43 protein-coding genes (2 of these 43 cut by a window edge) are annotated in these 57,671 nt (G+C 66.4%); 25 read left to right on the top strand and 18 right to left on the bottom strand.

What is annotated here, in order from left to right:
- Positions 1 to 1,615, top strand: partial view of a carboxypeptidase-like regulatory domain-containing protein gene (locus WG208_RS05630; RefSeq protein WP_337170359.1) — the 3' portion only. Its footprint begins 2,066 nt before the window's first position; 1,615 of the gene's 3,681 nt are visible here — the last part of the coding sequence; the start codon falls outside the window, past its left edge; the stop codon is at positions 1,613 to 1,615.
- A 172-nt stretch (positions 1,616 to 1,787) separates the two neighbouring features.
- On the opposite strand, the gene ahcY is transcribed toward WG208_RS05630, so the two are convergent.
- Together ahcY and WG208_RS05620 are read right to left on the bottom strand one after the other, a co-directional pair.
- Positions 1,788 to 3,263: an adenosylhomocysteinase gene (gene ahcY / locus WG208_RS05625; RefSeq protein WP_345786964.1), complete on the bottom strand. Its 1,476-nt coding sequence runs from the start codon at positions 3,261 to 3,263 to the stop codon at positions 1,788 to 1,790.
- Positions 3,264 to 3,386: 123 nt separating this feature from the next.
- Positions 3,387 to 4,352 (bottom strand): metalloregulator ArsR/SmtB family transcription factor, encoded by a 966-nt coding sequence (locus tag WG208_RS05620; protein WP_337170357.1) that lies wholly within the window; start codon positions 4,350 to 4,352, stop codon positions 3,387 to 3,389.
- A 98-nt stretch (positions 4,353 to 4,450) separates the two neighbouring features.
- Here WG208_RS05620 and WG208_RS05615 point away from each other — a divergent pair, with 98 nt between their 5' ends.
- The 3 genes from WG208_RS05615 (at position 4,451) to WG208_RS05605 (ending at position 7,736) form a co-directional block, all read left to right on the top strand.
- Positions 4,451 to 5,767 carry an MgtC/SapB family protein gene (locus tag WG208_RS05615; protein WP_337170356.1) on the top strand — a complete coding sequence of 439 codons (1,317 nt, stop codon included), beginning with the start codon at positions 4,451 to 4,453 and terminating at the stop codon, positions 5,765 to 5,767.
- Positions 5,764 to 6,594, top strand: a complete 831-nt coding sequence (locus WG208_RS05610) for an ABC transporter permease (RefSeq protein ID WP_337170355.1) — start codon at positions 5,764 to 5,766, stop codon at positions 6,592 to 6,594. Before WG208_RS05615 ends, WG208_RS05610 begins: the two co-directional genes overlap by 4 nt.
- Before the next feature lie 128 nt (positions 6,595 to 6,722).
- Positions 6,723 to 7,736 carry an MlaD family protein gene (locus WG208_RS05605; protein WP_337170354.1) on the top strand — a complete coding sequence of 338 codons (1,014 nt, stop codon included), beginning with the start codon at positions 6,723 to 6,725 and terminating at the stop codon, positions 7,734 to 7,736.
- Positions 7,737 to 8,105: 369 nt separating this feature from the next.
- Here WG208_RS05605 and WG208_RS05600 read toward each other — a convergent pair whose 3' ends face one another.
- The 3 genes from WG208_RS05600 to WG208_RS05590 form a co-directional block, all read right to left on the bottom strand.
- Complete coding sequence (locus tag WG208_RS05600) at positions 8,106 to 9,047, bottom strand: universal stress protein (protein WP_337170353.1); 942 nt, start codon at positions 9,045 to 9,047, stop codon at positions 8,106 to 8,108.
- Between the two features lie 147 nt (positions 9,048 to 9,194).
- Entirely contained in the window at positions 9,195 to 10,595 is a 1,401-nt protein-coding gene (locus tag WG208_RS05595; RefSeq protein WP_337170352.1) for a phospholipase D-like domain-containing protein, read from the bottom strand.
- A complete protein-coding gene (locus WG208_RS05590) occupies positions 10,596 to 12,059 on the bottom strand; it encodes a M48 family metalloprotease (protein WP_337170351.1) in 1,464 nt (487 codons plus the stop codon).
- 209 nt (positions 12,060 to 12,268) lie between these two features.
- Between WG208_RS05590 and WG208_RS05585 the strand changes: the two genes are divergently transcribed.
- The 3 genes from WG208_RS05585 (at position 12,269) to WG208_RS05575 (ending at position 17,304) form a co-directional block, all read left to right on the top strand.
- Positions 12,269 to 13,249 (top strand): CsgG/HfaB family protein, encoded by a 981-nt coding sequence (locus tag WG208_RS05585; protein WP_337170350.1) that lies wholly within the window; start codon positions 12,269 to 12,271, stop codon positions 13,247 to 13,249.
- 62 nt (positions 13,250 to 13,311) lie between these two features.
- Positions 13,312 to 14,565: a hypothetical protein gene (locus WG208_RS05580; protein WP_337170349.1), complete on the top strand. Its 1,254-nt coding sequence runs from the start codon at positions 13,312 to 13,314 to the stop codon at positions 14,563 to 14,565.
- Between the two features lie 6 nt (positions 14,566 to 14,571).
- Positions 14,572 to 17,304, top strand: a complete 2,733-nt coding sequence (locus WG208_RS05575; RefSeq protein ID WP_337170348.1) for an Ig-like domain-containing protein — start codon at positions 14,572 to 14,574, stop codon at positions 17,302 to 17,304.
- A 155-nt stretch (positions 17,305 to 17,459) separates the two neighbouring features.
- Here the strand turns inward: WG208_RS05575 and WG208_RS05570 are convergent, their stop codons facing one another.
- Complete coding sequence (locus WG208_RS05570) at positions 17,460 to 18,239, bottom strand: CsgG/HfaB family protein (protein ID WP_337170347.1); 780 nt, start codon at positions 18,237 to 18,239, stop codon at positions 17,460 to 17,462.
- 180 nt (positions 18,240 to 18,419) lie between these two features.
- Between WG208_RS05570 and WG208_RS05565 the strand changes: the two genes are divergently transcribed.
- Entirely contained in the window at positions 18,420 to 20,318 is a 1,899-nt protein-coding gene (locus tag WG208_RS05565; RefSeq protein WP_337170346.1) for a serine/threonine-protein kinase, read from the top strand.
- Between the two features lie 42 nt (positions 20,319 to 20,360).
- Positions 20,361 to 20,525 carry a hypothetical protein gene (locus WG208_RS05560; RefSeq protein WP_337170345.1) on the top strand — a complete coding sequence of 55 codons (165 nt, stop codon included), beginning with the start codon at positions 20,361 to 20,363 and terminating at the stop codon, positions 20,523 to 20,525.
- 145 nt (positions 20,526 to 20,670) lie between these two features.
- Here WG208_RS05560 and WG208_RS05555 read toward each other — a convergent pair whose 3' ends face one another.
- The 4 genes from WG208_RS05555 to tssK (WG208_RS05540) form a co-directional block, all read right to left on the bottom strand.
- A complete protein-coding gene (locus tag WG208_RS05555) occupies positions 20,671 to 21,804 on the bottom strand; it encodes a hypothetical protein (protein ID WP_337170344.1) in 1,134 nt (377 codons plus the stop codon).
- A gap of 158 nt (positions 21,805 to 21,962) precedes the next feature.
- Positions 21,963 to 25,487: an ImcF-related family protein gene (locus tag WG208_RS05550; protein ID WP_337170343.1), complete on the bottom strand. Its 3,525-nt coding sequence runs from the start codon at positions 25,485 to 25,487 to the stop codon at positions 21,963 to 21,965.
- Positions 25,488 to 25,530: 43 nt separating this feature from the next.
- The gene (locus tag WG208_RS05545; RefSeq protein WP_337170342.1) at positions 25,531 to 26,259 is read right to left on the bottom strand and encodes a DotU family type IV/VI secretion system protein; all 729 of its coding nucleotides are present in this window, start codon (positions 26,257 to 26,259) and stop codon (positions 25,531 to 25,533) included.
- Between the two features lie 55 nt (positions 26,260 to 26,314).
- Positions 26,315 to 27,691 carry a type VI secretion system baseplate subunit TssK gene (gene tssK / locus WG208_RS05540; RefSeq protein WP_337170341.1) on the bottom strand — a complete coding sequence of 459 codons (1,377 nt, stop codon included), beginning with the start codon at positions 27,689 to 27,691 and terminating at the stop codon, positions 26,315 to 26,317.
- 168 nt (positions 27,692 to 27,859) lie between these two features.
- Here tssK (WG208_RS05540) and WG208_RS05535 point away from each other — a divergent pair, with 168 nt between their 5' ends.
- Positions 27,860 to 29,647, top strand: a complete 1,788-nt coding sequence (locus WG208_RS05535; protein ID WP_337170340.1) for a hypothetical protein — start codon at positions 27,860 to 27,862, stop codon at positions 29,645 to 29,647.
- Positions 29,648 to 29,849: 202 nt separating this feature from the next.
- Here WG208_RS05535 and tssK (WG208_RS05530) read toward each other — a convergent pair whose 3' ends face one another.
- Positions 29,850 to 31,196 (bottom strand): type VI secretion system baseplate subunit TssK, encoded by a 1,347-nt coding sequence (tssK, locus tag WG208_RS05530; protein WP_337170339.1) that lies wholly within the window; start codon positions 31,194 to 31,196, stop codon positions 29,850 to 29,852.
- 192 nt (positions 31,197 to 31,388) lie between these two features.
- Here tssK (WG208_RS05530) and tssB point away from each other — a divergent pair, with 192 nt between their 5' ends.
- The 12 genes from tssB to WG208_RS05470 all read left to right on the top strand — a co-directional run bounded on the left by tssB (position 31,389) and on the right by WG208_RS05470 (position 46,222).
- Positions 31,389 to 31,895, top strand: coding sequence for a type VI secretion system contractile sheath small subunit (gene tssB / locus WG208_RS05525; protein WP_337170338.1), 507 nt, complete (start codon positions 31,389 to 31,391; stop codon positions 31,893 to 31,895).
- Between the two features lie 2 nt (positions 31,896 to 31,897).
- Positions 31,898 to 33,376, top strand: coding sequence for a type VI secretion system contractile sheath large subunit (tssC, locus tag WG208_RS05520; protein WP_337170337.1), 1,479 nt, complete (start codon positions 31,898 to 31,900; stop codon positions 33,374 to 33,376).
- A 64-nt stretch (positions 33,377 to 33,440) separates the two neighbouring features.
- A complete protein-coding gene (locus WG208_RS05515) occupies positions 33,441 to 33,932 on the top strand; it encodes a type VI secretion system tube protein Hcp (RefSeq protein ID WP_337170336.1) in 492 nt (163 codons plus the stop codon).
- Between the two features lie 15 nt (positions 33,933 to 33,947).
- Positions 33,948 to 34,649 carry a type VI secretion system accessory protein TagJ gene (locus tag WG208_RS05510; protein ID WP_337170335.1) on the top strand — a complete coding sequence of 234 codons (702 nt, stop codon included), beginning with the start codon at positions 33,948 to 33,950 and terminating at the stop codon, positions 34,647 to 34,649.
- Between the two features lie 140 nt (positions 34,650 to 34,789).
- Entirely contained in the window at positions 34,790 to 36,676 is a 1,887-nt protein-coding gene (gene tssA, locus WG208_RS05505; RefSeq protein ID WP_337170334.1) for a type VI secretion system protein TssA, read from the top strand.
- Positions 36,677 to 36,711: 35 nt separating this feature from the next.
- The gene (tssE, locus tag WG208_RS05500) at positions 36,712 to 37,203 is read left to right on the top strand and encodes a type VI secretion system baseplate subunit TssE (protein ID WP_337170333.1); all 492 of its coding nucleotides are present in this window, start codon (positions 36,712 to 36,714) and stop codon (positions 37,201 to 37,203) included.
- A gap of 42 nt (positions 37,204 to 37,245) precedes the next feature.
- A complete protein-coding gene (gene tssF / locus WG208_RS05495; protein WP_337170332.1) occupies positions 37,246 to 39,099 on the top strand; it encodes a type VI secretion system baseplate subunit TssF in 1,854 nt (617 codons plus the stop codon).
- Complete coding sequence (tssG, locus tag WG208_RS05490) at positions 39,096 to 40,211, top strand: type VI secretion system baseplate subunit TssG (protein WP_337170331.1); 1,116 nt, start codon at positions 39,096 to 39,098, stop codon at positions 40,209 to 40,211. Before tssF ends, tssG begins: the two co-directional genes overlap by 4 nt.
- Before the next feature lie 95 nt (positions 40,212 to 40,306).
- Positions 40,307 to 42,982 (top strand): type VI secretion system ATPase TssH, encoded by a 2,676-nt coding sequence (tssH, locus tag WG208_RS05485; protein WP_337170330.1) that lies wholly within the window; start codon positions 40,307 to 40,309, stop codon positions 42,980 to 42,982.
- 41 nt (positions 42,983 to 43,023) lie between these two features.
- Positions 43,024 to 45,222, top strand: a complete 2,199-nt coding sequence (gene tssI, locus WG208_RS05480; RefSeq protein ID WP_337170329.1) for a type VI secretion system tip protein TssI/VgrG — start codon at positions 43,024 to 43,026, stop codon at positions 45,220 to 45,222.
- A gap of 7 nt (positions 45,223 to 45,229) precedes the next feature.
- Positions 45,230 to 45,919, top strand: coding sequence for a hypothetical protein (locus WG208_RS05475; protein ID WP_337170328.1), 690 nt, complete (start codon positions 45,230 to 45,232; stop codon positions 45,917 to 45,919).
- Positions 45,920 to 45,922: 3 nt separating this feature from the next.
- Positions 45,923 to 46,222 carry a PAAR domain-containing protein gene (locus WG208_RS05470; protein WP_337170327.1) on the top strand — a complete coding sequence of 100 codons (300 nt, stop codon included), beginning with the start codon at positions 45,923 to 45,925 and terminating at the stop codon, positions 46,220 to 46,222.
- A 51-nt stretch (positions 46,223 to 46,273) separates the two neighbouring features.
- Here WG208_RS05470 and queD read toward each other — a convergent pair whose 3' ends face one another.
- Positions 46,274 to 46,663, bottom strand: coding sequence for a 6-carboxytetrahydropterin synthase QueD (gene queD, locus WG208_RS05465; RefSeq protein ID WP_337170326.1), 390 nt, complete (start codon positions 46,661 to 46,663; stop codon positions 46,274 to 46,276).
- 42 nt (positions 46,664 to 46,705) lie between these two features.
- Here queD and WG208_RS05460 point away from each other — a divergent pair, with 42 nt between their 5' ends.
- Both WG208_RS05460 and WG208_RS05455 read left to right on the top strand, forming a co-directional pair.
- A complete protein-coding gene (locus WG208_RS05460; protein WP_337170325.1) occupies positions 46,706 to 48,568 on the top strand; it encodes a hypothetical protein in 1,863 nt (620 codons plus the stop codon).
- A complete protein-coding gene (locus WG208_RS05455) occupies positions 48,553 to 49,515 on the top strand; it encodes a hypothetical protein (RefSeq protein ID WP_337170324.1) in 963 nt (320 codons plus the stop codon). The genes WG208_RS05460 and WG208_RS05455 overlap by 16 nt, the downstream gene beginning before the upstream one ends.
- 66 nt (positions 49,516 to 49,581) lie before the next feature.
- Here WG208_RS05455 and WG208_RS05450 read toward each other — a convergent pair whose 3' ends face one another.
- The 6 genes from WG208_RS05450 to WG208_RS05425 all read right to left on the bottom strand — a co-directional run bounded on the left by WG208_RS05450 (position 49,582) and on the right by WG208_RS05425 (position 57,300).
- A complete protein-coding gene (locus tag WG208_RS05450) occupies positions 49,582 to 50,004 on the bottom strand; it encodes a hypothetical protein (RefSeq protein ID WP_337170323.1) in 423 nt (140 codons plus the stop codon).
- A 130-nt stretch (positions 50,005 to 50,134) separates the two neighbouring features.
- The gene (locus WG208_RS05445; RefSeq protein WP_337170322.1) at positions 50,135 to 50,806 is read right to left on the bottom strand and encodes a hypothetical protein; all 672 of its coding nucleotides are present in this window, start codon (positions 50,804 to 50,806) and stop codon (positions 50,135 to 50,137) included.
- A 95-nt stretch (positions 50,807 to 50,901) separates the two neighbouring features.
- The gene (locus tag WG208_RS05440; protein WP_337170321.1) at positions 50,902 to 51,171 is read right to left on the bottom strand and encodes a mersacidin/lichenicidin family type 2 lantibiotic; all 270 of its coding nucleotides are present in this window, start codon (positions 51,169 to 51,171) and stop codon (positions 50,902 to 50,904) included.
- Between the two features lie 172 nt (positions 51,172 to 51,343).
- Complete coding sequence (locus WG208_RS05435; RefSeq protein WP_337170320.1) at positions 51,344 to 53,518, bottom strand: peptidase domain-containing ABC transporter; 2,175 nt, start codon at positions 53,516 to 53,518, stop codon at positions 51,344 to 51,346.
- On the bottom strand, positions 53,518 to 56,940 hold the full coding sequence (locus WG208_RS05430) for a type 2 lanthipeptide synthetase LanM family protein (protein ID WP_337170319.1): 3,423 nt from the start codon (positions 56,938 to 56,940) through the stop codon (positions 53,518 to 53,520). Before WG208_RS05430 ends, WG208_RS05435 begins: the two co-directional genes overlap by 1 nt.
- Positions 56,941 to 57,012: 72 nt before the next feature.
- The gene (locus WG208_RS05425; protein ID WP_337170318.1) at positions 57,013 to 57,300 is read right to left on the bottom strand and encodes a mersacidin/lichenicidin family type 2 lantibiotic; all 288 of its coding nucleotides are present in this window, start codon (positions 57,298 to 57,300) and stop codon (positions 57,013 to 57,015) included.
- Between the two features lie 365 nt (positions 57,301 to 57,665).
- Here WG208_RS05425 and WG208_RS05420 point away from each other — a divergent pair, with 365 nt between their 5' ends.
- Positions 57,666 to 57,671, top strand: partial view of a tyrosine-type recombinase/integrase gene (locus WG208_RS05420; RefSeq protein WP_337170317.1) — the 5' portion only. Its footprint extends 1,116 nt past the window's final position; 6 of the gene's 1,122 nt are visible here — the first part of the coding sequence; it begins with the start codon at positions 57,666 to 57,668; its stop codon lies beyond the right edge, outside the window.

Raw genomic sequence — 57,671 nt, 5'->3', positions numbered from 1 at the left:
GTTCGACGTGCCGCGCAGTTGGCGGGCTTCCCTCGGCTGGGCCGCGGCGCTGAAGGGATTTCTCCTGCGCGTCGACGGCCTGTCGTCGTACGATCTGTCGCAGCCCAGCACGCTCGACGCGAATTTCTCCGGCGCAAGCCGTTTCACGCTGGCGCAGGAAGGTGGCCGGCCCATGTACGTCACACCCTCCAGCATCGATGCGGGGTCGGGTGCGGTGTCGCCGCGTGAATCGCGCATCAGTCCCGAATACGGACGGGTGTCACTGCGCACGAGCGATCTGCGCGGCTACGGTCATCAGCTCACGACCACATTGCAGCCCGAGGTGTTCCGGAGACGCCGCGGGCCTGCTTCCGTGATGTTCTCGGCCTCGTACACCATCCAGCAGGTCCGTCAGCAGTTCCGCGGCAGCGATGGTGGCAACTTCGGTGATCCCCGCGAGCGCGAATGGGCATCGGGTACGAACGACGCGCGTCATGCCTTCGTGTTCCAGGCCAGCACCACCGTGCCCAAGGTGGGGGTGTTCACCATGTTCACGCGATTCCAGTCGGGTACGCCGTTCACCCCCATCGTGCGCAGCGACATCGATGGGGACGGCCGGGCGAACGACCGCGCGTTCGTCCCGAGTCCCACCGCCGATACCGACGCGTCCACGCGCGCGCAGATGCAGGCGCTGCTGGCATCGGCGCCGACCAACATCCGGAGTTGTCTCGAATCGCAGGTCGGGACGGTGGCCGACCGGCAGAGCTGCCGTGGTCCGTGGACGCAGCAGATGAACCTCATGTATCGTCCACCGCTGCCGCGTATCGGGGGCCGGTTCGTCCAGATGAATGTGATGTTCGAAAATCCGCTGGCCGGTCTCGATCAGTTGTTGCACGGCGCGGACGGTCTGCGGGGGTGGGGCACCCAGGCCTCGCCCGATCCGGTGCTGCTCGTGCCGCGTGGGTTCGACGCCGCCAATCAGCGCTTCCGATACGATGTGAACCCGCGCTTCGGTGACACCCGTGCTTTCCGCACACTCTCGCGCGTGCCCTTCCGGGTGGTGATGGATGTGTCCATCGGCCTCTCCACGCCCTACGAGCTGCAGACGCTGCGTCGTGCCATCGAACCCGTGAAGACACGCGACAAGGCGACCAACAAGACCACCTGGTCCCGCCGCGGCGCCGATTCCATTGCGGCGCTGTATCTCGACCGCACGTCCAATCTGCACCGCATCCTGCTGGCCGAGAGCGATTCACTGTTCCTCACCAGGGATCAGATCACGCGATTGCTCACCGCCGACAGCGTCTATTCGGCGCGGGTCCGCGAACTGTACGTGCCACTGGGCCGGTTCCTCGCCGCGCAGCCCGACGGCGCGGCCGGCAAGGCGGCACTCGACAGTGTGCAGGCCACGACAAAGCTCTACTGGCCGATTTTCTGGGAGCAGGTCGACATCGCGCAGGAAATCGTGAACCCCCAGCAACGCGAACTCATGCCGATGTTCAACAACATGATCAGCGTGACCAGGCAGGAGCGGCTGCGGGCACAATGGACGTTCGGTTATCCGGTGCCCCTGGTGCACAACCGGCCGCGGGTGGGCGGACAGCCGGGATCGAACACCATGTCCGTGACGCGATAGCCCGGAGAAAGGGCCAACAGCAAAAAACCTCGCCGCGGATGACGCGGATGGCCCGGAAACAGCACGGATGAAAACGGGGAGCAACGCAGGACTTGCTCATCGGGAGTTGTATCCGTGCTGTTTCCGCCCCATCCGCGTCATCCGCGGCAAGGCAGTCATCTGATCTCCGAACTCAGTACTTGTAGTGATCCGCCTTGTACGGCCCGTTCACGTCCACGCCAATGTACGAGGCCTGGTCCGCGGTCAGCGTCGTCAGCTTCACGCCCAGCTTGTCCAGATGCAGCCGCGCCACCTTCTCGTCGAGGTGCTTGGGCAGCGTGAACACCCGCTTGCCATACTTCTCGGCGTTGGCATGCAACTCGAGCTGCGCCAGCACCTGATTCGTGAACGACGCGCTCATCACGAAGCTCGGATGACCCGTCGCGCAACCCAGGTTCATCAGACGGCCTTCGGCCAGCACGAGAATGGAACGGCCGCTCGGCAGCTGGAACTCGTCGTACTGCGGCTTGATGTTCACGCGCTTCATGCCTTCGACCTTCTTGAGACCGGCCATGTCGATCTCGTTGTCGAAGTGCCCGATGTTGGACACGATGGCCTTGTCCTTCATCCGGCTCATGTGCTCGACGGTGATGACGTTCTTGTTGCCCGTCGCTGACACGAAGACGTCCGCCTGCTCGACGATGTCGTCCAGCGTCGTCACCTGATAGCCCTCGAGCGCCGCCTGCAGCGCGCAGATGGGATCGATCTCGGTGATCACCACACGCGCGCCCTGCCCCTTGAGGGCCTGCGCGCAGCCCTTGCCCACGTCGCCGTAGCCGAGCACCACGACGATCTTGCCCGCGAGCATGACGTCGGTCGCACGATTGAGACCGTCCACCACCGAGTGCCGGCAACCGTACAGGTTGTCGAACTTCGACTTCGTCACGGCATCGTTGACGTTGATGGCCGGGAACGCGAGGGTGCCCGCCTTCTCCATCTCGTACAGCCGGTGCACACCCGTGGTGGTCTCTTCCGACACGCCGCGAATGCCGGCCAGCACCTTCGTCCAGCGCCCCGGATTCCGCTGCTGTTCGGTGCGCAGCAGATCGAGAATCACGCCCCACTCTTCCGGTTCGTTGTCGCTGTCGAACGACGGCACCGTGCCGCTCTTCTCGTACTCGGCGCCGCGGTGCACCAGCAGCGTGGCATCACCACCGTCGTCGAGCAGTAGATTCGGGCCCGTGCCATCGGGCCACATCAGCGCCTGCTCCGTGCACCACCAGTACTCCTCGAGCGTCTCCCCCTTCCACGCGAACACCGGCGTGCCCTGCGGCTTTTCGGTGGTGCCGTTCGGACCCACGGCCACCGCGGCAGCGGCGTGATCCTGCGTGGAGAAGATGTTGCACGACACCCACCGCACATCGGCGCCGAGCGCCACCAGCGTTTCGATGAGCACGGCCGTCTGCACCGTCATATGCAGCGAACCCATGATCTTCGCGCCTTTCAGCGGCGACTTGCCCGCATACTCCGCACGCAGCGCCATCAGTCCCGGCATCTCCTGCTCGGCCAGACGGATTTCCTTGCGTCCCCATTCGGCCAGCGAAAGGTCGCGCACGGCGAAGGTGGGGCGATCGAGCGACGTCACCAACGCGACGCCGTGTTCAGTCATGACGGAAGTGGCCATGGCCAGTATCCTGGTATCTGTGAAGTTGAAGAGAGAATGAAGCGGGGAGAACAGTCAGGACGTCACGTTCGGGACATCGGCATCAATATCAGCATCGGGACATCGGCATCAGGCCATCACCAGCGCCGGTGCGGGCATCATGATGGCCGTGCACGTGAAGAGAGCGGGGCCGGTGGCCGCGGGATCCACGGGCAGCGGCGCATACCGCACCGAAACGAAGCCCGTGTCTTCCAGCCAGGTGGTCAGCGTCTCCGCGGCAAAGCCGAGCCACACATGACCCATGGTCTCGTGATAGCGCTCGTGGGTGTGCGGACGCATGTCCACCAGCAGCAGGCGTCCACCGGGGCGCAGCACCCGATGCACTTCGCGGAACGCGCGCACCGGATCGGCCACGTGATGCAGCACGAGCATCATCACGGCGACATCCAGCACATGGTCGCCCAGCGGCAGCGCTTCGAGCGTGCCCTCGGCGACATCGACATTGTCGAATGTGGCCACGCGTCCCGCCGCGGTGGCCAGCATCGCCGGTGACGCATCGACGGCGTACACCTTCGAGACATGCGGCGCGAGGGCCGCGCTGAGCGTGCCCGTACCGCAACCCAGATCTCCCACCACGAGCGACGGGTCGAGCAACGCCAGCGAGGCCAGCAGATCGGCACGCACACCAAAAAGTTCGGCCCTGAGCGCATCCCATTCGGCGCTGGCCGTGGCGAAGAACGTCTGCGTGACGGTGCGTCTCGCGGCGAGCACGGCGTCCACCCGCGCCGCGTCCTGCAACGCCGCCGGTGTGGCCGCAAAGGCGTCGCGCACGAGCCCCCACAGGGCCAGCATGCCGGCGTCGAGCTGCGGCTGGCGACGATACCACCGGCTCGCTCCCTCGGCGCGCGACGCAATCCACCCCTGGTCGGCCAGGATGCGCAGATGCCGGCTGACCGTGCTCTGCGGCAACTGCAGCGCCGACGCCAGTTCGCCCACGGTGAGCTCGTGCCGATCGAGCGCGGCCAGCAACCGGCTGCGGGTCGGGTCAGCAAGCTCGGCCATACGATCATGAATGGGCAGGCGCGGCGTGGTCATTCTTCAATATATCCGACCATCCGGATGAAAGGATAGTCTGCAAAACCCGAAGGGCTTTCCCCTCTCGCGCCGGCCGGGTCCCACAGTACGTTGCCGGTATGCTCGACTTGCCTCTTGCCTTCGATCTGCTCGTGGCGACCCTCGTGGGGCTGGCCGTCGGCGTCGAGCGGGAGTGGTCGGGGCACACTCAGGGGCCTGACGGTCGGTTCGGGGGTGCGCGCACGTTCGCCCTGCTCGGTGCGATCGGCGGGTTCGCAGGGTGGTTCCTGCGACTCGATCAGCACATCGTGGGGGCGTTCGGCGGGGTGGCGGCGGGTTCGCTGCTCATCGCCGGCGCGCTGGCGTTCGTGGTGGCGGCCTACGTGACCGCCATGCGACGTCCGGGCACGTCCACCGACAGCACCACCGAGGTCGTGGCCCTGCTGGTCGTGGCGCTCGGTGTCACCTCGGGGCTGGGTTTCCGGACCGCCGCCAGTGCCGCGGCTGCGGTGGTCGTGTTGCTGCTGGCCGAGAAATCGCAGCTCCAGCAGGCCCTGACGCGGGTGGCTCCCCATGAAATGCGCGCCGCGCTGCAGTTCGCGGTGCTCGCCCTGGTCATCCTGCCACTCATTCCCGGCGGCGCATTCGGTCCATACGACGCGTTCCAGCCCCGTCAGCTCTGGATCGTCGTCCTGATTTTTTCCGCGCTCAACTTCGCGGGCTACGTGGCGCGCCGGGTGATCGGCGAGACGCGAGGGTTGGCCGTGACGGGATTGCTCGGTGGACTGGTCTCGTCGACCGCGGTGACGCTGACGTTCAGCCGGCGCAGCCGCGATGACGCCGGTGAAACGCTGGCCCTTCCGCTCGCCCTCGGTGTGGTGGCGGCGTGCACGGTGCTGGTGCCGCGGGTGCTGATCATTTCCACCATGCTGCAGCCGGCCGTGGGCGTCGCGGCCACCCTCATACTCGGCCCGGCCCTGCTCACCGGCCTGATCCTGATCGGCTTCGTGCTCTGGCGGGAACGCGGCACCCGGGGGCGGTCGCAAGTGGGTCAGGCAGGGGTGGCGGCCGGCCTCGGGGAGAATCCGCTGGGGTTGTGGTCCTCCCTGCAGATGGCCGTGGCGTTTCAGCTCGTGCTGTTCGTGGTGGCCTGGGTGCAACGCGCAGCGGGGGAAACCGGCGTGCTCGCGTCGGCCACGCTGCTCGGACTCACCGATGTCGACGCGTTGACGGTGTCCATGGCACGCTACGGCGCCGACGACGCGCATGTGCGCATCGCTGCCGCGGCGATGGGCATCGGCGTATTGTCGAATACCATGCTCAAACTCGCGCTCGTGCTCATACTCGGGGCTCCGCGGTATCGGCGGCGTGCCGCTGCTGGTCGGGCGGCGTGGGCCGCCGCGGCCGGCTTCGGTGTCGCGCTCGGATGGCCGTGACGGTTCCCCTGCCGGACGCCGGCGGCCCGGGCGCGCGGGTGCATCGTCGCATCACGGCGCTCGGCGGTGTGACGCGGCGACTCGTCGAGCCGGTGGGTACCGGCGCACGTTTCGTCCTGGACACCATCCGCGCGATGAAGGACACGGCGCAGTGGGTGCCGGAGTTCTCCACGCATGCACGCACGCTGGGTGTGGAATCGTTGCCCATCGGCATGTTCATCGCGCTGTTCACCGGCATCGTGCTGGCCCTGCTGGCGAGTTACAGCGTGGGCGATCTGGTGCCACCCTACTTCGTGGGCACGCTGGTACAGAAGACCGTGGTGCTCGAACTCGCGCCGGTGCTCACCGGGCTGGCGCTCGCCGGGCGCGTGGGCGCCAACATCGCGGCGGAACTCGGGACGATGCGGGTGACCGAACAGATCGACGCCCTCGAAACACTGACGTTCGACCCGATGAGTCACCTCGTGGTGCCGCGGGTGCTCGCGTCGGCCGCGATGTTTCCCATCGTCGTGGGCACGGCGATGCTCGTCGGGGTACTCTCAGGGTGGGTCGCATCGCTCGCGCTGCTGGACATCACGACGCCCCAGTTCGTGAAAGGGGTGCGGCTCTTCTTCCAGACGTTCGATGTGCGCTACGGCCTCGTGAAGTCGGCGAGTTTCGGCGCGGCGGTGGCACTGATCGGATGCCGGGCGGGTCTCGACACGCAGGGTGGTGCCCAGGGCGTCGGACGCGGAGCCACCCGTGCGGTCGTCATCTCGGCCGTCATGATTCTGGTGCTCGATGCCTTCTGGGCACTCGTCTGGTTGACGGGGCGCACCCTGCGGTGATCGTGGTATTCATCGTTCGTCATCATTCGTCATCATTCGTTATCGCTTGTCATCGTTCGCTGATCGCCTGCTGATCGTTTGCTGATCGTTTTCCCCGGGTCTTCCATGCGTCTTCGTCTCCTGCTCTCATGACCACCACCCGACGGACCAGTGACTTCGTGGTCGGTCTCACCGTGCTCGTGGTGACGGTGCTGCTGGTGGCGGCCGTGCTGTGGGTGAAGCAGGCCGACCTCGGCAACCGCAAGCAGCAACTGGTGGTCCGCAGTCGTGAAGTGGGCGGGGTGGCCCTCGGCAACCCGGTCGTGATTCGTGGCGTGCGGTCGGGACGCGTGGAATCGGTCGCGTTGGGAGCGCCGGGCTGGGTGGTGATCACGCTCGGTCTCGACCGCGATGTGCAGCTCCCGCCCGATCCGGTGGTACTGCTCGCGGCCTCCAGTCTTTTCGGCGAATGGCAGGCGACGATCACCACCGCGGCCGGTGTGCCGCCCGATCGTGAGTTGCGCGCGGCCATCGCCGAGGCGCGCACGACGGGCGATACGCTGGCGGGCGCGGTGATGCCCGACATCGCACAACTCACCACGGTGGCGGGACGGCTGGCGGGGGACGTGGCCAAAGTTGCCGACCGGGTGCAGGTGGCGTTCGACGACGCGGCGGCGAAAGAACTGCGGGAATCGATCCGCAACTTCGCGCATCTCTCGACGGTGCTCGCGCGCACGATCGACATCCAGTCGAAGAATCTCGATCAGATCAGTGGCGACGTGCACGTCGGTCTCACGCGCATCAACGCCGCGGCCGATCGTCTCAACACGTTCTCCACGCGCATGGATTCGGCCACGAGCCGCGGCGAATTGCAGCAGATCGTCACTCATTCGCAGCAGGCCGCCCGGGAATTGCTCACGGCCACCACCAACCTGCGCGACATGACGGTGAAGCTCGATCGCACCGAAGCGCATCTGTCCACCGTGATCGCCCGTGCCGATTCCGTCTTCACCAAGGCCAACGGCACGACCGGCACGCTGGGCCTCATGATGAACGATCCGGGCCTGTACCGTCAGAGCGATTCGCTCGTGCGGGAACTGCGTGTGCTCGTGGAGGACGTCAAGAAGAACCCGCGTCGGTACATCAACATCCGCATCTTCTGACGCGGGACGGCGACGGCTGGCGGCCGGTACAGCGGCGTCAAGCGGCCGGTATTGGGTGATTCACTGGCCATGAGCGGCCGCCTGCGGCGGCGATACCTGCAGGATGAACTGCTGGATACCTGCAGGATATTTCCGTGAGTGGGACAGGCGATGTCGCGTTTCGGGCAGATAGGGGTTTAGGGATTGAACAACGGTGTGGCGCACACACGCCTGCGGGCGCCCGGCCAGCAGCCTGTGGCGCACACGATCCCATCGGCCGCCAGTGCTCAGACCTCTGATTTCGTTGTTGTCTGATTTCTCATCATTCTATCTCCATCTCAGTTCTGACCTGCTGATCTCTCACCTCTGACCCCGTCTGACAGTCTGCCTTCAGATGTCCGAGGCCGCGCCCCGGCTCTGGGGTACCGCCAGCACTCCACATCGCGCCGTCCGCAGCACGCGCGTGGCTACCGATCCGACCACCAGGCGTTCGAACAGGCTGTGGCGCTGCGTGCCCACGGCGACGAGATCGGCATGGGCCTGCTGCGCGAAGGCGATCAGGGCGGGGGCGGGATCGCCACGTACGGTGACGGTCTCCACGATGATGTCCTCGCGGGCATCGAGCGCCTGCCGCACCTGATCGAACAACGGCGGCAGGGTGCGTCCGTACTCGGCGTCCCAGGTCTGCCAGTCGGACGATGGATGCTCGAAGCGCGGCCGCACATGCACCAGGGTCAGACGTCCGCCGCCTGCGAGCATCTGCATGGCCATGCGGGCCGCCTGCACGCTGGCGGCACTGAAATCGAGGCCGACCACGGCATGCTGGGGCGTGACCGGAAAGTTCGTTCCCACCGCCAGCACTGGCACGCGCGATTCCCGCAACGTGGCCAGCGTCGTTTCGGTGCCGAACAGCCGGTCGAGTGGATTGTGCCGGCCGATTCCCATGACGATCAGCGACGCGTCCCGCAGGGCGGCTTCGCTGGCGAGCGTGCGGGCGGGGGATCCGGTGAGCACGGTGATCGGCCAGGTCGGATCTCCGGTATCCGCAATCGACACCGAGCGGCGGAGATCGGCCTGCATGGTCGACCGTCGCGCCTCGTCGAGCTCGGCGGGAATGGGCAGCACATCCATGCCGCCGGCCACACCGGTGATCGGCTCGCAGACACCCAGAATTTCGATGGACGTGCCGAACGTCGATGCGGCCAGCCGTGCCGCGCCGAAGAGCGCGTCGTGCGAAACGGCCGTCCCGTCGCTGGCCACCAACACCGGTCCCGGCCGCACGACGGCTGGGGCCTCGTGAAGGGCCGGCAGAGGATCGACTGGCGCAGACATGGGCGAATGGTCGCATGCCCTGTCCCCTGCCTCCATCGGGGAGTCCTGTTCGCCCCGTCAGGGAATCCCGCACATGGACATGCGCAGCGGGGTGTCTGACGCCTGGTGCAATCGACCTCATACCGAGGTCCGATATCCGGCGCTTTGCTAGAGGGCCCAGCGCAGCCCGCGGGCGATGCGATCGAGTAGGCGGTGGGTCAGCGTCCGACGGCGCCACAGCTCCGGCGTGATCTCGGTGCTGCCTTCGAGATCGTCCAGAAAACTCGCATCGAGTTCCCGTGCGAAGGTGTCGTCGAAGATGAGCACATTGCATTCGGCATTCAGCCAGAACGAGCGGAAATCGAGATTGGACGATCCCACCAGGCCCACGTGACTGTCCACGACCAGCGTCTTGGCGTGCAGCATGGCCCGGTCGTACTCGAAGATGCGCACGCCGGTGGACAGCAGTTTGTGATAGGCCCCGTGGGCCGCGTGGCGGACCAGCGGCACATCGGTCCGCACACCGGGCAGCAACAACCGCACGTCCACGCCACGCCGGGCGGCGGCGCCCAGCAACTCCAGCGCCCGCGTGGGGGGCGCGAAATACGGTGTGGTGATCCACAGGCGCTGACGGGCGGCCCCCGTCAGCGCGGAGAGCACCGTGAGCATCTCCCGCTGCCCGCGGCCCGGCCGGGGATCCATCACGATGACCGCGGGCGCGTCGGCGGTCACCGGTGGCGCGTCGCGGCGCACCCGACGTCCGCGCACCCGATCGCGATGATGACCGCGCTGCAGTTGCCAGCGGGATTGCCAGGCGCGGGGAGTCATCGTTCCCCGCCACCCGCGCGGAGGCTGCACGACGCCATCGGCCCAGCTCACGTACTCGAGTCCCGGCAGATCCGGTCCTCCGGCCCGGTCCCATCCTTCGGCAAACACCGCGGCCAGTTCCCGCACCACGGTGCCGCGCAGGGCGATGAATGTGTCGCGCCACGCGTCACGCCATCCTTCGCGATCCACGTGCCGGCGCCGCACCACGCTGGACCCGTACTCCTCGCCGATGTTCATGCCGCCCGTGAATCCCAGTCGACGATCCACGACGAGCAGCTTGCGGTGATCGCGCCGCAACGCTTCCAGGGGATGCAGCCACACGCGATGAAAGAGACGCACCTGCGCGCCTCCCTGCTCGAGTGACCGCCAGAACCCATCGGCGGTGGACATCGAGCCCACCGCATCGGCCAGCACGCACACCCGGAGACCCCGGCCGGCGGCGGCGATCAGCGCCTGGCGCACCGATTCCCCCAGCTGATCGTCGCGCAGGATGTACGTCTCCAGCAGCACTTCCTCCCGCGCGGATTCGATGGCATCGCGCATGCGCGCAAAAGCCTCTTCTCCATCGGGCAGCAGCGTCACGCTCGGACACAGATGCAGCGGTCCGCCGTCGATGCGCTGCACGAGCTCGCGAAAGCGCGGATCGCGGACGCCCCGTTCCATGCGACGGGCCACGCCCCAGGCGCGCCAGGCACGCAGCTCGCGCGGGATGATCGCATCCCGCACGCGGCGGTCGGACACTCAGCGGATCCGCTTGAGGATCATGCCCTTCGGCAACGACGTGGCGGCCTCGATGCCGTTGGCGATGTACACCGCCTCCGCCGACACCGTGCTGGGATACCGCTGCACGAACTGGGCGCCGGTCATGGCCTGATCGAGCGTCACGAGCTGCACACGGGCCGGCTGCTTGTTGAGCGCCGTGGCGTCGGTGAGCGCGCGGAAGGAACGCAAGGTCGCGTCCACTTCCGCGGCGCGCGCCGCCGGGGCGTTGGCGACCATCAGACCGAGCAGCATGTACGTCTGTCCGTTGTGCGCGACCGTGAGCGCGCGGCCCTGCAACGCGCCCTGCTGCGTGGTGGCGTCGAACGTGGCCGCGGCCGCAGTGAGTCCATTCACCGTGGTCTGTCCCGACTGCCGCACCGTGATGCCCTGCTGCTGCAGAAACGTCTGCAGGGCCTGCGCCGGGGTGCCGCTGGCGGGCAGCAACTGCAACTGCGCGCTGTTGTCCGCGCTCACCCCCACCACCGCTTCGGGCTGATTCGCGAACTTCCACCCCGTGGGGAAATCGAACTGGAAGCGCAGATCGGGGTGCAGGAAGCGCGTGCCTTCGAAATATCCGTGACGCGGGTTCTCGCCGAACACCATGCCGTCGAGCAATCGCAGATAGCTGTCGCGATTCACCTTGGTACCGATGAGCGCACCGGGGGCGAGTTCGGCCGCACGCGCCTCGGCCCGCACGGCCCGATTGCCGGGATCGGGGTGTGTGCTCTGCCACTCCGGGACGCGGCCGCCGCTGCCGCTGAGTCGTCCCAGGGTTTCGAACACCTTGGGCGCTTCCCGCACGTCGAATCCCTGGGCCAGGGAGTAGCGGAAGCCCAGCGCATCCGCCTGCAGTTCGTCGTCGCGGCCGAACTTGAGAAAGAGCAGCGACGCGCCGCCGCCGATCAGATCGCCGTACTTCGCCACCGTCGACGAAAAGATGCTCGCGCCCACCAGACCGATCTGCGCGAGCTGCTGCTGACTCATGGCCACCACCGAGTGTTTGGCGGTCACATGGCCGATCTCGTGCCCGATCACCTCCGCCAGCTCCGATTCGCTGTTGAGGTTGGTGAGCAGGCCACGCGTCACGAAGATGAAGCCGCCGGGATACGCAAACGCGTTCACCGCCGCGTCGTCGAGCACATGGAATTCCCAGGGAAGATTGGGACGCTCCGACTTGGCGGCCATGGCCGAGCCGAGGCGACGCACCATCGCCTGCACTTCGGTCTGCGGCACTTCGCCGACACGCTTGAGATCCGCCGCCGAGGCTTCCCGTCCCATCTGGATCTCCTGCGCCTCGGAGATGAGGGACAGCTCCCGACGGCCGGTGACCGGATTGGTGGCGCATCCGCTCAGGCCGATCACGACCGAAAGCAGCAACGCCACCGGCGCTGCCACGGGCGCCGCCGAGGTGACAGCCATCACGTGTCTGGTACGATAGGTCATAAGGGCTCCCCGGGCGACAGTGTGTATCACGCTTTCGTGACCCACAAACCATCGCGTCAAATGCGTGTGTCGCTTGATTCTACTCTACGCAGGCCGCACATTCGCCACTTACGCAAGTAGCCGTTCCACGCCGATACATGCCTCGACAGTGACGCATCCCACGGATGCGCGCCAGTCACGGGCCGGCTCCGTCCCTCACCGTGTCCTCAATGTTCATGCGCCCCCTGCGCATGCACCCCGGCGCCCTGCGCTCGGCGTGCATACCCGTTGCCTCGCTGTCCGTGTGGCTGCTCGCCGCCTGCGGCTCCGGCCCCACCCCCGCTCCCCGTCCCGCCGCTGGCGATTCGCGGGCCATGGCCAGTGAACAGAGCCGCGGCCTCGCGGCCCAGGGCACGGTTGGCGTGCCTCCGTTCGCGGCAAACGGGAACGACACCACCCTCACGCCGCTCGCCTTCGCACTCGCCGAGCTCGTCTCCACCGACCTGTCCCGCAGCGGACAGGTGCGGATCGTCGAGCGGGCGCGCCTGGGTGAAGTGCTCCGGGAGCTCGATCTGGCGGCCACCGGCCGCGTGGATTCGGCCACCGCGCCGCGGGTCGGGCATCTCGTGAGCGCCCAGCGCCTGGTATTCGGCTCCGTGGAATCGCTCACGGACGGCCGCACGCTCCGCCTCGGCGCCCGTATCGGCGACGTGGAACGGGCGACGGTGTCCAACGCGGTCGACGCCCGGGCCCCCCTGGCCGAGATCCTGGCCGCCGAAAAGGCGCTGGTGTTCCGGCTGTTCGAATCGCTGGGGGTCACGCTCACGCCGGCCGAGCGCGCAGCCATCGAAGCCCAGCCCACGAAGAACATCGGCGCGCTGCTGGCCTACGGGCGCGGCGTCCAGCGCTACTACCAGGGCGACTACCGGGGCGCCGCCGCGGAATTCAGCCGCGCCGCGCGTCTCGATCCGAGCTTCCGTGAGGCTCGCGCCATGCAGCAGCATGTCCGCTCCTATGGCGCCATGGGCACGGGCACGCCGGTCGCCATTCCGGGCATCCGGCCGCTCGACGGGGCCATTTCCAGCACCATCGACCGTCTGAACCGCCCGCTCGACCTCATCACCAACGTCTCGCGCACCGTCAGCTCCGCGCTCGATCCGACTTTCCCGGCATCGCAGGCGACCGTCATCATCACGATCACCCGTCCATGACCTCCATGCCTTCTCTCGCCACCGGGACCCGTTCACAGACGTGCCCGGAGACGCGGCCCCGGATGCGGTCACGGCGACGCACCGTCTCCCCCCTGGTGATGCCCGGGCTGGCCGCCGCGCTGACCCTTTCGCTTCCGTCCATCGCCACCGCGCAGGACCGGCTCATCGGCACCGGCGTGCTGGCGGTCGGCGGCACCGTCGATGCCATCCGTTTTGGCGGCGTGGGCTTCCAGCAGCCCGGCACCATGGGACGGGACTCGACTCGGCTCAAGCAGATCGAACAGTTCTCGGTGCCCGTTTCGCTCGCCCTGCCTCTCGGAACGGCCTGGACGGTGGACGTGCAGTCCGCGTTCACGTATCAGCGCCTGACCTACGCGCCCAAGCTGGGCGCCGGAGACACGGAGCAGACCTCCACGTTGTACGGCCCCACCGACGTGCGCATCCGCGCCACGGGACGGTTGTTCAATGATGCACTGGTCCTCACCGGCGGGGTGAACGCGCCCACCGGCCAGACCGAACTGGAAGCCAGCGCCCTCACGGTGCTGCGGGCCACGGCGGCACCGGCGCTGGGTCTCGGCGCGGCGCCCGTGGGTGCCGGCCCGAGTGGAACGGCCGGCCTCGTGCTCGCCAAGCAGGTGCTCGGCTGGGCCGTCGCGATCGGCGGATCGTACGAGATGCGCGGCAAGTACCAGCCCATCGCGGCCATCGCCGCCGGCGCCCCGTCCACCGACTTCCAGCCCGGCAACGTCATTCGCGGATCGGTGGGCCTCGACCGGCTGATCGGCGGCCATCGCTTCAGTGTCACCGGCGCGGTCGATCTCTACGACGATGACGAGCTGCGCAATCCGGCGCTGCCCGCATCGGCTCCCGCCGTCTCCACGATCCGCCTCGGCCCCATCTTCACCACCGACGCGCAGATCCAGTTCGCGGTGCCGCGCCTCCGGGAGTTCGTCCTCTGGGGCGTGAACCGGTTCCGCACCCGCTACGAACGCGATGGCGTGGAAGTCGCGGGCACCAGCGGCAACTACTTCGACGGCGGTCTGCGCACCAGCATCCCGATCTCCGCCACCACCGACATCCTCTTCACGGGTGACGGGCGGGTGCACACCGGTCTCGCGATCAATCAGGGTCTGGCCACGTCGGGCGTGATCAGCGGCGGCGGCACCATCGGCCTCGTCAAGCGGGCCGGTGCTCTCACGTTCCAGCCCTACCTGCGCGGTCAGGGCGGCCAACTGCGCCCCCGCATCGTCGGCACCGCTCCCCGCACGGCCTTTTACGGCGCCTCGGCGGGTCTCGTCATCGTGACTCGCTTCTAATCGCCCATGTCGATCATGCCTACCATGTTTTCGAGCGCGCCGCTTCGCGCCCTTCGCCATGCCGGGGACCGCATGCGCCGCGCGACCCGCTCGCTCGCCGTGTCGGCCCTCGCGGCCACCTCGCTGCTCGGCGCCTGCGCCGACAACGGCGTCGGTCCTTCGGGGCAGTCCGCCCAGCTCGTCCTCTCTGCGTCGTTCCAGACGACCGCCGGCTCCAACGAGGAAGTGCGGATCGCCACCAGCTACCTCCTGCAGAACGGCGGCTACAGTCCGTTGTCCACGCAGTCGATCCGGCTCACGGGCACGGCCCAGGCCGTGCCGGTCGGTGTGGATCTGGCCAGCTGTCTCGCCAACGGACAGCGCGGCGCGCTGCCCGGGACCTCCATCGGCGCCGACGAGTGCGTCGTGCTCATCGAGATCCAGTTGCTCATCGATGGGCTGCCCGTCGACCGTCAGTATGTCGGACCGCTGTCGCTGCGCCCCGGCGTGACGACCACGGTGCCCAGCACGATCCAGCTCAACGACGTGGCCGAGGTGCGGATCAGCGCCCCCGCGGAGAACGTCGTCGGGACCGGCCAGCCGCTGCGGCTGGAACTCGCGCGTCCGATGACGCTCAGCACGTTGGTTCTCGACCGCCAGCAGCGTCCGGTCACCGGTCGCGCCGCGACGTGGACGAGCAGCAATCCCAACGTGGCCTCGGTCAGCGCCGCGGGTGTCGTGACGGGTGTGGCGGTGGGCTCCACCCGGATCACCGCCGACGTGGGCGGCCGTATGAACTTCGTCGACGTGCGGGTCGTGCCGCCGCCGGCCGCACTCACGGTGGTCTCGGCCGGACAGAGCGGCACGGGCACGCTGACGTCGTCGCCGGCAGGTATCAGCTGCGTCATCAACGGCACGGGCGCGGCGGGCACCTGCGCGTACACCTTCCCCGGTGACGTGGACGTCGTCCTCACGGCCACGCCGGCCTCCGGTTCCGAGCTCATCGGCTGGTCGGGTGACTGCTCCGGTACGCAGGGCGCCGCCTGTACGGTGAGCATGAACCAGGCGCGCAACGTCGGCGTGGTGTTCCGCGCCCTCCGCACGCTCAACATCAGCGCGGCGGGCACGGGCTTTGGTACCGTCAATTCCGATCTGGGCGGCATCACCTGCTACGCCGCGCAGGGCGGCGTCAGCGGCACCTGCTCCAATGTCTTCTACGAAGGCACGGTGGTGACGCTCCAGGCGATTCCGAGCGGCCAGAGCACCTTCGGCGGCTGGACAGGCGATTGCGCCGGCGTCAACGCGCCCGTCTGTCAGCTCACGATGAACGCCGCACGTTCGGTCACGGCGCGTTTCGACGCCCCGGTGCCGATCTCGATCGCGGGCATCGGTCAGGGGTCCGGCACGGTCTCGTCCTCGCCGATCGGCATTGCCTGCACGCTGAACGGCGCGGCCGGTCTGGGTGCCTGCTCGGCCCTCTTCACCGAAGGCTCGACGATCACCCTCACGGCCACGGCCGCCAACCGCAACAGCTTCCGCGGCTGGAGCGGCTGCACGACCACGTCGGGTGCCACCTGCACGGTGCAGGTGACCAGCCCGGGCAAGGCGATCTCGGTGCAGTTCGATCCGCCGGCGGTGCTGACGGTCGTGCCGAGCGGCACGGGTGACGGCCAGGTGTTCGGCGGGACGGCCATTTCCTGCGCCCGCAGCAACGGTCAGACCTCGGGCACCTGCTCCAACACGCTGGCCAACGGGTCGAGCATCACCCTCACCGCCATCCCCGATTCGTACAGCACGTTCACCGGCTGGACGGGCGCCTGCTCCGGCAACGGGGCCTGTACGCTGACGATGGACCAGGCCAAGACGGTGGGCGCGGTGTTCACCCGCCGCCAGGTCGCGCTGACGCTCTCGCTCCAGGGCCCGGGCTTCGGCAGTGTCCGCGTGAACGACAACTACACCTGCACGTTGCAGGAAGGGGAGAGCGAGAAGGAGTGCCAGACGTTCGTCGACCTGAACCGCATGGTCACGCTCACGGCCCTGCCGGGAACGGAGCAGACCTTCGGCGCGTTCAGCGGCGCCTGTCTCTCGAGCTCGCAGTCGTGCACCTTCACCGCCAACAGTCCGGCGGTGGTGACCGCCACCTTCGGTACGCCGACCGTCACCCTCAACGTGACCGCGCCCAGTAACGCCACCGGGGCCGGTATGGTGTCCGCGTCGGGGATGGAGATCGACTGCTCGCTGGTGGGCGCCTCGTCGCCCGCACCGCAGGATTGCAAGGCGACAGCGTCGGTCGAGGATCTGCAGGGCACCCTGACGCTCCACGCCACACCGGACGGTGCGTCGACGTTCGGCGGATGGGGCGGCGCCTGTGCCTCGGCCGGCACCTCGCCCACCTGTGTCCTGACCAGCATCGAGGGCAACATCGAGGTCACCGCCTGGTTCGTGGCGGTGCCCACGGTGCAGGTCTCGGTCACACTCAACGGCCTGGGCATGGGCTCGTTGACCGCCTCCGGCAGTTCGTGGACCCGCACCTGCGAACGCTCCAGCGGTGGCAACGATCCCACCCACTGCACCTGGTTGATTCCGATCAACCAGTCGTTCGATATCTACGTGAGCGACGGGTATGGTTACTTCACCAGCACCTCGGGCCAGTTGTGCTACAACGTCAGCAGTTCCTGCTCCTATCCCTCGGGGATCAGCAGCGGCAATTCCGTCTCGGCGTGGTTCGACCCCTACTCACCGATCCGGCAGAAGAAGTGATCCGCCGGGTCGGATAGTGTTGGCGTAGTCACGACGAAGGGGCGCGATCCGAGTGGATCGCGCCCCTTTTTCATGCGGGGGCTTTCATGAGTGTCCTACCGCGCGTGTGCGGCGCGCCGGCGAGCGTCCGTGACCGGCGCCGTTGCTTGGTGCCGTTACTTGGTGCCGCTCTCCAACGACGCCAGCAACGTCTTCGCGCGCTGATTGTCGGGGTTGGCCTGGATCGATTCCTTGTACAGCGCCACCGCCTGCGTGTTGTTCTTCCGGTCCTGCTGCTCGAGCGCGCGACTGAGCAGCATCATCGACTTGAGCTGGTTCGGACCCTTCGCGCCCACGGCCTTGCCTTCCTCGAAGCCGCGCTGCACCGAGGGCAGTTTGAGGCCGGCATTCAGCTTGGTGCCCAACTGCCCGAGCAACTCGAGCATCCGGTCCGCCTTGCCGGTGACCGAGGTCGCGTACTCCAGTTCCGACGTCTCGGTGTTGATGGCCCGCACATCCATGCGCATGGTGTTCTTCGGATCGATCACGAAGCTGCCCATGAGCATGTGCAGCGCGCCGAGCGTCTTGCCGATCTTCGCCGCCGTCTCCTTCTCCACCCGGCCGCTGGCGCCGAGGTTCTGCTCCTCGAGTAGCGCCTGCAGGCGATCGCGCTCCACGACCCGGATGTTCTCGTTGCCCGAGAGCTCCGTGATGAGCATCTCCGCCAGTCCCTTGCTCAGCGGCGCGTATTCGGCGTTGTTGCCGATCGCCCCGTTCGTGAAGTACATGACGGCCACGGTGGGCTTGCCGGACGCGCCCTGGGCGCCGGCGGTTCCGGGAGCGGCAACGGCAGCCAGGGCGAGGGGACCGGCGAAGGCGGCCGCCAGGGTTCCAGCCCCCGTGAGCGTCACGGCCAGGGCCCGGCGGGTGCGGCGAACGAGCGAAGCGGCAGACATGCGGGTATTCTCCCAAGGATAAGTTTCGGGGAGAACATACCGCCGAACCCTGCATTCGTTCAGTGCCACCACCGGTCTGCCGGTGTCACGCCCCTGGCGAGACCTGTGGCACAACCCGTTTCCGCCGTTCTTCCGTCCCGCTGGGGCTGCCATGGCCCGCGGGTTCTTCGCTTCGAGCCGATGCCCAAAGTCTGTCCCGTCTGCGGCACCAATTACGCCGATACGAACATCTTCTGCCCGGCAGATGGGTCGACGTTGCGGGCTGCCGATGCCGATGGCGATCTGATCGGTTCCGTCGTCGCCGATCGGTATCTTGTCACCGATCTGCTCGGTGAAGGTGGCATGGGCAAGGTCTACCTCGCGCGGCATGTGCGTCTGCCATTGCAGGCCGCCATCAAAGTGTTGCGCCCCGAGCTGCTCAAAGACCCCGCCTCGGTGGCGCGCTTCAATCGCGAAGCCGCGAACGCCAGCAGCATCGAACACGAACGTGTGGCGCGCGTGTTCGATTTCGGCGAGACGTCGGAAGGGCTGGTGTATCTGGCGATGGAGTACGTGAACGGCTCCACGCTCAAGAGTGTGCTCACGAAGGACGGACCACTCAGTGCGCAGCGCACCGCCGTCATCGTGCGGCAGGTGGCCGACGGCCTCGATGCCGCGCATCGCATGGGGATCGTGCATCGCGATCTCAAGCCCGACAACATTCTCGTCCAGCAGGACGACGAGGGTGTCGACAAGTGCAAAGTGGTGGACTTCGGTATCGCCAAGGCCGTGGGCAGCAACGAGAAGGAATCGGGGCTGACACGCACGGGCTTCGTGGTGGGCACGCCGGAATTCATGAGTCCCGAACAGCTCCTGGGCAGTCAGGTCGATCACCGCAGCGATGTGTATGCGCTCGCGCTGGTGGCGTATCAGTGTCTGACGCTCGATCTGCCGTTCGACGGCAACACACCGGATCGCGGCATGACGGCACGTCTGGTGGCCGAACCGCGCACGTTGAGTGTGGTGCGCCCCGACATGCAGTGGCCCGCCGGGTTGCAGCAGGTGTTCAATCAGGCGCTCGATCGCGATCCGGCCAAACGCACGGCCTCGGCCGGTGCTTTCGCCAAGGCCTTCGAAGCGGCGTTGCAGGCACCCGCACGGCCGGCATCAGCCGTCGCAGCAGCACCTGCCGCAACCGCCGGCGCCGCGCCCCCGGCCGCTCCGGCTTCGACCCAGGTGGACACGCCGGGCGCCGCGCGGGTCATCACCACGGTGGACAAGGAAGAAATCCGCCGGGAGCTCGGCAAGTCGGGCGCCAAGCCGAAGAGCACCACGCCCCCACCATCACGCACACCGGTGGCCAGTCCATCGGTGTCCCGCGCAACTCCGCAACCGGCGCCGCGGGTGGATGTGCAGACGCCGAAGCGCAGCGGTTTCCGCATGCCGCGCATTCCGTTGCCCAGTCTGTCGCTGGTGCTGGTGGTTGCTGCGGGGTGGTGGTGGTATACCAAGCAGCGGGCGCCGCGGGTGTCGGATATCGACCGGCTGGTGAATTCCGCCACGAATACCGCGGGCAAGCTGATCGAAGGGGCGCAGGGAGCGGCCACGACGGCGGCCACCACGGCCGTCGATGCCGCGCGCAATGTGACGAGCTCCGATCCAGCGGCATCCGGCAGTGCAACACCCACTACGCCCAGTGTAACACCGCCGGCCACGTCCGCCCCCGACGCGGCCGCGGGTGCAGGCGGTGCGCGTCCGACGTCGCCCGCATCTCCGGAGCCTGGTGCGACGCACACACCGTCACCAATGGCGACACGCGCCCTCGCCACGCTCGACAGCATCACCAAGGCTCTCGACCCTTCATCGGCCGATGAAAAGGATGCCCGCGCCGCCGTGCCCGTGCTGCAATCGCTCATCGCCCGACTGCCCACCGGCACCGACAGTACGTGGGCCTACATCCGCATCGCCGAAGCCCATCTGTTGATGGACGAGGTGAAGCCCGCGTGCACCGCGCTGCGTTCGGCACGGATCACCGCGAGATCGATGGCGCAGGCCGAGGTCATCAATCGGTACACGGGACAGTTGGGGTGCGGGCAGTAAAGCAGTCGCAAGTAGTGGGTTTGGAGTTTGGGGGGTGAACCATTGACCATCAGACGGGGCCGTGGTCTCGAGGTGGCACTCCGTTCGACATCGTGTCAGGGCGGGTGGGATATCCGCATCGACATGGTGCCGGTCACGCTCGAAGATCTGCTGCTCGTCGATCCGGGTGATGTCGCGCTGCTCGAGGTGTATCCGAAAAGGCGCTGATCCCGTCCGATCTCCTGGGCAATCGTGGGTGTCCGTTGTATGTGTGGACGAAGCAGGTAGCGGGTGATGGGTTGGGGGTTTGGAGTGAAACGGCCGGGTTGTGGGATGTGAGTGCCGGGTCCCGAGTTTGCTCCACGCCGCTCGTTCAGTGTTGCGCCGGCGCGCGTTCCTCGATCGAATGGAAGCTGAGGATCGGCGCGCCGTCTGCATCGAACTGGTGGATCGCGACGTGGCGATCCGTGAAACCCTCCAGTTTGGCGAGCTCAGTGGGCGGCATGGGCAGCGTCACCAGGGACAGCCGCATCCCCTGTCGATCGATCACGTACCAACGCCAGCGCTCAAACGCCGGATTGATCCAGATCCGGCCAGCCGGATCGTAACGCACCTCGAAGAAGGCCGGGAACACGCCGGGGTTACCCAGTTCGGCGGCGCGCGCCAGGGTCTTCTTTCGTTGGTCCGCGGAGGCGTCGCGGGGAAAGCCGGACTCCACGATGCTGTCGTACACGGCCTGGGACATCGGGCGCATGCCGCCGTGCACGTGCCACCGGCGCAGCGTTCGGCCATCCTCGATGGACACTTCCTGCAAGGCGAAAGTGCGGGAATCGCCGATCAGCAGGCTTTGGCCGTGGAACGTGAACGCCGGGATGAAAAGCACGTTGACGAAGTATTCGGAGACGCTGAGCGGACCGATCGTGAGCCGGGGCGTGCCATCGAGCCGATGGAAGGTATACGGCGCGCGCCGACGCCCGTCGGTGTCCACCACCGTGTGCAGACCATCCAGCACCAACAGGTCACCGCTGGCTGAGCAGGCGCGGTTGGGAATGACGCCTTCGCGTTCGTGGGCGTGGAGCAGCTGCCCCTGCCGGTTCCAGACCGACCACCGCCCGTCGCCGTCGATCACGGCGAGCGTGGTGTCGGCCTGCGGGCAGAGATCGCGGATACTGTCGAATTCGCCGGGCCCGTAGCCGTAGCGACCGGCGATGCGCAATAGCGTGCCGTCGGGGGCGTAGAACTTAAGCCGCTGATGATCGCCCACGACAATCGTGCCGTCGACCAGGGCGACCACGGGCAGGTGCGCCCGGGGATCGAACTCGAGGCTGTCGTTGTCGTACAGACCGCCGAGTCGGAACGACGGCCGCGCCGCGATGCGCAGCGGGCCGGGGCCCTGCGGGAGTCGCGCGAACTCCACGAGCGGTGCGGCTGCAGAGTCGGACGCAATGGTGCCGTCGATGCTCTCGAGCGGTGGCTCGGCGGCGCAGGCGCTGGCCGTCAATATCATCACCAACAACGGTACGCGCGGTGTGCAGCGGGGCATGAGTTGCGGGTTTGCTGTTTGGAGGTGAACAGCCGGGTCGTGGGCCACGGGATACAGGTCTCACGACCCGTAACCCCGCTGTTCACCTCCAAACCGTGAACACGTGACTCCAAACCCCTCCCCTATTTCGTCACCTGCGCCACGCAGCTCATGCGTCCCAGCCAGCCGCGCGTGAGCACCGACGACGCTTCCCGGCGCATCGCTTCGAACTGCACCCGCACGGGTTCCGCATCCTTGCCCGTGGCGTTCCACGTCACGCTCTGCCCTTCGAAGGCGTCGGCGCCGATCACGAGACGGAAGATCGCCCAGTCGCCACTCGCCTTTCGCACCGTCACCGGCTTGTTCTTCTTGAACTGCGCCTGCAACTCGGCGTCACGACCGTTGGTGGCGGGCCACACGACTTCGTTCTTGAACGACTTCTTGTCGAAGCGGGCTTCCTTGCCGTTGTTCTTGAGCACGAGCAGCGGCGTCTGATCGGTGATCACGCCACTCGCCAGCCAGCGCACCATGGGCGTCGCCGGATCCTCCGCAAAGAGTGCCGCCGACACTTCGGCCGCCCGATTGAAGAAATCCACGAAGCTCTTCGACAGCTCCACCTTGCCACCCGGTTTCGCCGCCCAGGTGTTGCCCGCCTTCTCGAGATAGGGCGCGAGCCGTTCCTGCTGGAACACCCACAGCTCGCCGCTGCCCGGTGCGAGAATGGCCTTCACATCGCCCACGTTCGCATCGTCGCGTGCATCGGGGTTGAACGGGAACCGCGACGTGAGCTTCTCCATCTGCGTGCAGAGCGCCCGTCCGCGCTCATTGAGCGCGGCCACTTCGGCCGCATTGCCGCCACCACCACCACCGCCAGCAGCGGCGGGCGCCGCCGGTGCCGCCGCCACGACACGACGCGTCGGCGGACGCTGCAGCGCCGCTGTCTTGAGCACCGCTTCCGCGCCCGTGATCGGCGCCAGCAGCAACTGCTCCACCGGAGACGCCAGTGCGCCACCCGCCCCGCTGACATCGAAGCCCTGCGACACGCGCTTGGCCGATACACGCGCCTTCGTGACATCACCGGCCGCCAGTTGCGCCGCCTGCACCAACGCCTGCGTGCTGGGCGTGTCCACCGCCGGCGGCATGTTCGACACCTGCAACAATGCGCCCTGCAGACCCAGCAAGCCATCCATATACGGCTGGTTCTTTTCCGATACGAACTTGTCCGTGATCTCCGGCGGCGTCACCGCATGCACCGGCTGGAACGCCTGGCGCATGGCCGAATCCGTCGCGGTATTCATGGCCACCGTGCGCAGCACGTCCAGCAGCGGTGATTTCACGCCCCCCAGGATATCGAGCTTGCTCGCGGCATCGGCCACGTTCGACGGCCGCACCACCGTCGCACTCTGCACCACCTGACGCCACGTGCGCACATAGTCGTCGGCGTACCGCGCCCGCAGCGCTGTCACCACCGAATCGCGATTCACGGCCTTCGACGCGGTGACATCCCCCACCACCCACGTCTCACCCTGGAAGTACCGATCGGCGTTGCGGAACGCATCGCTCATGAACGACGCGCCCTTGCTGCTGAAGGCGCCGGCCACTTCCTTCGTCGCCGTGAGAATGCCGGGCGCCTGCGGAATCGCCACCGGCGGCGCCTGCTTGTTGGCCGCGCCGATCATGTTGAGATAGATCTGCTCGGCGCCGGTGAATCGCGACAGGAAGTCGCGCGCATGACGCACCACCGACGCATCAGCGGTCCGCGGATACGGATTCGTCTTCGGCAACACGCCGGCGTAGTACTCGAACTGCCGACGCGCGAGCGCCGTGACATCGGCATCGGTGTCCATGCCACGCTGCCAGCTCGTGAGCAACACCGGCGCGAGGAATTCGGCCGTGCTGCTGTCAGGCGTGGTGGTGGTGATCAGATACCCCTTGAGCCAGCCGTACGATGTCGCGTAGTCGTTGGAGGCGGTGGGAATGTCGGGCAGGGCTTTCAGCGAATCGCGCAACGCGACCCACGAATCATTGAAGAGCTGTTTGTTGAACCCGTCGAACCACACCGGCCGCGCCGCATCGAGCAATGCCGGCCCGCGCCACAGTCCGAACCGCAGGCGGAACGGCGGACCATTCCGCTCGTATTGCTGCAGCGTATCGAGCTGCGCACGCAATGCATCGAGACGGGTGAGGGCTTCCGCACTCGGAAACGCGATCGTTCCCGGCTGCGCCTGCACCACCGGCAACGCCGCCACCGCACGCGCCGCATCCGACACCCGCCCCTGCAACGCCCGATTGCCCAGCCACGATATCGTCACGCCCAGCAGCAGCAGCAACGACGCGGCGATTGCGGTACCCAGCAGAATGCGCCGCGTGCGCTGCACACTCACGCCACCACGCGCCACCGACGCCGCACCCGTATCGGCGATGACCACCTCGCGCAGGAACCGGTCGAGGAACACCCACTCGGGCACCTTGCGTGTCACCGGCGCCGCGGCGGCGGGTGCCGAGGCCATCTCCGGTCGACGGAAGATGCCCGTCGCTCCCGTGGGCGCCTGCGGCGTCGCCACGGCGGTCGCCGCCCCCACATCCGTCACCACCACCGGCCGCGCGCCCGTGAAGTAGAAGCCCCGCAGCTGCGGACTCGATCCGAGCTGCGTGGGACGGCACAGCTCCACCAGGAACTGCGACACCGACGCCTGCAGTTTGCGCAGCTCGCGCGGCAATTCGTACGACGCATACCGCCGATCGAGCTGGGTCTCGCGCCCCAGCAGATCGACCCGGCGCGACCCAACCTGCTGCGCGATCTCCGCAAAAGCCGCATCGAGACGCGGCGTCAATCGTTCGGCGTAGTTGCCCGTGTTCACGCCCGGATCGAACGCCAGCGTCGCACCGAGCGGCGCGCGCAGTTCGTCCTTCGTGAACACGCTCACCCACGGCTCGAAATGCGGGATGCGGTCCATCTTGGTGAACATCACGTACACTGGCAGCGCGAGTCCGAGTTCGCGTGCCGCTTCGGCCAGCCGCTGACGCATGGACTGCGCGAGCTGCTGCAACTGTTCGCCATTGCCGCCGGCATAGAACAGATCGCAGGGCACACACACCACGGCCGCCCGCGGCGCGGCGTCTCCCTGTCCCACGGCGGCCGCCACACGCGGGGCGCGCAGGGCCCGCACCACCTTGCCGAACCGCGGCGCATCGGTGAGCAGACGACTCGCCAGTTCGGTGACCACGGCGTTCTGCATCGCCCACACATTGGCCGTCTTCGTCGACACCGGCACATCGTTGGCGCCCGCGGGGGCGTCACCGGCCAGCAATTGGGGATCGCCACCCGAGCGCGCCACCAGCGAGGTCTTGGCGCTGCCTTCGGGACCGAGCAGCAGCACCATGGCCCGCGACGCGAAACTGCCGCGCGGCAATCGACCGCGCGCCGCGCCGATGGCGAGCAGCACGTCGTCACCCGGATCGAGGACGGGCTCCTGATCCTGCGGCCTCAGGAACCAGACGATCGCCCCCGCCGCCACGAGACCCAGCAGGACGAGTCCGATACGCAGCACCCACCGCGAGACGGTATCCAGCGCCATCGTGCGTTCGAGCACGACCAGCACCACGAGGAAGAACAGCAGGACCGCGGCGGCGATGATCCACCGGGTGATGGGCTTGCGAGACGCCATGGGACGCGCGGAGGATGACGGTGAGAGCGGAACGCAGCAGAACTCAGCGGGCGACCGGAGACGTCGCGGCCGTCGTGCTCGAAGGAGCCGGTGCCAGCGCACGCACCGCATCGGTGCCGCCGCGCAGCGTGAACGCATAGGTGCCCCACAACACGAACAGCACGATCACCGCACCGATCGCACCCATCGCCAGCGGTCGCAGCCACGGATCACGGGCGTCCACCTTGTCGGCCGGTGGTTGCCAGTGCGGCGCGAGATCGCCCGCCACCCGGCGCAGACGACTCAATCGCTCGGCCACCTTCGTGGTGATCGCGTGAAGCTGACCATTGTCGACCGTACCGAACTTGCCGCGGAATCCCAGCAACAGGCAGAGCTGATACACCTCCAGCAACTCGGCCAGTTCGACGCTGTCCGGACGCACCAGCAGTTGATCGATGTGCTGGAAGAACCACTCGCCGCCCATGTGGCCACCGAACAGTTCGTCCTGCAGGGGACGGCGCGCCCATTCGGCGAGCGCCGGGATGCGCGTGTTGAGCACCGATTCGTCCAGGAAGGCCACGATCGCGAAGATCGCCAGACGGGCGTCCTGTGTGCTGTAGCCCATCTGCAGCGCCTCCTGTTCGGCGCGCGCGAGCAGTTGCACCATCTGGGCGCGGAAGGCGGCGGCATCCGGCACGGGCTGCCGATCGGCACGCAGGCGCACCACCGCCGTCAGCGCTTCCTGCAACGCGCTGGCCAGCCGCCCGGGTGCTGCGGTCGTTGGAGAGGTCACAACACGTCCCTGGAAAAGCCTGGAAGGACCTGAAAGGAATGGACTACCTGCCGGACTACTGCGGCAACAGCACCGCCAACTCGATATAGGTGCCCGGCAGTGCGTCGGGCACGTACACGCCGATCTCCCGCGTCTGCTGCAACCGCAGCGCGCACGGGCCGGCCACCGTGAGTTCGAAATACGTCAGATCCGGCTTCGGCGCCAATCCCGATGGGGGTGACGGGATGTGCTCCGTGGCGAGACCATTGAATGCGCTCTGTACCAGCCTGGCGACAAAATCGCTGGCGCAGGTTTTCGTCAACCGCTGCATGCGGTCGATGAGTTCCGCCTGTCCCAGTTCCGCGCGCGCGCCGAGAAACCACCGCGCCCCCGGTTCGAAGCACCGGGGGTCGGTGATCGTGGCCACGTGCAGCAGGTCGTTGCTCTGCTGCAATGGGATGATCAGCGCACGCGCGGAGATCACGACATCGAGATGTGCCCGCAACAGACGCTCGAGACCGTTGAAGGTATCCGTCGGCGCGCGATGATCGTACAGCGGAACGTCCTTCGGGTGACTGGTCATCGAAAAGGTGCAGAGTGCACCAGCCAGACGGGCCAGCTCCGCATACAGCCGTTCCGGGTGCGCACGCCGCGTGAGCAGCAGATGACGCAGCGGGGCATCGGCCGATCGCACCGCGTGCAGCAGCCAGCGGGTGGCGAGTTCATTGCCCATGTAGGCCGCACTGCCACCGGCGGCACCCGACGGGGCCTGCGACAGGGTGGCGACGAGGGCGCTGCCCTTGGCTTCCAGCAACGCGACGATCTCTCGCGCGAGCGTGAGCAGCCGCTCGCTCGCGGCGATCTGCACGCAGGGCGGGATGAAATCCCCGTCGAGCAGGAACTGTCCACGGCCGTCGCGACGGATGCGTGCCACGGGCAGCGCCACCAGATCGTCCGTGACTTCCTCGTCGAAGAGCACCCGCAGATTGCGCGCGGCAAACCGGATGGTCAGCGGATCGGCGCCGGTGGACTCGTCGCTGACCACTTCCTCGCGCGGACGGAACCGCAGCGCGCCATCGAGCGGGGAAGTCTGTACATTGGCAGCGTCCGGACGCCACGGCGCAAGGGCGAGATACACCACATGGGCATCACGCGTGGGGGAGAACCGTTCGGCCACGGCCACCGGTTCGGGCGCGTCATCGGCGTCGGGCAGATGGAACACCGTGCCGTCGGGCAGCACGCCCCGGGCCTGCACCAGAGAAAACGTGCCGTTGCGCAATCCGTCTTCGTCCACCGTGATGGCCGAGAGACCGAAGGCAAACGGCATCATGAGGCCCAGCGTGCGTGCCGTCTGCTCTTCGTGATAGCGGCGCTGCGCCTGGAAGTGTTGCGGTGTCAGATGCATCCCGTCTTCCCAGACCACACGGCGCGACGGCGGCGACGTCAGATGCACGGGGGCAACTCCGGGGAGCGGACGAAACGGTGGAGGAATCGCATGCGGGCGCGATTGCGGTTGAACGGCGGGACGTGAACAATTGAAGAATACATCGGCGTTCCGGATGTCGCGTCGTCATCTCGACGAGTGGCGGCCACCGCACGCATCACTCAGGCACCTCGCGACATGAGCGACGATTTCAACTCCCGCTACCGCTTGCTCAAGTGTGTGGCCGTGGATGACGGTATCCGGACCCACAATGCGCAGGAGCTGGCGACCGGTCGTGTCGTCATGGTGCACCTGGCCGATGCCGCGGGTCCCGAGGACGTGGAGCGTCTTCGCAACCAGTTGGGCCGACTCACCGGCGGTGACAAGAACCGCGTGCTGGAGACGGCCACGCTGCCCTCGGGTTTCGCGATCGTCACGGAGTTTCTGACGGGGCTGGGATCGTTCCCCACCTGGCTCGCGCAGCGCGGGGGCGGGGGCGGGGGCGGGACGGGAGGAGCCGATGCCACGGCGCCTGCGGTGACCGGACAGGTGACGCAGCCGGTGGCGATGCCGACGGTGGGCGAGACGGCGGTGACGGACACGGCGGTACCCGCGGCGCCGGTGGCCGGTGTGTCGATGATCGACGTGCCGGTTTCGCCAGTGCCTGAGGCGCCGCTGGCTCCGCCGCCGCTGGCTCCGCCGCCGGTATTCCCCACACCGGCGACACCTGAGCCGGCCAAGGCGCCCGGCGCGTTCACGCAGATGTTCGGCGCGCCCAGCATGCCGGCCAGTGCACCCGCCGCGCCGCCTGCAGCTCCGCCAGTCGCGCCACCCGCCGCGCCGCCGGTTGCCCAGCCTGCTCCGCCGCTGCCGCCTCCGCCCGCCCCGGCCGCGGAGGCTGCCAAAGCACCGGGTGCGTTCACCCAGATGTTCGGGGCGCCCAGTATTCCGTCCGCAGCAGCGGCCCCGCCGGCAGCTCCCGCAGCGCCGCCGGCCCCTGTTCCCGCACCCGCCGCGCCCCCGATCATCGCGCCGATCACGCCGCTGTCGATGCCTTCGGCGGCCCCGCCCGCACCTGCGCCCACGCCGGCAGCGCCGGTCACGCCGCCCGTTGCGGCCTCAGCCCCCGCGCCGGGCGCCTTCACGCAGATGTTCGGGGCGCCGAGTGTCCCGAGTCAACCTCCGGCAGCTCAGAATTTCGCGCCATCATCGAGCCAGCAACAGAGTATTTTTCCACCACCTGCTCCTGCATCTCCTCCATCGGCGTCCACGGGGCCCGGTGAATTCACCCGGATGTTCTCGGCGCCGGCCACGGCCGCGCCACTCCCCCAGAGCACCCCGGCCTCTCCGGTGGCACCACCAGCCGCGCCACCGGCCTGGCCTCCGGTGGCCGCCACAGCCACACCTGCGGCTCCCCCACCGATGCCGGCGCATGCTCCATTGTTCGGAGGCGTACCATCTCCGATCGGCAGCCCGCCCGCTGGCGCGGGGGCGCCGGCTTCGCCTTTCGTGCCCCCGGCCCCGATCAGCGCACCGGTGTTCCCGTCCACTCCCGCAGCCGCACCGATCGGCTCGGCGCCCTCTCCCCTGGCTTCCGCGGGCAATCCGCTGGGAGGCAGTCCGGGCATTCTGCCGCCGCCGATTTTTGCGGCCGGCAGCAATACCCCGTTGTCCCCACTCGGCGGGGCGCAGCCCGCCGGCGGACCGGCGGCCTCGGGCCCCAGCGACTTCACCCGGATGATCAGCAAGGCGCCGGCACCGGTCGTCGCCGCACCGGCTGCTCCCGCACCCGCTCCGGCACCGGCGGTGGTCAAAAAACCCGCGGTGCCGATCGGCCTGGTCATCGTGATCAGCGCCGTCGTCCTGATCGCGTCCATTCTGGTGGTGGTCATCGTCATGCGGCCGGCCGCGACTCCCGCCCCGGTGCCCGCAGCGCCGGCCACCACCGCGCCCGCCGTCCCGGCTCCCGCACCCGGTATCCCATGACCCGGTGGTTCACCATCAAACCGTAAGCCCACGGCCCGGAACACGCTGGCGCCGGTCGTGGGTTCAGCGTTGTGAGTTTGGAGTAGAACGGCCGGGTTGCGGGACCCGGGTCCCGGGTCGCGTGATCTGTTATGCATCACGCGTCACCCGGTGGTTCACCTCCAAACCCTGAACCCCCAACCCACGACGCCCCGTCAGGGGCTCACCGCAGCACGATCACCAGTTCGAAGCGCGCGTCCACCAGCTCCGCCGGGACGTACACGGCAAGATTCCGGGCGCGGGCGATCGCGTCCCACGCCCCACCGGCCTTGCGGATCGCGAAATACTGGAAGTCGAGCTTCACCGGCACCGCCGGCGGCGGCGCCGACACATGGGCCAGTTCGATCCCGGGCAGCGCCTGGCGAATGAGGGTGTCGACCACGTCGGCCGATCCGACCTTGCACCCCTGCATCACCTTCACGATCAGCTCCTGCTGCCGGAGCGGCGCACTCACCGCCAGGAACCACTGCGGCGCATCCAGCCACGCCGCCTGCTCCACAGCCACGGCGTGCAACGTCGGACGCACCGGCTTGAGCGGCAACGACACCGCCGCATCCACCACGGCCCCGTCCAGCAGTTCGAACAGCCGCCGCTCCAGTTCCGCGAAGCACTCACCCAGACGCAGGTGATCGTAACTGGGCAGCGTGCGGGCATCCGCCGTGGTGGCAAAGGCGGACAGCGCGCCCACCAGGGCCAGCATCGCTTCCCACAACACCGACGGGTGTCCCCGGCGCACCTCATGGAGATGGCGGAGCGCCGGCAGATGCGTATTGACGGTATACAGCAACCAGAAGCTGCCGACATCGGCCACCGAGAAGTCGGCCAGATCGGTGTTGCGCTGACGACGACTCCCCGCCAGTGAGGCGCTGCGGGCCGACAACCGCTCCACCAGACGACGCATCATCGCCGTCATCATGTCGCTGGCCGCCAGATCGAGCAGTGGCGGCACGAAGGTGTGGTCGAAGCTGACGTCACCGGCGGCGCCCTGCAGCAGCCGCGCGATGGGCATGGCCGTGTATCCCTCGAGGCTCTCGCCTTCGAGCAGCAGCCGCAGCGTCGGAGGCGCCACCTGGATCGGGCGCTCCGTCAGGCCGGTGGTCTCGTCGCGAGCCAGTTGTTCGTCGGCGTGCCACCGTGTGAGCACGGCATCCCCTACACGGGCCACGTTGCGGGCGCCGGGTCGGTATTCCGGCACCGCGAGATACACCAGCACCGCGCGCTGATCGGGCGCGAACGCCGAGGTGATCTCCTTGGGTGGCGGGGTCGGACCGGTGAGCGGCGCATCGAAGAGCAGTCCGTCGGGGAAACGACCGCTGACACTGTTCACCACCAGCGTACCACCAGTCAGCGCGGCCTGATCGAAGGCGATCTGCGAGACACCCCAGGGGCAGAACGTCAAGGCGCTCACCTGAAAGGCGAGCGACTCTTCATGGTGGCGATCCTGCGCCTGCAGGTGCTGGGGCGTGAGCAGGACGCCCTTCGTCCAGAGAACCGGTGGCAAGTGACGCATGCCCTAACGTATCCACGGAGCGGCACAGTCGTCAGGGCAATGCAGCCTGGTTTCAGGGAACTCCCTATACCGGCAGCGTCACGGCTTTGTCTGATCCGCTTGACTTTGTGACACACGCGGAGAACACTAGGCAGCCCCTTTTTCCCTCCCGTAGTTCCACCATTGGCTGGCTCATCGCGCCGGAGCACTCGCATGGCCGACAGTACCCAGAAGAAACTGGAGCGCGTTCGTCCCCCTCGGATTCAGATCTCGTACGAGGTCGAAACGGGTGGCGCCATTGAAATGAAGGAGCTCCCGTTCCTCATGGGCGTCCTCGGGGATTTCAGCGGGAATCCCGCCGAACCGCTCCCGCGTCTGAAAGACCGCAAGTTCGTCGAAATCACGCCGGATAACTTCGACGACACGCTCGCGAGCATGAAGCCGCGTCTGCAGATCGCCGTGGAAAACAAGCTCTCCGACGACGAGAACGCGCCCAAGCTCGGCGTGGAGCTGAACTTCCGCAGCATGGACGACTTCAACCCCGAGAACGTGGCGAAGCAGGTCAAGCCGCTGCGTGAGCTGCTCGAACTGCGCACCGAGCTTTCCAACCTCCGCGCGAATCTGCAGACGAACGAGAAGCTCGATGAAGTGCTGCAGAACACCCTTGGCGATTCGGACAAGATGGCCAAGCTGAAGTCCGAACTCGGTCTGGAGAGCTGACCATGGCCGATCCCACACAAGCCGCCGCGCAATCCGTCACGACCGACGCGGAGCTCACGCTCCTCGACCAGATCGTCGAACAGGGCCGCCTCGGCAAGGACGCCGAGTCCAAGAGCAAGGGGAAGGATCTCGTCAAGCGCTTCGTCAGCGAAGTGCTCGAGGGATCCATCACCATCAATCGCGACACCGAAACGATGATCAATGCGCGCATCGCGCAGATCGATCATCTCCTGTCGTTGCAGCTCAACGAGATCCTGCATCACCCCGACTTCCAGCGCCTCGAGGCGTCGTGGCGCGGGCTGCAGTATCTGATCAAGAATTCCGAGACGGGCACCATGCTGAAGGTGAAGGTGCTCAACGTCTCCAAGAAGGATCTGCTGCGCGACCTGCAGCGAGCGCCCGAGTTCGATCAGAGCGCGCTGTTCAAGAAGGTGTACGAAGAGGAGTACGGCGTCTTCGGCGGTACGCCCTTCGGCGCGATCGTCGGCGACTACTACTTCGACAAGAGCGGCCAGGACATCGAACTGCTCGAGAAGGTGTCCAACGTGGCCGCCGCCGCGCACGCGCCGTTCATCAGCGCCGCGTCGAACGACATGTTCAACCTCGAGAGCTGGGCCGACCTCGATACGCCGCGCGATCTCGCCAAGGTCTTCGACAGCACGGAGTACGCCCGCTGGAAGAGCTTCCGCTCCAGCGAGGACTCGCGCTATGTGGCGCTCACCGCGCCGCGCATCCTGGTGCGTGAGCCGTACGGGGCCGCGACGGTGCCGGTGGAAGAGTTCAATTACGAGGAACGCGTCGACGGCACCAACCACGACCACTATTGCTGGGGCAACGCGGCCTACGCGATGGCCGCGAACATCAACAAGGCGTTCGCGTTCTACGGCTGGTGTGCCTCCATCCGCGGCGTGGAGAGCGGCGGCCTCGTCGAAGGCCTGCCCGTGCACAACTTCCGCACCGAATCGGGCGAGATCGCCATGAAGTGCCCGACGGAAGTGCAGATCACCGATCGCCGCGAGAAGGAACTGGCCGATCTCGGCTTCGCCCCGCTCGTGCACCAGAAGGGCACCGCCAACGCGGCCTTCTTCTCGGTGCAGTCGGCGCAGAAGCCCAAGACGTACGACGATCCGAAGGCCACGGCCGCCGCGCGCCTCTCGGCGCAGTTGCCGTACATCTTCGCCACGTCGCGGTTCGCGCATTACCTCAAGGTGATGATGCGCGACAAGATCGGTGGCTACACCTCGCGCAACGAGATCGACGCCTTCCTCAACCGCTGGATCCAGAACTACGTCGCCGTCGAAGACGCCACCGCATCCATCAAGGCCCGCAAGCCGTTGTCGGAAGCACGCGTCGACGTCGTCGAAATCCCGGGCAAGCCGGGTGCCTATCGTGCGGTGGCCTTCATGAAGCCGCACTACCAGCTCGACGAACTCGCCGTGTCCATGCGGCTGGTGGCGGACCTCCCGCAGCCCGCCAAGTAACTGCTCACTCACCGCAGTGCCGTAGTTCCGTCCATCACCGTTCAATACCCAGGGAGAAGCACAGATGGCGTTCGATACCTATATCAAGATTGAAGGCGTTGAAGGCGAAGCCACCGCCGATGGCTTCGAGAAGCAGATCGAGATCTATTCGTTCAGCTGGGGCGCGTCGAACCCCACGACGATCGGCTCCGGCTCGTCGGGCCTGTCGGCCGGCAAGGTCAGCATCTCGAGCTTCAACATCATGAAGAAGACCGAGAAGTCGTCCGCCCGTCTCTTCGCGGCCTGCTGCAAGGGTGATCATTTCACCTCGGCCCTCGTCAGCCTGCGCAAGGCCACCGGTGAAGGCGGCCAGGGTGTCTACCTCACGTACAAGTTCACCGACGTGATGGTGGAGAGCATCCAGTGGTCGGGTTCGAGCGGCGGTGACGACACGCCGACCGAATCGGTGTCGCTGTGCTTCGCGAAGGTCGAGATCGAGTACAAGAACCAGGGCAAGGACGGCAAGCTCGCCGTGGCCGGTCAGGCCGCCTGGGATATCACCAAGGTCAAGGCCTGAGCAGGCGCCGCGCCCATGGCCAACGCACAAGCCCTCTACGCGGCCGGCCAGCTCGGCGCGGCAATCGACACGCTGGGCGTCGAACTCCGGAACCATCCGGCCGACGCCCAGCGGCGGACCTTCCTCTTCGAGCTGCTCACCTTTGCCGGCGACTGGAGCCGCGCCGAGAAGCAACTCGACGTGCTCGCGAAAAACGGCCACATGGCCGAAGCGGGCACCATGCTCTACCGCTCGGCCATCACGGCCGAACGCGTGCGGGAACACATGTTCGACAGCGGCGACTTCCCCACCGACGCGGCACCCTCGCCGGTGACCGGGACGTACAATGGGGAACGCTTCACCTCCATCGAAGACGCCGATCCCCGCATCGGCGCCCGTCTCGAGGTGATCGCGGGTGGCCGCTACCTCTGGATCCCCTTCGCGCACATCGCGAGCATCGGCATGCAGCCGCCGACCCGGCTCCGCGATCTGCATTGGGCCCCCGCCCAACTGCGCACCGGCCCCTCGGTGCGTGATCTCGAACTCGGCGAAGTCCTCCTTCCGGCCATCACGCCGGGTGCGGGACGACTGAGCGATGACGAGCTGCGGCTCGGTCGCGCCGCCGACTGGGAAGAGCTCCCCTCCGGTGACTTCGCGCCCATCGGGCAGAAGATGCTGCGCATCGACGATCGGCTCGTGCCGCTCCTCGAGGTGCGGGAACTCCTCATCGATACCTGAGTCGCCCGACGTCTGCCGTTGGCGTATGCCCCGGCAGACGCTCATGGCATACACCGACGGCACACGCCGTTCGCGGAGATCGCTCCGCCGCCTGATGCCGATCGCCGCGTCCCGCAGTCTTCGCCCCATTTTTCCACGGCATGCCTGTCAATTCCGAACTGCTCGCGACGCTGCTCACACCCATTCCGGGTGACAACCCTTCGGGGCGCGATCTGCGCTACGACCCGGCGTACGATGCGTTCAAGGAAGAGCGCCGCGAAGACCTCGCGATCCCCGGCAGCGACGACGGCAGTCGGAAGGTGGCCGACTGGAATCGGGTCATCGCGCTGGGCACCGATCTGCTCGGCAAGCAGACCAAGGATCTGCAGCTTGGCGCGTGGATGACCGAAGCGCTGCTCCGCCGCAATGGCGTGAGCGGTCTCATCACCGGTCTGGAGACACTCCGCGGTCTGCTCGAACAGTTCTGGGACACGCTCTATCCCGAGATCGAGGACGACGATCTCGAGCTGCGTCTCGGTCCCCTCGAGTGGGTGGGCAGCAAGCTCACGCTCGGCATCCAGCAGGTGGTCGTCGCGTCGGGCGGCGTCACCTATCTCGACTACACGCAGTCCCGTCCCATTCCGCTCGAAAGCGCGATCGCCGAAGCCTCGTACGACGATCAGAAGGGGCTGCGCGCCGCCCGTGAGGAGGCCCTGACCTTCGGCAAGATGATGCCGGAGGACGTGGACGCGGCGCTCGAGAACACCACGAAGGTGTTCTTCAAGCCGCTGCTCGCCGACATCGATGCCGCACTGGCCGCACTGGCCGCACTGGAGAAAACCGCCGACGAGCGTTTCGGACGCGATGCCCCCGCGTTCACGAGCATGCGCGGTGGGCTCGACGAGTTGCGGCGCTTCACGGCCAGCACCCTGGCCCGCAAGCTCGAAGCCGATCCGGATCCGGTCGATGTCATGGCCGAGGAAGGAGAGGGTGCCGCCCTCGCCGCCGATGCCGATGGGCCGCAGACGCCCGAGCCGGTCAACCGGCAGGATGCCTCGCAGCGTATCGCCGTCGTGGCCCGCTGGTTCCGCCAGCAGGACCCCACGAATCCCGCGCCCTACGCCATGGTGCGCGGCTTCCGCTGGGGCGAACTGCGCGCGTCGGCACCCGATATCGACCCCAAACTGCTCGAAGCACCGGTCACCACCATCCGCTCGCGTCTCAAGACGCTGCTGCTCGACGGCAAATGGCCCGATCTCCTCGAGCAGTCGGAAGCGCTCATGGCCACGCCCTCCGGTCGCGGATGGCTCGACCTGCAGCGTTACGTACTGACGGCCTGCGCCAATCTTGGCGGCAGCTATGATGGAGTGGCTGCGGCCATTCGCAGCGAACTGCGCGCCCTGCTCGCGGCCGCGCCGACGCTCCCCCGGATGACGCTCATGGACGATACGCCGACTGCCAACGACGAGACCCGCGCCTGGCTCGAGGGTGATGCCCTCGCCGACGAGGCACCGGCCGATGCCGAGGATACCATCGTCGCCGAAGGCCAGGAGGGCGAAGACACGCCGCTGTCCGACGGCACCGACACCCTGTCCGACGCCATCGAGGACGATCAGAGCACCTCCCAGCAGGGTGGGTTCGCGCGTCCCGCGCGCCGCGCCCGCGCCCCACGGGCCCGCGATCCGTTCGATCTCGCCCGCAACGAACTCGCGTTGGGGCGCCCCAATCGGGCCATCGAGCTGCTCACGGCCGAACTGGCGCGCGATCCGTCGCCCCGGGGACGTTTCGTGCGCCAGACGCAGATCGCCTACATCATGGTGGAAGCCGGTCTGCACGCCGTCGCCCAGCCGATCCTGCAGAAACTCGTCGAGACCATCGACGAACGCACGCTCGATCAGTGGGAATCGGGACCGCTGGTGGCACAGCCGATCGCACTGCTCTATCGCGTACTCGGTCACACTGGCGGTGATGACAGCGAGCGGTACCAGCTCTATCTGCGGATCTGCCGTCTCGATCCGTTGCAGGCCATGACGCTGCCGGCGCCCTGACGGGCATCGGTCGCCCGCATCGCCACTCCAGCGCCATGGCCCGCACCGAACTCGATCGCAACGTCCTGCCATCGCTCCTCGACCGTCTCACCGACGAGTCGCCGCGCGATGCCGCCGACGTCCCCCTGACCCGCGAGGAATCCGCGCGCCGCTTCCGCATGTCGGTACAGCGGGACGTGGAGCAATTGCTCAACACGCGTCGCACCATCGTCGCGGTGGACCCCATGTTCGCCGCCGTGCTCGATTCGGTGCACGAATACGGTCTCCCCGACACCACCGGCACGGCGCCCGGCACCGCCGAGGGACGGCAGCGCCTCACCGACGACGTCCGCGACACCATTCTGCGCTTCGAACCCCGCCTCACCAACGTGAACGTCCGCCTCACCGAGAGCGATCAGGTGAAGACCCCGCAGGTCCGCTTCGTGGTGGAAGGCACGCTGCGCATGGATCCCACACCGGAACAGATCGTGTTCGACACGGTGCTCGACGTCCCCACCGGGGTCATCGACATCCAGGACAAGCCGTAGGTCCCGGCGTCGCCATGAATACACCGTGATGGACAGGCTGTGATGCAGGACGACCTGCTGCTCTACTACGAGCGCGAGCTCACGTATCTCCGGAAACTCGGAGCCGAATTCGCGCAGCAATACCCGAAAGTCGCCTCGCGTCTGCAGCTCGAAGCCACGCGCTGCGAGGACCCGCACGTCGAGCGGCTGCTCGAGGGGTTCGCGTTTCTCACGGCGCGTGTGCACCGGCGACTCGACGACGATTTCCCGGAAGTCAGCGAGTCGTTGCTGGAGATGCTGCATCCGCAGATCGTGCGCCCGCTTCCGGCGATGTCCATCGTGGAGGTGGCGCTCGATCCGGCGCAGGGACGTGCCCCCGAGGGATTCCATGTGCCGCGGGGCAGTGTGCTGCACACCAAACCGGTGGGCGGCGTGCCGTGTGTCTTCCGCACCACCTACGACACGACGCTCTACCCGCTACGCATCGCGGGCGCGGAGTGGACCACGCCCGATCGTGCCGGCGCCGGTGCGCACGGACGCGAAGCGGTGGCAGCCATCCGCCTCAGCCTGCAGGCCTTCAACGGCGTCTCCCTCGATGCGCTGACCATGAAGGCGATGCGCATCCACCTCGCCGCCGACAGCAATGTCGCCGATACGCTGTACGAGTTGCTGGCGAACAACTGTGTGCAGGTGGTGGTGCGCAATCCGGATCGTCCATCGGCGCCGCCGGTGCTGCTCGGACCGCGCGCCATGCAGCCGGTGGGATTCGATCCCGATGAAGCGATGTTACCGCAATCCAATCGCAGCTTCGCCGGCTTCTCGCTGCTGCAGGAGCTGTTCGCGTTTCCCGAGAAGTTCCACTTCCTCGACATCGTCGGGCTCGGTGATGCCCTGCGCACACTGGGCGCCACCGATCGCGCCGAAGTGGGTCTGCTCATCGGCAGCTTCGAGCGCACCGAACGACGGCAGGCGCTGGAGCTCGGTGTCTCCTCGCGCACGTTCCGTCTGGGATGCACGCCGACGGTCAATCTGTTCTCGCAGTCGGCCGAGCCGATCCTGCTCACCGAACGCAGCTACGAACATCTGGTGGTGCCCGACGCCCGTCGGCGCCTCGAGGTGGAAGTCTGGTCGGTGGACGATGTGCGTCTCATCGAACACGCCGCCCGCACCACACGCACGGTCTCGCCGTTGTACTCCCATCGCCACGACCGGGGAGCCGATGGGACCGAGAGCGGCGATCTGTTCTGGCATTGTGTCAGGCGCAGCTCTGGGTGGCGTACCGACCGGGGCACCGATGTGTACCTCAGCTTCTCCGATCTCTCGGGACAGTTGCGGATTCCCGACCAGGACGTGGCGTCGGTGCACGTCACCTGTTCGAACGGCGACATGCCCAGCCGTCTGCCATTCGGTGCCGACGAACGCGGCGACTTCGAACTGGTGAGCGGCGGCCCCATCCAGCGCATCTCGGCCGTCGTGAATCCCACGCGGGCGGTGCAGCCCATCCTCGGCAAGGCGTTGCTGTGGCGGCTCATCTCGACGCTGTCCCTCAACCATCTGTCGCTTGCCGACACGAGCGGAGACGCACTGCGGGAGCTGCTGCGTCTGCACAACACGACCAACAGTCTGAGCGCGGAACGGCAGATCGATGGCCTGATCGGCCTGCGCACCGAACCGGCGTTCGCCCGCGTGACCGTGGCGCACGGCATGACGTTCGCGCGCGGACGCCGCCTCGATCTCGAATTCGACGAAGAGCAGTTCCCGGGCGGCGGCATGTTCCTCATGGCCAGTGTGCTCGAGCGGTTCTTCGCGCTGTACGCGTCGATGAACAGCTTCACGCAGGTGGCGGTGCGTTCGAAGCAGCGGCGGCGTCAGGTCGTCGAATGGCCGGCCCGCGCCGGATCGCGGACCCTGTTGTGATCGACCACATGGATGTCGCGGACCTGACGTCGGACGACGGCCCCGAGGGCCTGTCGTATACGACGACGTATCTGGAGACCCCGGCACGTGAACAGACCCGGCGGCGTCTCGAGGCCGTGATCGAACGGGAAGGCAGCAGCTTCGAGTTCTTCCAGTTGATCCGGTTGCTGCAGCGCATGTATCCGGATCGCGATGCGGTGGGCGGCTGGTCGGACCCGCGTGGTGAGGTGGCGCGCATGCACGTGCCGCCGACCCTCTCGTTTCCGCCCAGCGAGATCTCTGCCGTCGAGCTCACACCGGCCGCGGCGCGGCGCAAGAAGGACGAACGCAGTCCGGCCCATGTCGGCGTGCGTTTCCTGGGCCTCACAGGGCCCCAGGGCGTTCTGCCGCATGGCTACACCGAGTACGCGGCCGCGCGCGCCCGCGTGCGCGATACGGCATTCCGCGATTTCATCGATCTCTTCCACCACCGGATTCTCTCGCTCTTCTACCGGGCATGGGAACGCCATCACACGGCGGTGGCCACGGAGCGGGGCGACGAAGATCGCATCCACTCGCACCTGCTCGATCTCATCGGAGCGGGCAACCCGGTGGGACAACGCCAGAGCATCCTGCATCGCGACACGCTCGCGTACTACGCCGGTCTGCTCTCGTTGCGTTCGCGTCCCGCACTCGGCCTCGCCCAGCTCGTCGCGGACTATTTCGATGTCGCCGCCACCGTCGAACAGTTCGTGGGCGAATGGCGCACCCTGCCCGATGGGGGTCAGGTGTGCCTCGGCGACGACGATGCGGACGGCCGTCTCGGACAGGCCGTGATCGGCAATGCCGTGTACGACCCGCACGCGCGTATCAGGCTGCGCCTGGGCCCGCTGTCGCGCGCGCAGTTCGACGCCTTTCTTCCACAAGGCAACAATCACGCCCTGCTGCGATCGCTGGCGCGATTTTACGCCGACGACGAGGTGGGCGTCGATGCGCAGTTGGTCCTCGCTCGCGAGGAAACCCCCACCGCGGCGCTGGGCCTCCCATCGGCGCCCCGCCTAGGATTCGGCACCTGGTTGCGCAATCGCACACCGGCCCGGGATCCCGACGATGTGCTGCTGCAGTTGTGTTAGGACCGCTCGGTCCCTGGTAGTGCAGATGTGATAGTGCCGGTGTTGTCGTTCCTCGTGTTGCATCCCCTCCCCGACCTTCTGCTGATGGAGTCGTCATGTCGGTGAATCTTCGCGGCCTGATTGCCAAGCTCAACGCACCGACCCGCAGTGCGGTCGAAGGCGCAGCCGGGCTGTGCCTCTCGCGTACCAATTACGACGTCGAGATCGAGCACTTCTTCGTGAAGCTGCTCGATTCCACCGACAGTGATCTGGCGGCCATTCTCAAACACTTCGGCGTCAACCGGTCGCGGCTGGCCGACGATCTCGCCCGCGCGCTCGATCGTCTGAAGACGGGCAATGCCCGCACGCCCACGCTGAGCCCGTCGCTGGTGAACATGCTGCGGGAAGCCTGGGTGCTGGGTTCGGTGGAATACGGCGCCCCGCGCGTGCGCACCGGACACGTGCTGCTGGCCCTGCTGTCGGTGCCCGAACTGCTGCGCGCGGTGGACTTCACGAAGGAATTCGAGAAGATCCCGGCCGATGTGCTGAAGAAGGACTTCGTCACCATCACCGCTTCGTCGGCGGAGGCGACGGCGGAGATCGGCAGCATCGATTCGGTGGCGGCCGGCGCGAGCGCCTCCGGCGGCAGCGGAACCCCGAAGCCCGGCGCCGGTGGACGCACCCCCAACCTCGATCAGTACTGCGTCGATCTCACGGCCAACGCGAAGAGCGGCAAGATCGATCAGGTGCTCGGGCGCGACTTCGAAGTGCGGCAGGTGGTCGACATCCTCACGCGGCGCCGGCAGAACAATCCCATCCTCGTGGGTGAGGCCGGTGTCGGCAAGACCGCGGTGGTGGAGGGCTTCGCCCGCCGGATCGTCGATGGGGACGTGCCGCCGCCGCTCCGCAACGTGCGGCTGCTGTCGCTCGACCTGGCCATGCTGCAGGCCGGGGCGGGGGTGAAGGGCGAATTCGAGAACCGCCTCAAGGGTCTCATCGAAGAGGTGAAGAACTCGCCCACCCCCATCATTCTCTTCATCGACGAAGCGCACACGATGATCGGGGCGGGCGGACAGGCCGGTCAGAACGACGCCGCCAATCTGCTCAAGCCGGCGCTGGCGCGTGGTGAATTGCGCACCATCGCCGCCACCACGTGGAGCGAATACAAGAAGTTCTTCGAGAAGGATCCGGCGCTCTCGCGGCGTTTCCAGCTCGTGAAGGTGGAAGAGCCCACGGAAGACGTGTGCTGCATCATGATGCGCGCCGTCGTGCCCTCGCTCGAGAAGCACCACACGGTGCACATTCTCGACAGCGGCATGGAAGCGGCCGTGCGTCTGTCGCATCGCTACCTCGCCGATCGCCAGCTGCCCGACAAGGCGGTCAGTGTGCTCGACACCGCCTGCGCGCGCCTCGCGCTCGGTCAGAGTGCCACACCCGGCCCGGTCGAGGACTGCAAGCGCATCCTCGACGATCTCGCCCTGCAGGATCGGGTGCTCACACGGGAACAGACGGCCGGTGCCGATCATCGTGAACGTCTGGCCAGCATCGCCGAGAAGCGCACGCAGGTGGAAGCGCAGCTGGCGGAACTCGAGTCGCGGTGGCTGAAAGAGAAGGATGTCGTGGCGAAGATCCTCGACATCCGCGGCAAGCTCGTGGCCGAAGCGGGCAACGCCGATCAGACGGCGGCCGATGCGCTGCGCACCGAGTACACGCAGGCCGTAGCCGAGCTGGAAACGCTGCAGGGCGAGAACCCGCTGGTGCGGCCGTTCGTCGATGCCTCCATCGTGGGTGAGGTGATCTCCGGCTGGACCGGCATCCCCGTCGGCAAGATGATGAGCGACGAACTCGGCACCATGCTCGAACTCGAGAAGCACCTGGGCGCGCGGGTCATCGGTCAGGATCACGCGCTCGTGGACATCTCCCGTCGCGTGCGCACCAGCAAGGCCGGCATCGAGGATCCCAACAAGCCCAAGGGCGTGTTCATGCTCGTCGGCCCGTCGGGTGTGGGCAAGACGGAAACGGCGCTTGCGCTGTCCGACATGCTCTTCGGTGGTGAGCGCAACATCATCACCATCAACATGTCGGAGTTCCAGGAAGCGCACACGGTGTCCACGCTCAAGGGTTCCCCCCCGGGGTACGTGGGGTACGGCGAAGGCGGTGTGCTCACCGAAGCCGTGCGTCGCCGCCCGTACAGTGTCGTCCTGCTGGACGAAGTGGAGAAGGCGCACCCCGACGTGCTCGAGCTCTTCTTCCAGGTGTTCGACAAGGGCGTGATGGAAGACGGGGAAGGCCGACAGATCGACTTCAAGAACACGATCATCATCCTGACCACGAACGCCGGCACCGACACGATCATGAAGCTCACGGCCGATCCGGAAACGCTGCCGTTCCCGGATGCGATGGCCAAGGCGCTCAAGCCGGAACTCGACGGGGTGTTCAAGCCGGCCTTCCTCGGCCGCATGGTCATCGTACCGTACTATCCGGTGCGCGACGAGAATCTCAAGCAGATCGTGCGCCTCAAGGTGGGCAAGATCGCCCGCCGACTGCGCGAAACGCACAAGCTCGAACTGCAGCACGACGAGACGCTCATCAATCAGGTGGCGGCACGCTGCACGGAAGTGGAAAGCGGCGCCCGCAACGTGGACAACATCCTCAGCAACACCCTGCTCCCCGAGATCTCCCGCCTACTGCTGGCATCGATGGCGGAAGGTGCACGTCCTTCGGCGCTCCGCGTGGGCGTGGCCGAAGACGGGGACTTCACGTACGAAGCGGTGAGCAGCGCCTCCGCGTGAGGCGCTGACCACTGTCTGGACTCTCACCGAGGATGCGCTGAATGGAATGGTCCCAGGCCAACCGTCCGTTCCGTCTCAATACGCCGCTGGGCACCGACGTCCTGCTCCTGGTGTCGTGGGAGGGTGAGGAGGCGATCTCCTCACTCTTCCGCTTCACCGTCATCGCCTGGAGCAAGAAGACGGACATCCAGCCGAAAGACCTGCTGTTGAAAGGGGTCTCGCTGGATCTGAAGTTGCCCGACGGTTCGGATCGCAAGATCTGTGGCGTGGTCAGTCGATTCGTCCGCGGTGGCATCGTGGCCGAGGGCCACATGTCGTACCTGCTGGAGATCGTGCCGCCGCACTGGGCGCTCACGCTCGACAACAGCTTCGACATCTTTCAGAACAAGACGGCGCGCGATGTCTGCGACGATCTGCTCAAGGGCACGCCCCACGAGTGGAAGCTCGTCCGCACCCTCGACCCACGCCCCTACTGCTTCCGCTATCGCGAGAGCCGTTGGACGTGTGTCTCGCGCCTGCTGGAGCAGGAAGGCATCTGGTATCGCTTCGATCACAAGGGTGGCGAGGCCAAACTGGTACTCGGCGACAACACGGCGTCGGCCCAGGAGGCATGGGGCGTCACGGATCTGCAGTATCATCCCGACGTGGTCGGAGGCGATTTCAGCAGTCCGTATGTCACCGAGCTCAACTCCGAGGCCTACCCCTACACGGCCAAGACGCAGATCCGGGGGGCCAGCGAATTCCTGACGGGCAACAACCTGCTGGGTGAAACGGGAGGCGCTTCGAGCGTGTTCTCCCCACCCGCCGATCTGCTCTGGTACGATTTCGATCAGCAGTTGACGGCCCATCACACCGGCATCAATCACTCGGGCGGCGAAACACCCAGTGATGTCAGCAAGTTCCAGCCCGATACCAAGACCTACTCCCGCATCGGACAGGAACGGTCGGAAGCGGAGGCGGTGCGCTATCTGGGACGTTCGCGCTATGTGGGACTCGAAGTGGGCGCCAAGGCGACGATCAAGGGACGTGCCGACACGGCATTCAACGGCGCGGTCTTCATCACCCGCGTGCAGCACAGTGGATCGAACGGCGCCTATCACACCGATGGTGCGCAGTCCTCATACGAGAACAGCTTCGAAGCCATTCCCGGATCCACACCCTACCGGCCGCCCCGTCGCACGCCGTGGCCGCGTGTGTCGGGGGCGCACGTGGGAACCGTGGTGGGGCCGCAAGGCGAGGAGATCTTCACCGACAAACACGGTCGCGTGCAGGTGGTGTTCAAGTGGGACATCGAGAACTCCACCAAACTCGAACGATCGTGCTGGATCCGCGTGGCCCAGTCGTTCGCGGGCCAGCAGTTCGGCATGGTGTTCCTGCCCCGCATCGGCCACGAGGTGATCGTCGATTTTCTCGACGGCAATCCGGACAATCCGGTGGTGGTGGGCAGTCTGTACAACAGCGCCAATCTGCCGCCGTGGCCCTTGCCGACCAACAAGACGCAGAGCGGTGTGCGCACCAAGAGCACCCTGCAGGGTGGTGCGGACAACTACAACGAGCTGCGCTTCGAGGACAAGAAAGGCAGCGAGCAGATCAACGTGCAGGCGGAGAAGAATCTCGACACCCTCGTCAAGAACGACGAGACCCGCAACGTCCAGCACGATCGCACCACGACCATCAAGAACAACGAAACGAAGACGGTCAAGGAAGGATACGAGCACACGACCATCGAGAAGGGCGAACAGGTCATCAAGGTGCTTGACAACAACCGGACGCTACACGTCGAGAAGGATCACACCGTCACGGTGAACGGCAACGAAGCCATCACGGTGAAGGGCAACCGTGATCTCACGGTGAAGGGCAATCAGTCACACGCGATTTCCGGCGACGACACGGTCTCGGTGAAGGGGAAGCAGACCATCACCATCACGGGCAACGAAGCCATCACGGTGGAGCAGGGCAATCAGACGCTCACGGTGAAGATGGGCAACATCGACACCAAGGCGGATCTCGGGAACATCTCCTCCAAAGCCGCGCTCGGGAAAATCACGCTCGAAGCGATGCAGAAGATCGAACTGAAGGTGGGAGCCAACTCCATCGTCATCGATCAGACCGGCGTCACCATCAAGGGCATCATGGTGAAGGTGGAAGGTTCCGCGATGGCACAGATGAAGGCGCCGATGACGCAGGTCAACGGTGACGCGATGGTGATGGTGAAGGGCGGCATCACCATGATCAACTGAGACGCCGATGACGACGCCTCCCGTGATCGCTCCCGATCCGTTCGCCGCCTATCCGGCGCCCGTGCGCTGGCTCCTCGAGCGCGCGGCGCCCGACGACGATGCCATCGCCCTGCTCGATCCCCATCATTCGCTCGACGCGCTCTACGGCGCGTGGACCGCACAATCGCTGTTTCCCAGCGCCCTCCGGCTCATCGTCGGGGTTCTGCCATCACGCGAGAGTGTGTGGTGGGCCTGGGTGTCGGCGCGGTATGTCACCCAGGCCGAAGGGGGCACGCCCGCCACGGCCGATGTGCACAAGACTCTCAGTGCCATCGAACAGTGGATCGTCCGCCCGGAAGACGATGCCCGCCGCGCCGCGTGGGATGCCGGTACGGCCGCTGGTATGGACACGCCGGTGGGCATGATCGCCGCCGCCGTGTTTCTGAGCGGCACGTCGGTGGCTCCCGCCAACATGGCCCCGGTACCGCCACCACCGGGCGCCGCCATGCCGCTCGTGGCCGGCGCCATCCTGCTGTCCGCCGCCTCCGTGCAGAAGCCGGAGCAGATCGTCCCGACCATGTCGGCGTTCGCGGCGCAGGGCTTGGAGATCATCAAGCGACTCGGCGGCTGGGATCCGGCACTGCAGCTCGCCTACGACACCCACCAACGTCTGCAGCACGAGTACACCCGTGCCACGACCCCTGCCCCCACGAGGTGATCCATGCCTCCCGCCGCACGTGTGACCGACATGCACGTCTGCCCCATGCAGACGCCCGGCGTTCCACCGATTCCGCACGTGGGCGGCCCCATCGTCGTGCCAGGCGCTCCCACGGTGCTGGTCGCCGCACTGCCGGCCGCAACCATTGGCAGCATGTGCGTCTGCGTCGGACCTCCGTCCAGCGTCATCAAAGGCTCCGCCACCGTACTCATGTGCAGCAAGCCTGCCGCGCGACTCGGTGACAACACCGCACATGGTGGTACGATCGTGTCGGGTGCCCCCACCGTGATGGTGGGCGGATGACGCCAGCGCCGTCCGCCGAGCTGCTCACGTTCGCTCGGGTTCACCGCGCGTTCACTGCCCGGCGGACGGCCCCCGATACTCACACCCCGACGTACACGTCTCCCGCACGATCACGGCCGAGAGCGCTGGCAGCGCCGGCGTGAGCTGCTCCCAGATCCAGACGGCCAGTCGCTCGCTGGTGGGATTCTCCAGCCCCGGAATGTCATTGAGATAGTGGTGGTCGAGCCGGTCGTAGATCGGCGCGAACGCCCGCTTGATGTCCGCAAAGTCCATCACCCAGCCCAATGTGGGGTCGAGTGGTCCGCGCACCCGCAGTTCGATACGGAACGAATGCCCGTGCAGACGCGCGCATTTGTGACCGGGCGGTACCTGGGGGAGCCGGTGAGCGGCTTCGATGGTGAATTCCTTGTAGATCTCGCAGATCTCGAGCGGGGCGGTCATCCGCCAATTCTAGCGGTTCCCCGCCGCAGTCGGGTATCCTTGGTGTCGACCCGCATCAAGCCGTTCTTGCCCATCGCTCTGCGCTCCCGTCGGCACCTCGCTCCACTGGCCCCCGGACTGCTTCTGCTGTGCGCCACCAGTCCGGCCTCCGCCCAGCCCACCGGGGTCCGGGTCGCCCCCGCCCCCGCGTCCACCGCCTCGCCGGAATTCGTGCGCCAGGCACTCCTGGTGGCGCCATTCCGGCCCGACAGCACACCCGCAGGGTTGGCCAACGTCTCACGAGACCTGTCCGACGTCCTGCGGGATCGACTCGGCAAGCGCATCGATGGCCGCGAAACACAGCTGCTCGAGTCGTATCACCTGCGGAATATCCTGCTCGAGTCGGGATACCCCCGCAACGCGATCCTCGGCGATGTGGAATTGCGCCTGATGGCGCGAAAGGTGCGCGCCGATGAAGTGGTCTTCGGTCGGGTCATGCGGCAGGGCAATACCTACGTGGTCGCGGGACGGATGGCCCGACTGCGCAACTGGGAGATGCAGCAACCGCTGCCCGTGGTGCGCGGCACCACCGTGGCACAGGTGGCGGAGCGACTCGCGGACGAAGTGGTGAAGGCCCGGGCCCAGTTGCAGGGACTGCGCCGGTGCGAAAACGCGCTCGAGAAGCGCGACAAGGCCATGGCGGCACGGGAAGCCACCCGCGCCATCCAGGCCTATCCGCAGGCCGTGATCGCCCGCGATTGCCTGCTGTCCGCGTTGTTCGACGGACAGACCGGCGCCGATTCGATTCTCACCGTCGCCAACGACGCGCTCCACATCGACAGTACCAACACCTACGCGGCGGTCGCGCGAGCCAATGCGCTCGAAGCCCTTTCACGGCGCGCGGAGGCCTTGGCGCAATGGAGTCGCATCTACGCCGCGCACGACGATTCGCTGTCGCTGGCCACGGTCGTCGTGGAAGCCCAGCTCCGTCTGCAGCGCCCCGACGATGCGATGCACAATGCCCGCGCCCTGGCCGAACGCTTCGGCAACAACGCCGAACTGCAACGCCTGGTGTTCCGTGCACAGACCGCCCTCGCGCAGTGGCACGACGCCGCCGTGCTTGGCGATTCGCTCGAACTGGCCGACAGCACCTTCCGCGCCGATTCCAACTACGCCACCCGGTTCGTGGAGGCACTGCGTCAATCGGGCGATTCGCTGGGCGCGCTCGAACTCGTCGTCCGCAACGTGCGACGTTTCCCCGGTGATTCGCGGCTCTACCTGCAGTATCTGCAGTTGCTGGGCATCGAGAACGGCGTGGCCCTGCAGCGCGGTCTCGAACGGTTTCCCGACGTGTCCACGTTGAATGTGATGGCCGCCAGTGCCGCCAGACGCTCCGGCAACCGCACCGCGGCCATACGCGCCACGCAGGAAGCCATCCGGAAGGACTCGTCGCTGACCCCGCAGTATCTCCAGCTTGCCGATGCCTTTTTCGAGCAGCAGCAACCCGACAGCGCATTCGTGACGCTCCTGCTGGCACCACGCCATGGCGACCAGGCGGAAATACTCCGGGGCTACGTGGTGGCCCGGGGCGTCACGTTGCTGCGAACGGCCAGTGATTCCGCGCCGGCACTGCAGCAGACGGCCGTCCGCATGCTGGTACTGGCCGACAGCATCGCCTCGCGGGAAGACACCCGGTCCTATCTGGCGGCGGCAGCGTTGCAGGCGTCCCGTGCCCAATTGGTGACGGCCAGCCGTTCCCGGACCTGTGTCGATGTGCGATCATCCGAAGAGACACTCCAGCTCAGTGCCGACGCGATTGCCCGCGGGCTCGGAGAAGGGGCCAACGCCGCGGAAATCAGCGCCGCCTACGAGGCGATGCGCGTTGCCGTCGAAAACGCCATCCGGTCACTATGCAAAGAGCCGTAGCCTCCTCATCGTTTCTCACCGAACGCCACCTGCGGTTGGCCATCGCTGCCATTGCCATGACGGCGCTCGCGCTGCTGGGCACCGGCTGTGCTTCCACTCCCGCACCACAACCCGAGTCCACGCCGGTGCAGGTGGCGCCACCCGAAACACCGGCTCCAACCGTGAGCGATGGAATGCCTCCGGGGTTTGCCGACGCATTCGGCGCCGCCGATTTCCGGGCACGGGCGATCGCGTTCCATCAGCAGTGTGTCCCCACGGTTGCGCGCCTTCGGGCCGCAGGCCGCTTCGGAGCCGCGGCGTCCGCGCCGCGTCTGATTTTCTGTGAACGCGATGCCGACGGTGTGCCTGTCGGCGGCGTGTTCGATGTGGACAGCGCGTTCCGCACACCCCGACGACTGACTGCCGTACGCCTCGATGGAGATCGCCCCAAATACCTGTCTCCGCTCGATACCGCCCAGATCCTGCAACGCGCCCGCCTCGCACGTGATGTGAACCGCGCGGTCACACCTGCCTGGAACCGGCTCAAGCGTCCCTTCACGGTGATTCCGTTGACACTCGCGGATGGCACGCACGAAGGCTGGGTGATTCCACGGGCAACACGGGCCAACGCCATCGTTTTTGGCGGTGATGCGGCGTATGTGTCTTCGTCTGGTACGTCGGGTGGTGCGGGAAGTGGTGCGTCGGCTGGGAATGCGCCGGCGGTGCGGCAGATCGTGGACCGCACCAAGACGTGGATGCAGGTCGCGCTTCCCGCCAAAGGACCGGTGCGTATCACGAGTGCCGAACCCAGCGTGGCGGCGGTCTCCGACCTCGCGTCGGCGCGCTATCTCACCGACCTCGGCCGGGAGGTCACGGTGACGACGGCAACGGCATCGAGCATCCTCGTTCCGGGGCTCGATCCGGCAACAGGAGCGCGTGTCGTCTGGAAGCACACACCGGTGCGGTGATCGGCGGGGATTGCCGGTGATTGATCGACCGCTGTGTTCAGGCAACGGAAAACCAGATCGATCCGATCAGCGACGACGCCTTTCGCTCACGCCGTGCCAGATGGCGTACAGGCCGAATGCCAGCAGAGCGGCACCGGCGATCTTTCCCTGAAACACGGCGAGCGGGTTTCCCACCAACACCACCGCCCACAACGCACGCGTCAGCAACCGGCGGCGTCTGGCCTGCAATGAGGGTGCGGGAACAACCGACGGAAACTCGGCGGCCCGTTGCAGCTGCGATTGCCCCCAGACGCCCATCGTAATGGTGAGCAGCAGCAGAATGCCCGGAACGACCAGATCGCCATTGGGTGTGCCGGGAATGATCCGCAATGCGTGAATCGCCGACACCGTGAGGCCGATGCCCACACCCACCGTGGCGATCGCGGCGCGTGAGACATAGTCGGGGCGGGGATGGGCGGTCTGCCCGTAGGCAGGGATGTCTGTCGTCATGGGTGGGTTCCTCGGGATGGTGAACGTCGGATCGATGTGTCCTTGGGTGTTCTTGGGTGTTCCTGGGTGTCCGTACATGGTCTTTGCATGGACCTGCGCGGACCTGCATGTCGGTCTTTTGATCCCGCCTTCAACTGACGTACCATTTGATCAGTGTGGTGATGAACAGCCATACGCCCCACAGGATCAACACCGTCCACATCACCTGCCTGCGCGTGATTTCCCGGACCATCATGCCGGTGCCATACGCCACGAGCCCCACTCCATACAGCTTGATCGCATCGAGCTGCAAGAGGATGTGATGCAGAGGACGATTGCTCGTTTCCGGGACGAATCCGGCAAAATTGGTCAATGTCTGACTGGCGGGCTCGACGTTCATATCGAGCAACGCATCGCTCAGCAGTGCGACCAGGAGCGCGCCGAGTTCCGTCACGAAGCCGACGCACAGCACGACGGCAAGCACCGATCGTGGACGAAAGCGTCCTCCTCTCATCCACAACGCGCCCATGATGGAGAGCGCGATGACGGCATAGAGCACTGCCACGATCAGCGATTGCACCCCGAGGTTGATCACGATCCGGTCGAGCCTTCGCGCGGCGGGATACTGTGCGATCAGCCAGCACGTCCGACATGCTGCTATACACAGCAGCGGAATCCAGAGATGGATGCCCCTGGCGATGGCCTCGAATCCCGCGCGTGGGCTCACGAGCACATCGATGGTCGCATCCACGCTACGGGCGAGGGTTCGTTCAGCGACAGCGCTGGTGCGCGCCTCGTCATGAGCCGCGTGATGGGTAGGCATGATGGGGTTGACCGGATGGAGATGGTGAACGGATCGGCGGCCGGAGCCGGATGGCATCACCGATGACCGGTCATCGGTGATGCGGTACCTGGCTGTCAGGTCATTGCCGGGCAGCAGCCGATGGTCGATGCCCAACAGGACCCATGCCACAGCGTGTGTTCGCACCCCATGCAGCTGAACATCTTGGTCAGGGCATCGAAACACCCTCTCTCGGTGAGCATTCCTTCCCCTCCGTGCGGCTCCATGTCTTCGGCGGGGTTCATGACGCCGGCGGGGTGAGTGGGCAGGGAAGCGCGGATATCCGCGCTGAGTTCTTCGCGAAAGTGCGGGTCTTTCCAGGCCCGTACGGTGATATCGGACGACATAGGTACCTCCGGTGGAATTGGCGCTGCGTTGGATATGCCGGCACGCAGCGGGGACTACGACGGGAAGCCGGCTCCCGGGTTCGTTGCGGCATCGTGTGATCCTGATCGTGCCTTCCAGGCCGCTTGGGGTTTGCCTGGAGTCTGCTGGGGTTTGTTTCGGCTCTGCATCGCTTCATCCGGCCCGTCGCGCGATGTCGTCCGGGAGTGCGCGTCCGCGCAGCACGTCCTGAGGTCGACCTTCCGCCACGAGACGCCCGTCGCTCATCGCGAGAACCCAGTCGGCCTCTTCGACCGCCGAGAGACGATGAGAAACGATGAGACGCGTGCATCCGAGTTCCTGGATGCACCGGTTCACATTCCGCTCGGTTTTGACATCGAGTTGGCTGGTGGCTTCATCGAGCACGAGAAAATCCGGTCGATGCAGCAAAGCGCGCGCGAGAGCGAGTCGCTGTCGTTGCCCTCCGGACAGGGAAATGCCCCGATCGCCGATATGTGTGTGATATCCGAGCGGCATGGCTCTGATCTCCTGATCCAGACAGGCCAGGGACGCGGCCGCACGCGCCTCGTCGAGCGTCGCGTGGGGTATGCCGAGCGTGATGCTTTCGAGGATGGTGCCACTGAACACATCGAGCTCCTGCAGAACGGCACCGGTGCGTTTCCGGAAATGGCGAACGGTGTTTCCATCGAGAGGCTGGCCGTCGTGCAGCACCTGGCCAGCCGTTGGCGTCCACAAGCCGAGCAGGATCTTCGCAAGCGTGCTCTTTCCCGATCCTGTCGCGCCGATGAGTCCCAGTGTTCCGCCGGCGGGGATGACACAGTCGATCCCGTGCAGCACCAATGGCGCGGACGTACCGAACCGGAATTCCACGCTGCGACATTCGACACGACGTCCGGTTTCGGAGCGGCCGGCTTTCGAGCCGATGACTCCGACGACGGCCTGTTCCTCGAACGCGTCCACCTCCGGCTTCGAGTCGAGGACATCCATGATGCGTTCCATGTACGCGCCTGCGAGATGCAGTTGCTGGGCGGATTGCAGCAACGTGAGCACCGGTTGCACGAAGGACGTCACGAGCGTGACCGCGGCGAGCATTTCGCCCAGTGACATGGCACCCGTGTCGACCCGATGCATGCCCACCAGCAGCGCGGCGATGGGAGTCGCCAGCCGCACGCCGCCGAGTATGGCTTCGACCGTCGTGTTGAGCATGGTCGTTTCGAAGGCCACGTCCTGGTGATGAATGAATGCGGACCGCCAGCGGGCGAGCAGTGAAGCTTCCGCCGCGACCGCTTTGACGTAGGTGATGCCAGCCAGTGTTTCGACGGCACGACCATGTTCTTCGGCTTTCGCCGAGAGTGCACGGGACGCCAGCTCCCGTTGCCGGTGCATCGCGAACCAGATCATTCCCGTCTGCAGCAGTGCGGAGATGCCGGCGAGCACGGCAAGCGGTGGTGCGACGACGATCAGGAGCCCGAGATACCCCAGGGCCATCGGAGCATCGAGGCTGGCCGTGATCAACTGGGTGGTGAAGAGATCCCTGATGGCGGCGTTGCTGTTCAGACGCACCAGCAGATCGCCCGTGGTCCGCTGAAGAAAGAATCGATGCGGCAGTCTCAGGAGGTGATCGAAGAAGCCCGTGGAGACATGCCGATCGACCAGGCGTTGCAATCGGGCAATGAAGTTTCCCCGCAACCACGCCAGTCCCACCCGTGCGACGGTCACCGACATCAGCGCAGCGGCGATCGTCGTCAGGCCGTAGGCTTTCCACGTGACCGTGGAATCGACCAGGAGAGCCGTCGTGGCCGGCACGACGAGGCCGAACAGTTGCAGGATCAACGATGCGAAGGTGGCGGCCCCCAGATACCGCCGAGCGGTGGCAGGGGTGAAGAGCCACTGGAGATACCGGAGCAGGTGACGTTCCGGTGTGCGCGGACCGGGCTGGAAGACCGCATCAGGTTCGAACTCGACGGCGGTGCCGGAAAAGTCACGCGCCATGTCGTCGGGCGAGAGCGTGCGGCGGCCAAACGCCGGATCGAGAATGGTGGCCTGTGTCGCCGACATCGCTTCCAGCACGACAAAGTGTCGATCGCGCCAGTGCAACAGCGCCGGAAGATGAATCTGTGGGAGTTCGGATGCTACAATCCGATGCACCCGATGCTTCAGTCCCTCCTCTTCGGCCAGACGAAGCAACGCGGTCAGAGAGACGCCATCGCGACCCGCCACGATCCGCTCGCGCAGTTGACGCAGTGTGGTGTGTCGCCCGTAGTGTGCGAGCAGCATGGCCAGGCAGGCCGGTCCACATTCGACATCGGAAAGCTGTCGGACGGGCGCGATGCGTCGGGTTCGTCTCATCATGCCCTCCTGTCAGGCAGTGTGAGCGTCAGCACATCGACCACCTCTTCGCCGGCCAGTTGCAGCAGTCCCAACCCGATGCCGGCCAGACCGGTCATCAACCCCGGTGTTTCGATGCCCTTGGGAATGCCGCAGAGTGCACCGGCCTGCTCCATCGAATCGAGAATCCATTCGGCGAGACGATGGTGTGTGTGTGAACCCTCGTGAACGATGCCTGCGCGCCTGGTCTGTTCGACGAGCGCGAAGTTTCCCAGCATGCCGTGGCACAGGGAGTGGTTGCCGGTGAATCCATGTGCACACGTGTCCTGCAGCGCATGCTGGAGGTCGGGCCTCACCTGCTCAGCCAGCCGTTCGTCGCATGGGCTTCCGAGAATCCGAAGGCGGGCCAATCCGATGCCGGGCGCGCCGTGGCACCAGGCGTGCATGGTGGGCGGGAGCCCCTCCGGCGTGCGCGTGGCAATCGTTCGATAGTCCGGCCAGTATCCACCCGTCCGTTCGCGACCATCGCGTTCGTAGTTCATGGCCTGTTCGGCACAGGCGATGTAGTCGGGCCGATCCAGGAGCTGACCTGCCCGGTGCAGGGCGAGCGCCATTCCGGATGCGCCATGCGAAAAACCGGTGAGCGGCTGCGTGGCGTCGACGCGTGTATTCCAGCCGATGCCCGAGCGCTGCGGAACGGCTTTGGCAATCAGATGATCGCAGGCAGCCTGCAGGTTGTGGGTGAGGGTGGCATCCGCCGTGTGTGGCGCGCGCTGAAGCAGCGTGGTTCCCACGAGTACAAATCCTGCGACACCGGCAATGACGTCGAGCTGATCGTCCTGTGCGATGTTGTCGGCCGCCCGCTGGAGCAGCCGGGTGGTCATCTGCGCATATCGGGGCTCCTGCAGGACTTCCGCAGCGTGAGCGAGCACGAAGGCTCCACCACTCAGCGCATGAAACGCCCCTCCCATGAACGACGGGGCTATCGTGCGGTTGGTGTGTGCAGCCATTTCGTGTTCGAGCATGCCGGTGTACCGACGCAGGCAGGCATCGAGCACCGCCCGGGCGAGCGCGCCGGCGCGGGAATGGCCAAGCGTCCGATCGATCTCCAGAAGAAAAAGTGCGACCCCCAATCGACCGTTGTAGAGATCGTCTCCAAGGGGTTGCAGCGACCAATGCTTTTCGCGGAGCAGAGAGACGCCGAGCCAGTTCACGTCGGTGCCCTGTTCGATAGCCAGCGATGCCAGGCGATCGGCCATGTGGCGTGCGTACCGGCGTGCCCGGTTGCGCGAATCCCGCGATCGATGGACGATCGTCATCGGCGGGATCGGAGCCTCCGACACAATGCGTAGAGCACCATCGTCGTCGATGCCCCGGGATACCATGGCATCGATCTCTGCCCGCGCCGGCGCGGTGTGTGTCTCCACATCGAGTGTGGCCAGCGACGCACGGATGAACCAGCTCTGCCGCTCACAATCGGTCTGGTTCAGCGACGCGATGCGTCGCTCCACGTTCGTATAGGCACACTGGGCGAAGAACGCCGGGATCTCCTGGCCATCGGAAGTCCACAGGGACGTGGAGCCCGGGCGGGTGGTGAAGTGCGGAACATCACCACGCCAGAGATCCTCGAGTTCATGGCGCACGATGCGGGAGTACCAGGGTCTCGTTTCGAGCACGCGCCAGAGCGTCTCGAAGTGGATGTCCCGATCGGCGGCGTCCCGGAGGAGATCCGGATGAAAGGAATCACGCAGCAGTGTGGCATACACTTTCGTGTGCCGCAGTACCGCCCGTACGTCGACGTCTTTGAACGCCGCCAGCAAGCCGTGGGGTTGCAGCAGCCATTCGCGATGTTCGGCGATGTATCGATAGGCCGTTTCGAACCCTTGCACGAGGTGTTCGGTGAACGCTGCCGGATCGACCGGAGCATCCGTCATACGTGGCTGGTTCTTTGCCGCGGGCATTCTGACCCGCGCACGGGCGATGTGCATGGTGTCCTGCCCGATCTCCGAAAACACGGGCTGCTCGTCCGGCAGCAGTTGGTCCGCCATTCCCCCGACACCGCTCAGTTCGATGGCGTCTCCATCGGCATTGGGATAGCTCCAGCTTGGCAGGAGACCGACCCGCATGACCGATTCGTAGTAGGGTCCCCAGGCGCCGGTTGAACCGCTTTGGGGAGAAGCCGCGGAGTCGGTGTCTGCACCGGCGCGGGGATGAAAGAGTGCTTCGAGATCGACCAGCACCGGCGTGCTGCCGCTGGCGATGAGGTTCTCGAGGTGCATGTCGGTGGCATCGAGTGCATACAGCAGCGCGAGCTGCATGCCCAGACGTCGATAGAACAGCGCCACGTCGTCCTGTGACATGCAGGGTTCATGTTCGATGTAGGCGCTCCATCCATGAGTGTCGCGCGCCAGGTGTGAAGGCGTCGTCATGGTCCGATCGCCGAGCCCGTCGGCCAGCCATGTGAGCAGCTGCTGGTAGGCGATGTCCACGGCAATCGCTCTGGGCTTGTAGACGACGCGGTGCCCCGTGTCGAAGCCGAGTATGGTGACGTGTCGCCCTTCGCGATGTCTGTCTCCCGCACTGGGCCGAATCTCCCGCAGCATTCCCAGCGGACGTCCGCACAGCACGACCTGTTCGATGACCGGCTGGTCGGCGACCAGTCGCTCCGCGACTTCGGACCAATGCCGGACCCATTGATCGGCCGCCTGTCGGAGCGTGCGGAGCAGCACCGGGTACTCGTCGAAGAGTGCTTCCCGTATCTGAGAAGTGCCGAGTTTGCGAACGAAGTCCTGGAAACGCTCTTCGGCGGTGGTGCCGGTCAGTTGACCGCGCAGGCGCATGACATTCAGCTCGAGCACGAGCACTCTGGCCACATTTTCCGCGAACGTATTGGCGAGTGCGGGGGTGGTGAGTTGCACGAAGCTTTGTGTCGAACCGCAGATCGATGCGAGGCCGGGGATCCGATCGAGATGCAGCGACAGTTGCGTCTGCGCTTCGAGCAGTTGCGGCCAGGCGATGGCGAGAAATCCCTGGAATGGTGAAGGGTGGAGTGCACCCTGCGATGCATCGTGGTCTTCTCGTGCTTCGTCCGCTTGGCCTGCTTGGCCCCCGCCTGTGGATGCGAGTTCGCACCATGAGGGTCGAGTTGCCGGGATGTCGGACGTCCACGCGCCCGTGGCATCGAGGAGCCGAGTCAGATCGTCCGGTGTGAGACCATCGGTGGCGAGTCGCTGGGCGAAACGCGCGGGGTTGGCCGATGCGCAACGCTCCCGCCATCGTGTCTCCCGACGACGTACCGATGCCGGCGAAGGCATGGATGCCGACGACCGATCGACGAGGTGCGATGTATCGACGGCGTGCGCCATGGATCGCAGCAGGCGGCCTCGCTCGCGCAAGGTGAGCGCGCGTGCATACGCGGACTGGCTCAGTGTCGGACTGAACATGGGAGGGCTCGTGGAGATGGTCGATCGCGCTGAGGTGTGCGGGAGGGGGTGCCCGCACACCTCAGCAGGCGATCACGTGGGATCGCCGCAGACGGAACGGGTTGTCATCCAGACGCTGATGCAGCCACCCGTGCATCCCCCGGGCCCTTGTGTCAGTCCCCAGCAGGCGTTCGTGAACCCCTGGCAACAACCCAGGCTCAGCAGCCACTCGGAGGACTCCCCGCCTGCGATCTGTTGGAGGGCATCGGACGGGTCTTCCACGAGCCCCGCCGGATTGGGGGAGAGGGCCGCCTGGGCGTCACCATCGAGCGTGGCCCGGAAATCCTGGTCTTTCCAGGCGCGAATGAGTGTATCGGTCATGAGTGCTCCTTCTCTTGGACTGGACATGGTGAGCACGCATTGCCGTCGCTGATGGGGGGAAGCGCCGGCGCGTGCCGTGATCGTGCGCGCTCAGCATGGCGGTCCGGTGTCATTCGCCCGTCATTCTCGGGCGTTCGATTCATTGGTGGGGTGACCATTGTTTCGCGCCGGCAATCGGCGGCGATCGACGGCAACTGATGACAGGGACGGAATCGAACCGCCGACACGCGGATTTTCAGCACCTGAGTCATGTTATTGCGTTCGGCAAGTAGTTATTCCACATAGACTTACGACGTTGCCGAGAGGACCAGCCGGGTTTATGGTCAGGACTATAGTTGTGTTTAGTCCACACCAGTCCCCGACTGATGAGT

Origin of the sequence: Gemmatimonas aurantiaca (assembly GCF_037190085.1) — a bacterium.
GTDB classification, from domain to species: Bacteria; Gemmatimonadota; Gemmatimonadetes; order Gemmatimonadales; family Gemmatimonadaceae; genus Gemmatimonas; species Gemmatimonas aurantiaca_A.
This window is presented reverse-complemented; position numbering and strand designations above follow the sequence as displayed.

Excerpts from the sequence above, each read along its gene's own strand:
- ahcY (WP_345786964.1), bottom strand. The coding sequence starts at position 3,263 with ATGACTGAACACGGCGTCGCGTTGGTGACGTCGCTCGATCGCCCCACC.
- WG208_RS05620 (WP_337170357.1), bottom strand. The coding sequence starts at position 4,352 with ATGACCACGCCGCGCCTGCCCATTCATGATCGTATGGCCGAGCTTGCT.
- WG208_RS05615 (WP_337170356.1), top strand. The coding sequence starts at position 4,451 with ATGCTCGACTTGCCTCTTGCCTTCGATCTGCTCGTGGCGACCCTCGTG.
- WG208_RS05605 (WP_337170354.1), top strand. The coding sequence starts at position 6,723 with ATGACCACCACCCGACGGACCAGTGACTTCGTGGTCGGTCTCACCGTG.
- WG208_RS05600 (WP_337170353.1), bottom strand. The coding sequence starts at position 9,047 with ATGTCTGCGCCAGTCGATCCTCTGCCGGCCCTTCACGAGGCCCCAGCC.
- WG208_RS05590 (WP_337170351.1), bottom strand. The coding sequence starts at position 12,059 with ATGACCTATCGTACCAGACACGTGATGGCTGTCACCTCGGCGGCGCCC.
- WG208_RS05585 (WP_337170350.1), top strand. The coding sequence starts at position 12,269 with ATGTTCATGCGCCCCCTGCGCATGCACCCCGGCGCCCTGCGCTCGGCG.
- WG208_RS05580 (WP_337170349.1), top strand. The coding sequence starts at position 13,312 with ATGCGGTCACGGCGACGCACCGTCTCCCCCCTGGTGATGCCCGGGCTG.
- WG208_RS05575 (WP_337170348.1), top strand. The coding sequence starts at position 14,572 with ATGTCGATCATGCCTACCATGTTTTCGAGCGCGCCGCTTCGCGCCCTT.
- WG208_RS05570 (WP_337170347.1), bottom strand. The coding sequence starts at position 18,239 with ATGTCTGCCGCTTCGCTCGTTCGCCGCACCCGCCGGGCCCTGGCCGTG.
- WG208_RS05565 (WP_337170346.1), top strand. The coding sequence starts at position 18,420 with ATGCCCAAAGTCTGTCCCGTCTGCGGCACCAATTACGCCGATACGAAC.
- WG208_RS05555 (WP_337170344.1), bottom strand. The coding sequence starts at position 21,804 with ATGATATTGACGGCCAGCGCCTGCGCCGCCGAGCCACCGCTCGAGAGC.
- WG208_RS05550 (WP_337170343.1), bottom strand. The coding sequence starts at position 25,487 with ATGGCGTCTCGCAAGCCCATCACCCGGTGGATCATCGCCGCCGCGGTC.
- WG208_RS05535 (WP_337170340.1), top strand. The coding sequence starts at position 27,860 with ATGAGCGACGATTTCAACTCCCGCTACCGCTTGCTCAAGTGTGTGGCC.
- tssK (WP_337170339.1), bottom strand. The coding sequence starts at position 31,196 with ATGCGTCACTTGCCACCGGTTCTCTGGACGAAGGGCGTCCTGCTCACG.
- tssB (WP_337170338.1), top strand. The coding sequence starts at position 31,389 with ATGGCCGACAGTACCCAGAAGAAACTGGAGCGCGTTCGTCCCCCTCGG.
- tssC (WP_337170337.1), top strand. The coding sequence starts at position 31,898 with ATGGCCGATCCCACACAAGCCGCCGCGCAATCCGTCACGACCGACGCG.
- WG208_RS05515 (WP_337170336.1), top strand. The coding sequence starts at position 33,441 with ATGGCGTTCGATACCTATATCAAGATTGAAGGCGTTGAAGGCGAAGCC.
- WG208_RS05510 (WP_337170335.1), top strand. The coding sequence starts at position 33,948 with ATGGCCAACGCACAAGCCCTCTACGCGGCCGGCCAGCTCGGCGCGGCA.
- tssA (WP_337170334.1), top strand. The coding sequence starts at position 34,790 with ATGCCTGTCAATTCCGAACTGCTCGCGACGCTGCTCACACCCATTCCG.
- tssE (WP_337170333.1), top strand. The coding sequence starts at position 36,712 with ATGGCCCGCACCGAACTCGATCGCAACGTCCTGCCATCGCTCCTCGAC.
- tssF (WP_337170332.1), top strand. The coding sequence starts at position 37,246 with ATGCAGGACGACCTGCTGCTCTACTACGAGCGCGAGCTCACGTATCTC.
- tssH (WP_337170330.1), top strand. The coding sequence starts at position 40,307 with ATGTCGGTGAATCTTCGCGGCCTGATTGCCAAGCTCAACGCACCGACC.
- tssI (WP_337170329.1), top strand. The coding sequence starts at position 43,024 with ATGGAATGGTCCCAGGCCAACCGTCCGTTCCGTCTCAATACGCCGCTG.
- WG208_RS05475 (WP_337170328.1), top strand. The coding sequence starts at position 45,230 with ATGACGACGCCTCCCGTGATCGCTCCCGATCCGTTCGCCGCCTATCCG.
- WG208_RS05470 (WP_337170327.1), top strand. The coding sequence starts at position 45,923 with ATGCCTCCCGCCGCACGTGTGACCGACATGCACGTCTGCCCCATGCAG.
- queD (WP_337170326.1), bottom strand. The coding sequence starts at position 46,663 with ATGACCGCCCCGCTCGAGATCTGCGAGATCTACAAGGAATTCACCATC.
- WG208_RS05455 (WP_337170324.1), top strand. The coding sequence starts at position 48,553 with ATGCAAAGAGCCGTAGCCTCCTCATCGTTTCTCACCGAACGCCACCTG.
- WG208_RS05450 (WP_337170323.1), bottom strand. The coding sequence starts at position 50,004 with ATGACGACAGACATCCCTGCCTACGGGCAGACCGCCCATCCCCGCCCC.
- WG208_RS05445 (WP_337170322.1), bottom strand. The coding sequence starts at position 50,806 with ATGCCTACCCATCACGCGGCTCATGACGAGGCGCGCACCAGCGCTGTC.
- WG208_RS05440 (WP_337170321.1), bottom strand. The coding sequence starts at position 51,171 with ATGTCGTCCGATATCACCGTACGGGCCTGGAAAGACCCGCACTTTCGC.
- WG208_RS05435 (WP_337170320.1), bottom strand. The coding sequence starts at position 53,518 with ATGAGACGAACCCGACGCATCGCGCCCGTCCGACAGCTTTCCGATGTC.
- WG208_RS05430 (WP_337170319.1), bottom strand. The coding sequence starts at position 56,940 with ATGTTCAGTCCGACACTGAGCCAGTCCGCGTATGCACGCGCGCTCACC.
- WG208_RS05425 (WP_337170318.1), bottom strand. The coding sequence starts at position 57,300 with ATGACCGATACACTCATTCGCGCCTGGAAAGACCAGGATTTCCGGGCC.